Genomic DNA, 41250 nt, shown 5'->3' on the forward strand with positions numbered 1-41250 from the left:
GAGGTCGATGCCGAGTTCGCGGCCCTTGAGTTCGACGGAGGCGCGGCCGGCCATCTCGGTGACGAGGATGCGCATGTCGTTGCCGACGACGACGGGGTCGACGTGGTTGTACAGGGCGGGGTCGGCCTTGATGGCGGAGGCGTGGATGCCGGCCTTGTGCGCGAACGCGGCGTGCCCGGTGTAGGGGGCGTGCTCGTCGGGGGTCATGTTGGCGATCTCGGCGATCGCGTGGGAGATGCGGGTGAGCTGGGCGAGGCCGCCGTCGGGGAGGACCTTCATGCCGAGTTTGGTCTCGAGGTTCGCGATGACGCTGAACAGGTTGGCGTTGCCGGGGCGTTCGCCGTAGCCGTTGGCGGTGCCCTGGACGTGCATGACGCCGGCCTGGACGGCGGCGAGGGTGTTGGCGACGGCGCAGCCGGTGTCGTTCTGGGCGTGCATGCCCAGGCGTACGCGCTCGCGCGGGAGGACCGCTTCGAGGCGGGTGCGCAGATCGGTGACGACGGCGGTGATGTCGGAGGGGATGCTGCCGCCGTTGGTGTCGCAGAGGACGACCGCTTCGGCGCCGGCCTCGAGTGCGGTGCGCACCACGAGGGCGGCGTACTCGGGGTCCTGGCGGAAGCCGTCGAAGAAGTGCTCGCAGTCGATGAAGACCTGGCGGTCCTGCTCGCGGCCGGTGCGCACCGAGTCGGCGATCATCGCCAGGTTCTCTTCGGGGGTGGTCCTGAGGGCCTGCTCGACGTGGCGCATGTCGGATTTGGCGACGAGGCAGAGCACGGGGGCGCGCGAGTCGAGGAGGGCCTGGAAGCCGGGGTCCTCGGCGGCGCTCGAACCGGCGCGGCGGGTCATGCCGAAGGCGACGAGCTTAGCGTGCTTGAAGTTCAGCTCCTCGGCCGCGCGGGCGAAGAACTCCGTGTCCGAGGGGATCGCGCCGGGCCAGCCGCCCTCGATGTAGTCGACCCCGAGTTCGTCGAGGAGTTCGGCGACGGCGAGCTTGTCGGCGACGGAGTAGCGGAGGCCCTCCATCTGCGCGCCGTCACGGAGGGTGGTGTCGAAGACGTGGAAGTCGCCGCCGCTGTTCGCAGGTTCGCTGCCGTGGTGCGGATCTGGTTGCGTCACTTGGTGCTCCAGGTTTCTACTTTTTTGGCACGGCCGCTGCGGGGCCTACCTGAACGTTCGTTTGCCCTGAACGAAAAAGACCCCCTGCGGGCGGCAGGAGGTCTGGCGTTCGGCGGCGGCATCTAACGCCGATGCTCCGCGGAACGCCCGCAGCTAATCATGAGCTGGAAGGTCACGAAAAGTAGTATGCCACCGGCCGTGGACCCGAACCACCATTTCCCGAATCGTGGGATTCAGTGTGTCGTGACGGCTCCTCGTGTCGCACAGGGCCGTGCGCTTGCGCGCCTTGGCCTCTCACCAGTCCGATCGGAGCGCGCGGCGGCGCTGCCACCACAGGATGAGGGCCGCGCCGCCGGCGAGCGCCACGGCGCCCGCGCCCACCCCGATGCCGAGACCGGCGCCAGTGGTCGGGAGCGCCGGCTTCGGCGACTCGGACTCGGCGGGGACCGAGGGGCTCTCGCTCAACTCGGGGGGCGAGGGCGGCGTCGAGGGCGGGGGCGATGACGGCGGGTTGGACGGCGGCGGGGCGTCCGCGAACCTCCACTCCTGGAAGTGCCTGCTCGCGCTCGTCTCGGGCTTCACCGCGAGGACTTCGGCGCCCTCCTCCGCGTCGGAGCCGTCCTCGAGGCCGAGGAAGTAGCCGTCGGCGGTGATGAAGCGGAAGTCGCTGTGGGAGGGCAGGGGGTCGAAGACGAGCTTCCAGCCGATCGCGTCGGCGCAGTCGGTGAGGATCACGGGCGCGGTCTCGTCGCCGCCGGTCGTGTCGGCGCTCAGGCACCGGCCCGAGGCGTCATGGACGAGCTGGTACTGCCCGAGGTCCTGGAACGCCTCGACCGCCACGAGCCGCCACAGGTCGTGGTCGTTCGTCAGGCGGGCGCCGTTCGCGGACGCCGCGAGCGGCAAGCTCTCATGGTCCTTGAGAAAGACTTTGACCGGGCCCGCGGGCACGGTCTGGGCCTGTGCCGCGCCGCCGAAGGCGGTGGCGATCAAGCAGGCGGCGGCCGCAGTCGCGGCCGCTTGGAGCATCGGGGATTTCATCGCCGAATTAGATCAAATGAGACATATTCGCCTCAACCCACTCCGCAGTGCGTCTCCCGCATCACTATGCGTGACATGGAGTCAGCCGGTGGCAGGCGGCCCGACGCTCCCGCGGATCTCGCTCGCCGCGTCCCCCGCCGCACGCAACCGGTCCGCGGCATCGGTGAGCAGGTGCAGCGTCTCGTCCGAACGGTGCGCCGACAGCGCCTGCTGCAGCCCGATCGAACCGGCCAGGCACTCCCCCGCCGCGCTCACCATGTCCTCATAGGCGGCCACGCCCGCCTCGAGGCGCTCCACCATCCGGTCCAGGTTCGCGCCCATGCCGGCGCGCTTCACCTCCGGCGCGATCGCGATCGCCCCTTCGACGTCCTTGACGCCCAAGGCGAGCCGGTACAGCTCCTGCCCGGCCTTCGACGCCCCCGCGAGGATCGCCACCGCCTCGTCGTTCCCTTCGAGGCGCTTCGCCATCTGCTCGGCGGCGATCGACGCCCGCTCCAGCCGCTCATACGGATGCATCGCACGGCTGCCGCGGAACTTCGCCCGGATGCGCCCGCGCCGAATCGCCTCCGCCGTCTCGCCGAACAGCCCCCGCGCCTCCTTCGACAACTGCGCCCGGCCGTGCAGCTCGAGGGACTCGCGCTCAGCGGCAGGGATCGCGCGGGCCAGGCGCCGGTAGTCCAACCAGCGGACCACCGCCATCGCGGTCGAGAACCCCGCGATCGTCACCCAGACACCGTCCGGCGCACCGACACCGGCATAGGGCACGAAGAAGGCGCTGCCGGCGGCAGCGCCTCCCGCTGTAGTGGTCCAGGACTTGGCGGACGACAACCGGGAGCGCAGGCGCTTGTACGCGCGCTTGCGGTCCTTCGCGTCCACCGGGGGTCCCTTCAGGTCAGCTCTTCGCCTTGTCGGCCTCGGGCTCGGCCGTGCCCTCGTCGTTGCCCAGCGACGCGCGGATGTCCGCGAGGCGGGCGTTCGTGACCGACTCCTTCGACTCGATCGCCGGGCTCGCCTTACCGCCCGAGAGCTGCTCGCCCTCGAGCGACGCGCGGATCTGGTCCAGGCGCGAGGCGCCCGCCATGTCGCGCGTGGCGCGGTTGACCTCCAGGAGGCGACCCTCCACCGAGTTCGAGGCGAGCTCGGCGCGGCCCATGGCGTTGGAGTAGCGGCCCTCGATCTTGTCGCGGATCTCGTCGAAGTTCGGCACGTTGCCGGGGGCGGCGGTCTGCGACATCGACTCCAGCGAGGAGGCGATCGTCTCCTGCATCTTGGCCTGCTCGAGCTGGCCGAGCAGCTTCGTGCGCTCCTGCAGCTTCTGCTGCAGGATCATCTGGTTGTTCTCGACGGCCTTCTTGGCCTGGTCCGCAGCGGTGAGCGCCTGGTCGTGCATCACCTTCATGTCCTCGAGGGACTGCTCGGTGGAGACCAGCTGGCCGGCGAGGATCTCGGCGGTCGACTCGAACTGCTGCGCCTTCGCCTCGTCGCCGTCGGCACGGGCCTTGTCCGCCAGCACCAGGGCCTGGCGGGCCTGCGCCTGCAGACGCTCCACCTCGGACATCGAGCGGTTGAGCTTCATCTCCAGCTGGCGCTGGTTCCCGATCACGGACGCCGCCTGCCCCACCAGCGCCTGGTGCTGCTTCTGGGCTTCTTCAATCGCCTGCTGGATCTGGATCTTGGGGTCGGCATGCTCATCGATCTTCGCACCGAAGAGCGCCATCATGTATTTCCAGCCCTTGACGAACGGATTGGCCATTATCGGGGTCCTTCCGGTGCTCCTTGGCGAAGCTTGCGAGCCATCAATGAGTTCAGCAACGCCGACATGCCTCTAGTGTCGGACATCGGCGCCACATGCGTGGGACAGGGTGACGCCTCAATCGCCAAAACTACATCATCGGTGGTTTTCAGGCCGCCGCGCGGACCACCGAATCGGTCACCTCGCCACGCCGGTGCCGGGAGCGGACCTGCGCGATCGAAGCGGGCGCCGCCGAGAGCGCACGGCGCCGACGGGCGACCTCCTCCTGGACGTCGCTCAACGGCTCGGCCTTGTCGCGCGGCCGCGGCAGCACCGCGACCTGGCGGCCCTGCGCCAGCGCCTCGCGCCCCAGGGTCTCCGCCTCGCCGCGCTCGTGGACGGCGACCTCGCGCGAGACCTCCGCCAGCACCTCGGACAGGCGCACCTGGAGTGCCCCGCACACCGAGGCCAGCAGCTCGCTCGACGGTTCCTTGTGGCCCCGTTCGATCTCCGACAGGTAGCCCAGGCTCACATTGGCCTGCTTCGACACGTCCCGCAGCGTCCGCTTCTGCGCGCGGCGGCGGCGCCGCAGGGTCTCTCCCAGCAGTTCCCGCAACAACACCATGAGATTCTCCTCCGCGCCGCGATAGCTCACATGAGCTTAGGTGGGTCCCGCAAGCCTATCTCGTCCGGTTCGGCTCGCTCTTCTTCGTTTTGAATGCTTTCCAGAGGTAATCCATTCCCGTCGCCACCGTGAGGACGAGCGCAGCCCCCATCAGCCACGGGCCCACGGCGTCCAGCGGGGACGGCCACGGCCACAGGTACCAGGCCACGGCCGTGATCTGCAGGACCGTCTTGAGCTTCCCGCCCCGGTCGGCCGCGATCACCGTGCGCCGCAGCACCGCCATCCGCAACGCGGTGATCCCGAGTTCACGCAGAAGGATGACCACGGTCACCCACCACGCCAGGTGGTCGTAGTAGCTCAGCAGGATCAGCGAGGCGCCGATGAGGATCTTGTCGGCGATCGGGTCGGCGAGCTTCCCGAAATCCGTGACCAGGCCGCGCGAACGCGCCAGCCAGCCGTCCACGAAGTCCGTCGCCGAAATGAATACGAACAGCGCGCAGGCGGCCATCCGCCACCCCGAGTGCTCCATCCCCGAGAGGACCACGAACACCGCGAAGACCGGCACCAGGAAGATCCGGGCCACCGTCACCACGTTCGCGATGTTCCACGGCGAGACCGGCGGGTCCTCAGTGGTCACCAGGCCTCCTCGACGATCTCCGCCACGAGGTCGACACCGTGCGAGTCGATCACCTTCGCCGTCACGAAGTCGCCGGGCTCCAGGCCCTCGACCTCGCCCACGAGCGCGATCGTGCCGTCGACCTCCGGGGCCTGGTGGGCGCCGCGGCCGTCCACGCCGTCATCCTCCACGGACTCGACCAGGACCTTCATGACCTCGCCCACGCGCTCGGCGGCGCGCTGGCTCACGAGCTCGTCGACGAGCATGGAGACGCGGGTGTGGCGCTCGGAGACGGCGTCCTCGTCCACGTGGCCGTCGAGGTTCACCGCTTCGGTGCCGTCCTCGTCGGAGTAGGCGAAGACGCCGGTGGAGTCGAGGCGGGCCTCTTCGAGGAAGCCCATGAGCTCCTCGACGTCCTCCTCGGTCTCGCCGGGGAAGCCGACGATGACGTTGGTGCGGGCCCCGGCGAGCGGGTCGACGTCGCGGATCTGCTTGAGCAGCGCCAGGAAGTTCTCGGTGGAGCCGAAGCGGCGCATCCGTCGCAGCACCTTCGCGGAGGAGTGCTGGAACGACAGGTCGAAGTACGGCACGACCTTCTCGGTGCGCTGCATCGCCTCGATGAGGCTCGGCCGCAGCTCGGCGGGCTGCAGGTAGGAGAGGCGGATCCACTCGAGCCCAGCGATCGCGGACATGCCCTCCAGCAGGTGCTCCAGCGCCTGGGAGTCGGCGAGGTCCTTGCCGTAGGAGGTGGTGTTCTCGGAGACGAGGTTGAGCTCCTTGACGCCCTCGGAGGCGAGCCAGGCGGCCTCGGCAAGGATCTCCTCGGGGGTGCGGGAGACGAACGAGCCGCGGAAGGACGGGATCGCGCAGAAGGTGCAGCGGCGGTCGCAGCCGGAGGCGAGCTTGAGGTTCGCGACGGGGCCGTCGGTGAGGCGCTTGCGCACCACCGCGAGGTGCTGCGGGGCGCCGGCCCCGAGGGTCGCGGCGTCGGCCTGGGAGGCGCGGGAATGGCCGGGGACGACGGCGGCGGCGCTCTGGCGCGCGGCGGGGGCCAGCGGCAGGAGCTTGCGGCGGTCGGACGGCTGGTGGGACTCGACCGTGCGCCCGGCGAGGATGTCGTCGAGGCGGGCGGCCATGTCCGGGTAGTGGTCGAAGCCGAGCACGGCGTCGGCCTCGGGCAGGCTCTCGGCCAGCTCCCTGCCGTAGCGCTCGGCCATGCAGCCGGTCGCGACGACCTTGGCGCCGGTGGAGGAGGCGTCGAGGAGGACGTCGATGGACTCGGTCTTGGCCTGCTCGATGAAACCGCAGGTGTTGACCATGACGACGTCGGCGTTCTCGCCGTCGTCGCTGATGCGCCAACCGCCGGCGGCGAGGCGGGCGGCCAGCTCCTCGGAGTCGGTCTCGTTGCGGGCGCAGCCGAGGGTCAAGAGCGCGACGCTCTTGCCGGCTTCGCGTGCGGTCGATTCCTCGGAACGGGTCGAATGAGCTGCAGACACCAGGAAAGCGTACCTACCGGCGGGCCGCGAATGCCCCCGGCGGCGGGCCGGGCCACAGTGACCCTGGTCGGCGGGGTGACCGGCCTTACCCCAGACGCGTCGATCGACCGGTTATGAGTCGGTTACGGAGCGGACAATCCGGTCGTTTCAGTGCCCGTCTGCGCAGGGGCAACAGGGGATCGCCGCACGTGGTGGCCATACCTTAGGCTTGCGCTTATGTCCCCCAAAGACATCGCCCCAGCCCATCGCCGTGCCCGCGGTCCCCAGGCGATCCGCCGATCCGTGCTCGCGCTCTGCGCGGCCGTCGCGGTATCCGCTGTCGCCGCCTGCGGCGCCCCGCCCACCGGCACGCTCCATACGCGCGCCGGCTACACGCTCACCAGCAGCGAAGTCCCGGTCTCGGTGTGCCCCGAGGGGGACGCCTCGCGGTTCGCCGACGACGAGGGCCTGCTCATGGGCGCCCACTTCGCGCTCCGCGTCGAGTGCCTGGTCTCGTTCGAGGCCCTGCCCGAGGGCTTCCAGCTCGACTACCTGTTCGGCGAGAACCCGAACCTGTACTCGCCCCAGCCCGGGTACGAGTTCACGCTCGTCCAGTTCTCGCAGGAGCCGGGCGTCGAGGCGCCGTTCAACGCCGAGGCCGGGGAACTGGCCGCGACGCTGAAGATCGGCGACCACGCCTGGGACTTCGACGGCGAGGTGCCCGCCCCCGGCGAGGTCTTCCTCACGGTCGCCGAGAAGGACGCCCCGGTCACGCTCGAAGTGGTCGACGTCGAGCGCACCCAGACCATGGACCTGCGTGCGCGTACCCGCGACGGCCTCATCCAGGCGCTGTACACCGGCAGCACCGCGGCCGAGTCCGAGGTCGTCGAGGGCTCGGTGGACGGCTCCGCCACCCGCGGCAGCTACGAGTACAGCTTCGACGACTGGCGCTACCAGAGCCAGTTCTTCCTGTCCCGCGAGGTCTTCCAGCCCGGCGCGGGCTGGGTCGCCGAACCGGACCGGGCGCTGCTCACCGTCGAGTTCGGGTGGCTCCACTCGGCCAACGGCCTCGAATGGCCCCTCGACGTGAACGATGCGTTCAAGATCGCGGACGCCGAGGGCACCCTGACGCCGATCACGTCCGAACACGTGGACGAGGACCTGACCGACGCCGTCTGGCGCACGTTCACCCTCACGTACGACGTGCCCGCCGCCTCGCTCGACTACACGCTGAGCTTCCACCCCAAGGGACCGGTCAAGTGGCCCGCGGAGGACATCGACATGCCGATCAGCGGCGACAAGAACCACGAACTCGCCGTCAGCTTCGCCTAGCGACACGCCGAAGGGCCGGCCCGCTCCCGCGGACCGGCCCTTCGCTCGTCTTCAGCCCTGGAGCGAGGCGATGACACCGTCCAGCTCGTCGGGTTTCACCAGCACGTCGCGAGCCTTCGTCCCCTCCGAAGGGCCCACCACGCCTCGCGTCTCCATGAGGTCCATGAGCCGCCCGGCCTTCGCGAAGCCCACGCGCAGCTTGCGCTGCAGCATCGAGGTCGAACCGAACTGCGTGGTCACGACCTGCTCGATCGCCTGGATGAGCAGTTCGAGGTCGTCGCCGATGTCCGGGTCGATCTCGCGCGTCGAACCCGGCGTCGCGGTCACCTCCTCGATGAACTGCGGCTCCATCTGCGACTTCACGTGCTCCACGACCGCCTCGATCTCGGCGTCGCTGACCCACGCGCCCTGGATGCGCTCCGGCTTGGAGGCGCCCATCGGGAGAAACAGCCCGTCACCGCGGCCCACGAGCTTCTCCGCGCCCGGCTGGTCGAGGATGACCCGCGAGTCCGCCAGCGACGACGTCGAGAACGCCAGCCGCGACGGCACGTTCGCCTTGATGAGACCGGTGACCACGTCCACCGAGGGCCGCTGCGTGGCGAGCACCAGGTGGATGCCGGCCGCGCGGGCCAGCTGGGTGATGCGCACCACCGACTCCTCGACGTCCCTGGCCGCCACCATCATGAGGTCGGCCAGCTCGTCCACGATCACCAGCAGGTACGGGTGCGGACGCAGCTCCCGGCCGGACGCCGGGTCGGTCTTCAGCTCGCCCGAGCGCACCTTCCGGTTGAAGTCGTCCACATGCCGCACACCGGCCTTCGCGAGGTCCTCGTAGCGCATGTCCATCTCCTTCACCACCCACTGAAGGGCGTCGGACGCCTTCTTCGGGTTGGTGACGATCGGATGGACGAGGTGCGGCACGCCCTCGTAGTTCGTGAGCTCGACCCGCTTCGGGTCGATGAGCAGCAACCGCACCTGCTCAGGAGTGGCCCGCACCAGCATCGACACCAGCAAGGTGTTGATGAGGCTCGAGTTGTGCGTGGGAATCATCGACCGGCTCGCCAAGAACTGATGGCTCGGGCTGTCGACTTCGATGCACCGGACCGGAACCGAAGGCACCGGTCGGACATCGACAATGTACCGCTCGCGGGTGGTCGGCCGGGTAGAGGCGATCTGCCGGTCGGCTTTCCGGCTCAAGCGGAAGACTCGGTCCGAGGTGGTGAAAGAGACCGAATAGCAGACCGAGGTCTCCGGCTTCCGCCCTTTCACGGGCCGGGTTGCGACAGTCGCCTGGTACCCGAGGCTGTGCACTAGTTCAAGGAAGTCGTACGCCAGACGCCTGCTGGTCACGGCGAAGACGATGTTGCCCTGCTTCGAAACGGTCCCGTCCGTGTCGAGCAGGCCTGCCAGCAGCTCGCGCCGTTGCGGCTCGGATGCGCGCAGGTACTGCCCCGGGATGTGCTTGGACCCGATCGCCTTGAACAGCGCGCTCAGGGGGCGGTAGGGCTCGCTCGGCGGTGAATCGGGCTGAGCTCTGCCATTGCGGCCTACCGCGAACCGGCCCTTTGCAGCGGCCGCCACGGCGGAGATGCCGACTCCGGCATGACGTGCCGCTCGAACCGGACCGACGCCTTGCTCTGCCAGATCGATCGCCGCGTCGATCCGCCGCTCCCTTTCGGGGGCGTTCGAGATCGTGTAGTGGAGCTTTGCGCTCGGGTGCTTGGTGACAGCGTAGCCATCGGCTCGGATCCCTTCGAGGATCTCCTCATCCGCGGTGGTGAACTGGGCGGAGCCGGTCGAGCCGTCGCCGAGCCAGCATCCCAGTGTGTAGGGCTCGATCGGCAGGTCGGCAGCGGGCAGAGCCAGTGCCCCGGCTACTGCTACCGAGTGGTTCGCCCAGGATTGACCTCGCCCCTCCACCCGCACCGTGGCCGCGATCTCGGCGGTCGTCGAGATCTGCTGCCGCTCCTGGCGCCTCGCTGATCGCCCCGGCATCGAGACGCGGTCCGCCAGTGCCTGGTACATGGCGTGGCCGGATCGCACGGGCACACGCGTCCGGACGGTCTTCCCGCCCCGCTCGTAGAACGTGCTCGCGGCGCCTTCCTCCACCGGAATTTCCTTGACGACCTGGAAGAGGACATCCTTGTACCGGACACCGATGTCATCGATGACCTGTGTGGTCGACATCGGGACGTCCGGCAGCCTGAGGACCGAATGGGCGCGCGTCTTGATCCAGAGGATCTCGTCCTCGGACCAGTACGAATCATCCTTGCGACGCCGCGCTTTAGAGCGGTCAGAACGCGTCGTGGTCACCCACTGGTGCTCAGCATCCGCGATGATGACCGTTCCATCGGAAAACTCCACCTCGTAGCAAGGCCGGTCCTCCATGACCTCGGTAGCCGCGATGACCGTGCAGGGAACGCCGCACTCGTCGAACACACGGTCGCCGACTTGCAGCTCGCCCATGGTCGACCAGCCGCCGGGAATCGGAATCGGCTCAAATAGGGCCAGGGCTTTACCTGAGCCGGTTGCGCCGGCCACGAGCAAGTGCGGGGTCTTGGTCAGGTTGGTGAGGACGTAGCCGCCCTCGACGTCCTTGCCCAGGCCCACGATCATCGGGTGCGCGTCGGACTGCGCGAGCGGCGAGCGGAGCACGTCGCCCAGCGCCACGTCGTCGCGGTCGGTGTTGGGGATCTCGACGCCCACCGCGCTCTTGCCCGGGATCGGGTTGATGATGCGGATGTCCGAGCTCTTCACCGCGTAAGCGATGTTCTTCGACAACTGGATGATCCGCTCGACCTTCACCGCCGGACCCAGTTCGACCTCGTAGCGGGTCACCGTGGGGCCGCGCGTGAAGCCGGTGACCGCGGCGTCCACCTGGAACTGCGCGAACACCTCCTGCAGAGCGGCGATCACCGAGTCGTTGGCCTTGGAGCGCTTCTTGGCGGTCGGGCCGACCGGGAGCAGGTCCATCGACGGGAGCCGGTAGTCGCCGTCCATGGCCGCGCCGCCGTCCGAAAGGGTCGGCTGCTCGATCCGCTTGGGCGGCGGCGAGTGCTTCGGCGGTTCGCGCACCGGCTCAGGTTCGGCGATCGGGGTGTTGAGCGGAGTGGAGTCGCGCGCCGACACGTGCTCGGAGTTGAGCTCCGGCACCTCTTCGGGCGCCAGGCGCGGCAGCACCGTGGTCGGCCGGTGGACCCGGCGGGCCTCCTCCTCCTTGAGCCGCTTCGCTTCACGGCTCTCGGCGCGGGTCTTACGGGGAGTGGGCTCCTCGCCCTCCTCCTCGTCGTCCTCATAGGCGTCGACCCGGCCGGTCGCCAGGTCCCACAGGCGCCCGAGCTTGTACGGCACCTGGTTCAGCGGCGTCGCCGTCACCACCAGGACCCCGAAGAGCAGCAGCAGGATCAGCAGCGGGAACGCCACGTACGACGAGACGCCCAGCGCCAGGCCGCCACCCACGATCCAGCCGATCTGGCCGCCCGCGACCATCCGCTCGCTCATGTCGGACGGCAGGCCGGAGATCAGGTGCAGCAGGCCGAGGCTCGAGAGCCAGATCGAGGTCCAGCCCACCAGCGAGCGGCCGTGCGCCTCTTCGGGCGCCACCTGCCGCATCACGCGCAGTCCCCACAGGACCAGCAAAACCGGGAGCGCGCGGGTGGCCAGGCCGAGCAGCCAGTCGAGGATGAACGCGAGCCGCTCCCCGATCGGGCCGGCCACGTCGAACCAGACCGCGCAGGCCAGGACGATCGCGATGGCGATGAGGAAGAGCCCGAGACCGTCTCGACGGTGCGCGGGATCGATGTCGCGGGCCGTGGCGGCCTCCTTGCCTACGGAACGGGCCATCCAGCCCGTGGAGCGCGCGGTGCCGACCCAGAGACCGCGCAGGCCGAGACCCAGCGCCTCGAGCGGCCCCGGGACCGCGTCCATGCCCTTGCGCTTCGCGGTCGCCTTCTTGGCGGCCCGCTTGGCGGTGGTCTTTTTAGCGGAGGTCTTCTTCGCGGTCGACTTCGCCGCCTTGCGGGGGGCGGGCTTAGCGGGAGATCTGGCGGTGGAGGCGGCGGGCTTGCGGCGCGCCGCGGGTGCACTGCTCTTGCGGACCGCGCCCCCCTTGCGGGCGGCGCCGCCCGAACTGCCGCTCGTCCTGGCCATCATGCCCCATACGTTACCGCCCTCATGCCGAGCCGAGTCGGTCCGAAGGCAACCATGAAAACGGTTAATGTGACGGCATGTCGAAAACGATTCTGGTGACCGGCGCGGGCCGCGGGCTCGGGCGAACCCTGGCCTCGCAGCTCACCGCCCGCGGCGACAAGGTGATCGCGCACGCCCGCAGCGAGTCCGCACTGGACGGTGTGCCGCACGACCGGGCGCTCGTGCTCGACCTGGCCGAACCGGCGGCGATCGCGGACGCGGTGGCCGCGCTCGGCCTCGAACGACTCGACGCGGTGATCCACAATGCCGGGATCGCCCACATCGGCCCCATCGCCGAGCAACCGCTCGACCAGTGGGAGCGGACGCTCACGATCAACGTGACCGCCCCGGCCGAGCTCACCCGGGTGCTGCTCCCGGCGCTGCGCGCCGCCCGAGGCCACGTCGTCTTCGTCAACTCGGGCGCGGGGCTCGCCGCGGGCCCGAAGTGGAGCTCGTACGCCGCGAGCAAGCACGCGCTGCGGGCGCTGGCGGATTCGCTGCGCGGCGAGGAGCAGCCGAACGGTGTGCGGGTGACCAGCGTGTACCCCTCGCACTTCGCCACGGACATGCAGCGCAGCGTTCGGGAGCAGTACGGCGCGGACTACGACAGCGCTCGCGCCACGAGCCCGGAGTCGATCGCGCAGACCATCGTCGGTGTCCTCAACACCCCCGAGGACATGGTCGTCAACGAGATCCGAGTCGAACCGCCGAACCCGCTGCCGATCCGCGCGAGAAGCTAGCAAATACCGATTTAAAGTGATAAATCCCCCTTAAGGGACCCCTGGCACAAAAATACCTGATGGGTACGACATTCCGTCCACGCCCAGGTCAGCGCCTTGCCTCCGGGGAGGCGAGCGAACCTCGCGACTGGCAGGGACCCTTTAGGATGTGGAACGGCATGCCCATGCCCGACAAGGTGACCCATCCTCACCGTGATGCACAGTTAGGTGTGATCCTCCTTTGAGCGACCCCGCAGCCCACCCGCCGCATTACGCTTCTCAGCCCCAGCCGAGCCAGCCGCAGCAGCCGGTCTACCAGCAGCTCCTCCCGAGCGGCCCCGACCGCCCGACGCCGGTCGGGCTCGGCCTCGCCGGAGCCGGCCTGTTGCTTCTCGCGGTGGGCACCCTCATCCCCCAGATCTCGCTGAGCGGCAGCGACGCCGACGAGGCCGGCAGTTTCGGGCTCGGCACCGTCGGCGTCGAGCTCCCCGGCCTCACCCCCGCGCTCGTCCTCGTCGTCCTGGCCGGCTGGGCCGCCGTCGGCGTCAAGCCCGGCCTCCAGTGGGCCGCCAAGCTCGGCGGCATCGGCCTGGCCGCGATCACCGTCGCCGCCGCGTTGCACCCCGTCATCGAACTCAACCGCACCTTCAACACCGAGGGGTGGGAAGACCTCGATCTCGACGTTGAGGCCAGCGCCGGAGGCGGGATCTGGCTCTACATCCTGGCCGCGGGGCTCCTGGCCGCCAGCATCTTCCTGATGCGCTGGTCGCCTCCGAAGCAGCCCGCCCAGCAGCCGCAGTACGCGGCGCAGCCGTACCAGCAGCAGCCGCCGCCGCAGACCATGCAGGTGCCGGTCCAGCCCCAGCAGCAGCCGCCGCCGGGCAACGCTTGGCCGGGTCACAACCCGCAGCAGTAACGTCGAGAAAGCGGCGGGGCCACGCCCGAATGGGCGCGGCCCCGCCGCTTTGCGTTCGCTTGCTACAAGACTGCGGTCCCGCAGAATTCCAGACTGCGCCTCAGGCGTCCCCTCATACTCCGAGACTGCGCCTCAGGCGTCCTCACATACTCCAAAACTGCGCCTCAAGCGTCCTCTCATACTTCAAGGACGTGCGGCACGATCATCGGGCGGCGGCGGTAGGTGTCGTTGACCCACTTGCCGACCGTGCGCCGCAGGATCTGCTGGAGCTGGTGCGGGTCGGTGATGCCGTCCACCGCGGCGCGTTCCATGGCGTCGTCGATGAGCGGCAGGACCCCGTCGAAGGCCTTGGGGTCCTCGGAGAACCCGCGCGCCGAGACCGTGGGGCCGCCGACGATCTTGCCGTTCTCGGAGTCGATGACCACCGTGGCCGCGATGAAGCCGCCGTCGCCGAGCATGCGGCGCTCGCTGAGCACGGGCTCGCCGACGTCGCCCACGGAGAGGCCGTCCACATAGATCAGGTTGTTCGGGACGTGCCCGACGAGCCGCGCGCGGCCGTCGATCAGGTCGACGACGTCACCGTTCTCGATGACGATGACCTGGTCGGCCGGGACGCCGGACTCGATGGCGAGGCGCGCGTGCGCCTGGAGGTGCCGGGCCTCGCCGTGGACCGGGATCATGTTGGAGGGCTTGACGACGTTAAGCACGTACAGCAGCTCGCCCGCGGGGGCGTGGCCGGAGACGTGGACCTTCGCGACGTCCTTGTGGATCACGGTGGCGCCGGTGCGCGCGAGGCGGTTGATGACGCCGTACACGGCGGTCTCGTTGCCGGGCACGAGCGAGGACGCGAGGATGATCGTGTCGTCGGGCTCGACGGCGATGTGCCGGTGGTCGCCGGAGGCCATGCGGCCCAGGGCGCTCATCGGCTCGCCCTGCGAGCCGGTGGACATGTAGACGATCTCGTCGGCGGGCAGGCGCACGGCCTCGTCCATGCTGACGAGGAGCCCCTCGGGGACCTCCATGAGGCCGAGGTCGCGGGCGATCGCCATGTTGCGGACCATCGAGCGGCCGACGAAGGCGACCTTGCGGCCGTGGGCGTAGGCGGCGTCGAGGACCTGCTGCACGCGGTGCACGTGGCTGGCGAAGGACGCGACGATGATGCGGCCCTTGACGTCCTCGAAGAGCCGGTCGAGCACGGGCCCGATCTGGCGCTCGGAGGTGACGAAGCCGGGGATCTCGGCGTTCGTGGAGTCCGAGAGGAGCAGGTCGACGCCCTGGTCGCCGAGGCGGGCGAAGCCGGCGAGGTCGGTGATGCGGCCGTCGAGCGGCAGCTGGTCCATCTTGAAGTCGCCGGTGTGGAGCACCAGGCCGGCCTCGGTGCGGATCGCGACGGCGAGCGCGTCCGGGATGGAGTGGTTGACGGCGAGGAACTCGCAGCCGAACGGGCCGAGCTGCAGGGTCTCGTTCTCGGCGACGACGACGCCGGCGGGCTTGATGCGCCGCTCGCGGAGCTTGGCCTCGACCAGGGCGACCGAGAACCTGGAGCCGACGACGGGGATGTCGTTCTTGTGCTCCAGGAGGTAGGGGATCGCGCCGATGTGGTCCTCGTGGCCGTGGGTGACGACGATGGCCTCGATGTCGTCGAGGCGGTCGAGGATCTGCGTGAAGTCCGGCAGGATCAGGTCGACGCCGGGCTGGTCGACGTCGGGGAAGAGCACCCCGCAGTCGACGATGAGCAGGCGCCCTTCGTATTCGAAGAGCGTCATGTTGCGTCCGATGGCGCCGAGTCCGCCGAGGGGGATGACGCGCAGCGCCCCTTCGGGGAGGGCGCCGGGGGCGCCGAGGTTCTTGGGACGGGTCAGGCCCATCAGGCCTCCTTCAGGTCGGCGAGGGCGGTGGCGATATCGGCGGCGAGCACTTCGTCCGCGGGCAGGAGCGGCAGGCGGGGTTCGCCGGCGGGCACGCCTTGGCCGCCCAGTCCGGCCTTGACGGCGATGATCCCGGGTCCGCGTCCCATGAGGGCGGTGACGGCGGGCAGGAGCCGGTCGTTGATCTCGGCGGCCTTGGCGGTGTCGCCGTCGTCGTAGGCGTCGAACATGGCGTTGAGGTGCTTGCCGACGAGGTGGGCGACGACGGAGACGATGCCGACCTGGCCGGTGGCGTAGGCGGCGAGGTTGAGTTCGTCGACGCCGCAGTAGAACGCGAGGCCGGTGTTGGCGCGGACGCGCTGGGCCTTGGCGAGGTCGCCCGTGGCGTCCTTGACGCTGATGATGCGGGTGTGCTCGGCGAGGCGCTCGAAGGTGTCCTCTTCGATGCCGATGACCGAGCGCGGGGGGATGTCGTAGAGCATGACCGGCAGGTCGGCGGCGTCGGCGATCGCGGAGAAGTGGGCGACGACCCCGGCCTGGGTGGGCTTGTTGTAGTACGGGGTGACGAGGAGGAGCCCGTGGGCGCCGGCCTTCTCGGCTTCCTGGGCGAGGCGCACGGAGTGGCGCGTGTCGTAGGTGGAGGCCCCGGCGATGATGTGGGCGCGGTCGCCGACGGCTTCGAGGACGGTCTCGAGGACCTGGGTCTTCTCGGCGTCGGTGGTGGTGGGGGATTCGCCGGTGGTGCCGTTGACGACGAGGCCCTCGCAGCCCTGCTCGTCGACGAGGTGGCGCGCGAGGGCGGCGGTGCCGGGGACGTCGAGTTCGCCCGAGGGCGTGAACGGCGTGATCATGGCCGCGAGTGTTCGCCCGAAGGGGCGCGTTGCGTTGCGCATGTTGCTTCACCAATGCTTGGTCCGGCGGCCGGGGCGCCTGCGCCCGGCCGCTCGCTGCGTTTGTAACTGTCTCAAGTTTTTCCGCCGCGCCACCGCGAAACGGCGCTCAAGGAGCCCTGCGGGCCTTTGACCGGCCCTTCCGTGCTCCTTGCGAGCCGCGGCTCGGTGGTTTGGGGAGATGCCCGCGGCTCTAGCCCTCGGTGACGTAGGGGCTGGAGGCGACCTCGGTGCCGTCGTCGAGCTTCGTGATCTGGAAGTCGGCGAAGACGTTGGCGGCCTTCTCTTTGAGCTGCTTGAGGCATTCGACGGCCAGCGCCCGGATCTCGACGTCGGCGTGCTCGGAGGCGCGCATGGCGATGAAGTGCCGCCAGGCGCGGTAGTTGCCGGTCACGACGATGCGGGTCTCGGTGGCGTTGGGGAGTACTGCACGCGCCGCTTGGCGCGCTTGCTTTCGGCGCAGCGTGGGGTTGGCGACGTCGGCGAACTGCTTCTCGAGGCCTTCGAGGAGGTCGTTGTAGGCGCTCTGGGCGGCTTCGGCCGCGGCGAGGAAGCGCTGGTGCAGTTCGGGGTCGTTCGCGATGGCGTCGGGTTCGACCATGGCGGCGTCGCGCTCGGGGACGTAGCGCTGGGAGAGCTGGGAGTACGAGAAGTGGCGGTGGCGGATCAGCTCGTGCGTCAGGGAGCGGGAGATGCCGCTGAGGTAGAAGCTGACGGTGCCGTGCTCGAGGACCGAGAGGTGGCCGACCTGGAGGATGTGCTCGAGGTAGCCGGCGTTCGTGGCGGTCTTGGGGTTGGGCTTCTTCCAGGACTGGTAGCAGGCGCGTCCGGCGAATTCGGCGAGGGCTTGGCCGCCGTCGGCGTCCGTCTCCCAGGGGACGTCGGCCGGGGACTCGAAGTGCGTCCAGGCGATGAGTCGGACGTCCATCGGTACGATTTCGGGCATCCCCGCTCCCCCTCGTTTCGTGTTCGGTGCCTGTTACTGCTGGTTCTCGACTCCCTGAGGGTACTCGGCTGCGGAGTGTGGTCCGGCACGCGCCCGGCTTCGGGGGGTGTCGGGGCGGTGTGCGGGTGGGGGTGGTGGTTCGGATCGCACTGTCTGGTTTCAGAACGCCGCTTGACAGACGTCAGAAATGATGTCACCATGGTGTCATGGACTTGACGCCGTATATCGAATCGCTCCGCCGGAGCCTCACCGCTGCCGCCGCGCCCGGTGGCGAGGAAGCCGCGCGGACCGCTGAACTGCTGTCCGAGGCGCTCGACGCGGGGGCTCGCCTGGCGCTCATGGAAGCCCTTTCGGAGGCCGCCGCCGAGATCACCGCGGGCCTCGACCAGGCCGGTTCCTCGGCCTCGGTCGACCTGCGCGTGCGCGGCCGCGAAGTGGACCTGCGGGTGAGCGGCGGCGAGACCGCCGAGATCGCGCCGCCTCCGGCCCCGCCGGTGGACGACGACGTCGCCCGCATCACGTTGCGTCTTCCCGAGTCGCTGAAGGAGGACGTCGAGAAGGCGGCCTCCTCGGACGGCGCCTCGGTCAACGCCTGGCTGGTTCGCGCGATCAACAACGCGGTCCACATCTCGCGCACCTCGGGCCAGCCCGCCGGCGCGAAGTACAGCCAGCGCATCACCGGCTACGCCAGGGCTTAGGAGCACCGAGCATGAACGAGTACACCGAATTCACCCACGACGGGCCGATCACGGCGGCGATCACCCTCGCCGACGGCTCGGTCACCGTCACCGCCCACGAGCTCAACACAGTGCTCGTGGAGGTCAAGCCCGCGCAGCGCCGCACCGAAGGGGACGCCGACGCCGCCGACCTGGCGCGCGTCGAGTTCGAGAACGGGCACCTGCGCGTCGTGGCCCCGGAGAAGGCGCAGAACTGGTTCTTCCGCAAGGAGATCGGCGTCCACCTCTCGGTGAAGGTGCCGGTCCGCTCGGAGATCTCGGTGAAGACGACTTCGGCGCCGATCAGCCTGCACGGCAAGCTCGGCGCGGTCTCGATCAACACGGTCGCCGGTTCGGCGACGGTGGAGAACGCGACCAGCGTCCGCGCGAACACCGTCTCGGGTTCGATCAGCGTCATCGACGCGGTCGAGGACTTCCGGGCGAACACCGCTTCGGGCCAGGTGCGGGCCGACCACGTCGGCGGGGACTTCTCCGCGAAGACGGTGGCCGGTTCGATCACGGCCGAGCGGCTCGACTCGAACGCGAACGTGAACACGCTCTCGGGCGGGATCGAGCTGAGCGCGCTCCGCTCCGGTTCGGTCAAGGCGAACACGGTCTCGGGCCGGATCAGCCTCGGCGTGATCCCGGGCACGGACATCTGGGTGGACCTGGACGCCAAGGCGGGCTCGGTCACCTCGGAGCTGGCCACGGGCGACACCTCGCCGGCGCCGTCCAGCACCGGCACGAGCCTCGAAGTGCGGGCCCGCTCGGTCTCGGGCGACATCTACCTGCACCGCGCGAGCGCTTACGCGTAAAAGCTGCAACCCAACACCCACATGAGGCCCGGCCGCTCGCGCGGCCGGGCCTTTCTCATACGTAGAAGAAGCTGAACGGCTCCCACGGCAGGTTGCGGGCGACGAAGAAGACGCCCCAGACGATGAGGAACGCGGTGAGGGCGTTCGGGGTGAGGTGGAAGGTCGGGAGCCGCCAGGTGCGGCGCGGGACGAGGCGCGGCAGGGCCCAGGCGAGGTACATCCAGGCGATGAACGGGGCGGCGAAGACGGCCATGAGGTGGTGCCGCGCGGCCTCGGGCAGGTTGAGGGTGACGAGGTAGTAGAACGCGCGGGTCCCGCCGCAACCGGGGCAGTCGAAGCCGGTGGCGATCTTGAACAGGCAGGTGCTGGGGCCGGTGTTGTCGGTCGGGTCCGTGACGACGATGCCGGCCGCGGCGGCCGAGAAGCAGCCGAGGATCGCGAGCGGCGCGAACGCGGGGTGCCCGAGCACGCCGGCGACCCAGCGCTGGACCGGGTTGCCGCGCTTGGGTTCGGGCGGGCCCTGGCTCGGCTCTGACGCCAGCGTGGCCTCATCGACTGCGCACACATCGCCTCCTCCCCGACAGCCTAACGGGAACGGGCGAACGGGTCGGGTTCGGCGGGTACGGCCGGAGAAATCGGGGGCTCGAGCTCAGGGCCCCGGAGCCTTGTCGAGTTATGGCTCGCAAGCATCGCCGGGTCCGGTGGCAGGCGAGCACGACATACAGGCGCGGAGCGAGCAATCGGGGAGGCCCGGCCGCCGGCCCGCGAGCTTCGCCGGGTCCGGGTGCCGTACGGGTCTGGCAATCCGCGCACCGCAAGTCGGTCGAAACCGCCGAATCGGCGCTTTTCCGGGCCTAGGCTCAGGGCATGCTGGGCATGAAAACTCGCCGCGCGCTCGCCGTCGCCGCCGCGCTCGGACTGCTCGTCGCCACCTCCGGGTGCCTCCGGCTGGACCTCGGCCTCCAGGTCCGCCCCGACGACACCGTGGGCGGCGTGTTCACCGCCGCCTGGAGCGACGAGTTCGTCGCCCAGGCCGCCGACGAGGGCCTGGACCAGGCGCAGCTCGACGCGTTCCTCGACGCCCTCCTCGACGGCGTGCCCGGCACCGAGCGCACCCCGTACGACGAGGACGGCTACAGCGGCTACACCGCGACCTTCACCGACCGCCCGCTCGCCGACTTCGCCGAATTCGGCGGCGACGACTGGGGCTACCTCCGGCTCGACCACACCGGCCGCGAGTACGGCCTCGAAGGCCACTGGGACCTGCGCGCCGCCGGGTTCCTCGACCCCACCGCGTTCGAGGACGCCGAGATCCTCCTCAGCGTCGACTTCCCCGCCCGCGTCACCGAGCACAACGGCACCCTCGAAGGGCGCACCGTCACCTGGACCATGACCCCCGGCGCCGAGTACGACCTCAACGCCACCGCCGTCGAGAACAACGGCGTCGCGTTCCTCATCGCCGGCGTCGTATTCCTGCTGGTCGTCTGCGGGCTGCTGTGGCTGTGGCAGTGGGGGCGTTTGCGCCGGTACTCCGTCGGCAACCCGTCTTCCTGAGCCGTTAGCTCCAGCACAAACCGTAGCCGTCTCACCTACGGCCCGTATTCTGGTGAGCCTGTCGGCATAACGGATCGATAACACCAGCGGGGAGGGCCGGTGACTCAGTACGAGTCGAAAAGCAAGGGGCACAAGCAACACGACCCCGGCATGGAACTGAGCATCGGCCAGGTCCTCGCCGCCGCGGGCGCCACCGTCCTCGGCGCGGTCCTCGCCAAACTCCTCGGCCTCTGGGGCACCCTCGCAGGAACCGCCGTCCTCAGCGTCTGCTCCTCCATCGGCGCCGTCCTCATCCTGCGGGCCATGCGCCGCACCGGCGAGAAGATCAAGGAGCAGATCACCGCGCTCGCGCCCGTTGCCAAGGGCAAGGCCGCCGCGGTGACGCAGCCGCTCGGACCCGGCAGCGCCACGGCCGTCGCGAAGGTCCCCGGCACCGAACCGGACCAGGACGCCACAGCCGTCCTCGACCGGCCCGACGCCACCCGGCCGCTCGACGCGGCCGACGCCGACGCCGGCTCGGACGCCACCGAGGTCCTCGGCACCGCCGACACCGACGTCATCGTGATCCCGGCCGAACCCGCCCCCGAAGGCCACGTCTCGAAGACCCAGTCGAACAAGCGGACCCTCGTGGCCATCCTCGTCTCCAGCGTCCTCGTCTTCGCCCTCACGATCATCGCGCTGTTCCTCCTCGGCGCCCTCACCGGCGACCCCGAGCGGTTCGTCAGCGACGGTTCCGAGACCACCGTCATCGAGACCCACATCGAGAGCGACGCCCCCGAGAGCCCCACGACCTCCGAGGCCCCCACCGAATCCGGGTCCCCGAGCGAGACGCCCACCTCCGAGGCGCCCTCGGCGAGCACCTCCCCGAGCGAGTCCGCGACCACCGAGTCGCCCAGCCCCTCCCCCAGTCCCGAGACCGGATCCGGCGGCTCCGAGGCGACCCCCAGCCCCACGCCGCAGGACGACACCGCCAGCGAGAGCCCCGCCATCGAGTAGCGGGGCAGCGAAAAGGGCCCGCCTTTCGACGGGCCCTTCTTCGTGCAGTCCTGGTTTGCAAATGGCGCTGGTTTGCGAATACCTCAGTCGAGCAGGTCGTCCAGACCCACCGTCAGGCCCGGGCGCTTCACGACCTCGCGCACCGCCAGCAGCACGCCGGGCATGAACGAGGCCCGGTCGAGCGAGTCGTGGCTGATCGCGAACCGCTCGCCGGGGCCGCCGAAGCGCACCTCCTGGCTCGCCACGTACCCCGCCGAGCGGACCGCGTGGATCCGCACGCCCTCGACCTCAGCACCGCGCGCACCCTGCGGGTCCGTCTCCGTCGCGTCCGGCATGTCGGGCAGCTCGGCCTCAGCGCGGGCCGCCGCGATCACCCGCGCGGTGTGCACGGCCGTGCCCGAAGGCGCGTCGACCTTGCGCGGGTGGTGCGACTCGATGATCTCCGCCGAGTCGAAGTGCTTGGCGGCCTTCGCCGCGAACTGCATCATCAGCACCGCGCCGATCCCGAAGTTCGGGGCGATCACGGAACCGACCTCGGGGTCCGCCGCGATGATCTCGCGCGCGGCCTCCAGGCGCTTCGCGTCGAAGCCCGACACACCGACCACGGTGTGGATGCCGTGCTCGACGCACCATTCCAGATTGCCCATCACGACGTCGGGCAGCGTGAAGTCCACGACCACGTCGACACCCGCGAGGGCGTCCAGGGACTCGTCGCGGTCCACGGTCGCCGCCAACTCCATGTCCTCGGCGGCGTCAACCGCCTCGCACACGGCCGTGCCCATGCGTCCGTGCGCGCCGAGCACACCCACCTTGATCATGCGAAATCCCTCTGCTCGAACGGCCCCACGGCCACGGTCGTCATCGGCTGCGTCAGGATCTCGGCGGCGACCGCCTTGATCTGCTCCACCGTCACGGCCTCGATGTCGGCGATGTCCTGCTCCAGGCTCGTGTGCTCGCCGTACAGCAGCTCCTCGCGGCCCAGCGCGTTCATGCGCGAACCGGAGTCCTCCATCGCCAGCACCATGCCGCCCTTGCTCATGCCCTGGCCGCGCCGCAGCTCCGCCTCGGTGACGCCCTCGGCGGCCACCGTCGCGAGCTCCGCGAGCACCAGGTCGCGAACCTGGTGGACCCGGTCCGGGTTGGAGCCGGCGTAGACGCCGAACATGCCCGTGTCCGCGAAGTACGTCGAGAACGAGTACACCGTGTACGCCAGGCCGCGCCGCTCGCGCACCGACTGGAACAGCCGCGACGACATGCCGCCGCCGAGGATGTTGTTCAGCACCTCGAAGGCGTCCTTGCGCGGGTCGTGCCGCGAGAACAGGCGGCAGCCCACCACCAGGTGCGCCTGCTCGGTGTCGTGGTGCTCCACCATGAGCGGCACCGGCGCGGGCAGCAGGTCCTCGTCGTGGCGGCGCTGGCGCGGCACGTCGGCGCCGCCCAGGATCGGCGCGAACGCCTCCGCCACGAGCTTCACGGTCTCGGCGTGGTCGACCCCGCCCGCCGCGCACACCGTCAGGTTCGGGGCCCGGTAGTGCTGCCGGTAGAAGTCGAAGATCTGGTCGCGGGTGAGCGCCCGGACCGTGTCCGGGTCGCCGGCGATGTCCCGGCCCAGGGCCCCGTCGCCGAACAGCGCCAGGGAGAACAGCTCGTGCACCACGTCGGACGGCTCGTCGGCGGACGCGGCGATCTCCTCGAGGATCACGTCGCGCTCGACCTCGACGTCCGCGGCGGTCACGAGCGAGTTGCACATGGCGTCGCCCAGCACGTCGACCGCCATCGGCAGGTCGTCGTCGAGCACGCGCGCGTAGAAGCAGGTCAGCTCCCGCGCGGTGTACGCGTTCGACTCGCCGCCGACGGCCTCCACGGCCTCGGCGATCTCCGTGGCGGTGCGCTTCTCGGTGCCCTTGAACAGCAGGTGCTCCAGGAAGTGCGAGACGCCGGCGAGCTGGGGGGCCTCGTCGCGGGACCCCACGCCGACCCACACGCCCACCGAGGCGGAACGCATGGTCGGAACGGATTCGGTGAGCACACGCAAACCGCCGGGCAGCACGGTCACTCGGACCGTGCCGCCCAGCGGATCGTCAATCAGCGTGTGAGTCTGGGGTCGACTCATTTACTCTTCCGAGCCTCCGCCTTCGTCGCTGCGGCGGGTGCGGCGACGGCGGCGCTCGCCGTCGCTCGAGCCGCCGCGCTCGCCGCCGGAGGCCGGGCGCTCACTGCGCTCGCCCCCGCCGGAACGCTCGCCGGAGCGCTCGCGGTCGCGGCGCGGGCCGCGGTCACCGCGGTCGCCCCGGTCCCCGCGGGACTCCTTGCGCTCGGCCGGACGGCCCTTCTTGTACCCCTCGGGCTCCTGGCCCTCCGGGTACACCTTGTCCAGGTAGATCTTGCCGCGGTTGTCGATGTCGCCGATCTCGACCTCGACCTTGTCGCCGACGCTCAGCACGTCCTCGACCCGCTCGACGCGCTTGCCGTCGCCGACCTTCGAGATGTGCAGGAGGCCGTCGCGGCCCGGCGTCAGCGAGATGAACGCGCCGAAGTCGGTGGTCTTGACGACCGTGCCTAGGAACCGGTCCCCCACGTTCGGGAGGGTCGGGTTCGCGATCGCGTTGATCGTCTCGACCGCGGCCTGAGCGGCCTCGCCGTTCTCCGCCGACACGTAGATCGTGCCGTCGTCCTCGACGGTGATGTCCGCGCCCGTGTCGTCCTGGATCTGGTTGATCGTCTGGCCCTTCGGGCCGATGATCGCGCCGATCTTGTCCACGGGGATCTTCAGGGTCGTGATGCGCGGCGCAGTCGCGGCCAGCTCGCCCGGCTCGCTGATCGCGTCGAGCATGACGTCGAGGATCGCGTGGCGGGCGTCGTTGGCCTGCTGGAGCGCCTGCGCCAGCACGTCCGACGGCAGGCCGTCGAGCTTCGTGTCCAGCTGCAGGGCCGTCACGAACTCGGCGGTGCCGGCGACCTTGAAGTCCATGTCGCCGTAAGCGTCCTCGGCGCCGAGGATGTCGGTCAGCGTGACGTACTTGGTCTCGCCGTCGACCTCCTCGGAGATGAGGCCCATCGCGATGCCCGCGACGGGGGCCTTGATCGGCACGCCGGCGTTCATGAGCGACATCGTGGACGCGCAGACCGAGCCCATCGAGGTCGAACCGTTGGACGCGAGCGCCTCGGAGACCTGGCGGATCGCGTACGGGAACTCCTCGCGGCTCGGCAGCACCGGCACGAGGGCGCGCTCGGCGAGCGCGCCGTGGCCGATCTCGCGGCGCTTGGGCGAGCCCACGCGGCCGGTCTCACCGGTCGAGTACGGCGGGAAGTTGTAGTTGTGCATGTAGCGCTTCTTGCTGACCGGCGACAGCGTGTCGATGGCCTGCTCCATGCGCAGCATGTTCAGCGTGGTGACACCCATGATCTGGGTCTCGCCGCGCTCGAACAGGGCCGAGCCGTGGACGCGGGGAAGGATCCCGGCCTCGGCGGCGAGCGGCCGGATGTACGCCGGGAGGCGGCCGTCGATGCGGACGCCTTCGGTGATGACGCGCTTGCGGACCAGCTTCTTGGTGAGTGAGCGCAGCGAAGCGCCCAGCTCGGCCTCGCGGCCTTCGAAGTCCGCGCCGAGCTTCTCGAGCATGACCGACTTGACGCGGTCGAGCTCGTCCTGGCGGTCGGTCTTGTCGGCGATCTGCAGCGCCTGGTCGAGCTCGGCCGAGACGGCCGCTTCGACGGCGGCGAACGCGTCGTCCTGGTAGTCCAGGAAGCGCGGGTAGTCGGCGACGGGCTTCGCGGCGACCTTGGCCAGTTCGGCCTGGGCGCGCACGAGCTCGGCGATGACCGGCTTGACGGCCTCGAGGCCGCTCGCGACGACCTCTTCGGTCGGCTTGGTGCCGCCGGCCGCGATGAGGCTGATCGTGTTGTCGGTGGCCTCGGCCTCGACCATCATGATCGCGACGTCGCCCGAGTCGAGGACCCGGCCGGTGACGATCATGTCGAAGGTGGCCTTCTCGATCTGCTCCAGGGTCGGGAACGCGACCCAGGTGCCCTCGATGAGGACGATGCGGGTCGAGCCCAGCGGGCCCGAGAAGGGCAGGCCGGCGAGCTGGGTCGACATGGAGGCGCCGTTCATGGCGACCACGTCGTACTCGTCGCGGGCGTCGACCGAGAGGATCGTGCCGATGACCTGGACCTCGTTGCGCAGACCCGACACGAAGGACGGGCGCAGGCCGCGGTCGATCAGGCGGCAGGTGAGGATGGCGTTCTCGCTCGGGCGGCCTTCGCGGCGGAAGAACGAGCCCGGGATGCGCCCGGCGGCGTACATCCGCTCCTCGATGTCCACGGTGAGCGGGAAGAAGTCGAAGTGGTCCTTCGGGTTCTTCGAGGCGGCGGTCGTCGCGAGGACGACGGTGTCGTCCATCTGGACGATCGCGGAGCCCTGGGCCAGCTTGGCCAGGCGGCCGGTGCTGAAGACGATCTTGCGGGTGCCGAAGGCGCCGTTGTCGATCACGGCGGTGGCGTGGTGCTCCCCGAGGTTGAAGGCCTCGGGTGTCCGTTCGTTATCGGACATAGAGTGTCGATCTCCTTTTGCAGTGCAGCGCACTGCGTCGTTCGGAATGCGGCTCGCCTGCGCGCTTTTCCGGTCTTCGATCGAAGCACTCGGAAGCTCGGTCCCGCGTCGTGCGGGACGTTCCGGATGCCACTACCGAGGACCGGGGCGGTCTCTGGCGGGCCGCGCCGCGCCTCCCTGAGGCGCCGCGGTCGAGCGTGTGCTCAGCCCCCACCATACTTGACATCCTCGCCTCCCCGAAGGAAAGGTGATCCCCGGCTTGCGGGTCGCCTACGGCGGCCCATCCACGGGTGGGTTCCTGTTTCGACGCCCGTTGCCCAGTCTCCCGGGTCTGACACAGGCTCCGCAGGCGTTTCACGTGTCCGCCAGCCCGGCGGCCACGAGACGCTTACCTTCACGTCTGATGTTGATCTCTGCGTTGACATCCCTGTCATGGTGCGCGCCACACCCACATCGCCACGCACGATGCTTCAGGCCCGCCAAGCCGCTCGGCCCTGTCAAGGCCCCGCAGGTCGAACACAACCGGGTGGAGGGAAAGTACCGGTCGATTTTCACAAAGGTACGGCCCGCCCTGGACGCCTTGGATTCGAGCCGGGTGAGGAACATGCCGAACCCGGCATCAAGCATCGACTTCGCCATCCGACCTCGAACGAGACCCTTGACATGCAGATCTTCGACATAGAGAGCTTGGTTCTCGCTCACCAGCGCCTTGATCTGCTTGTCGATCCAGTCGGACCGTGTGTGCTTGATCTTCTCGTGGACCTTCGCCACCCGCAAGCGGGCTTTGCCCCGGTTGGCAGAGCCCTTCGCCTTTCGGGACAGGGCTCGCTGCGATTTCTTGAGCTTGCGCTCCAACCGCCGAAAGAACCGCGGGTTGTCGATCACCTTCCCGCCTCGGAGCACCGCGAAGTCCTTCAAGCCGAGGTCGATCCCGGTCTCCGCCTCCGGATCGGAGAGCGGTTCCAGCAGCTCCGCTCCGTCATCGACGGTCACGACGAAGCTGACGAAGAACTTCCCAGTCGGTGTCTTCATCACCGTCACGCTCGACGGTGCCGAAGGCAGTTTCCGAGACCACACCACCTTGAGAGCACCGATCTTCGCCAGATAAAGGCGACCGTTCGGGCGCAGAGTGAACCCGTTGCGAGTGAATCGCGCGCTTTGTGCTCCAGTGCGGCGCTTGAACTGCGGCGGCCCGACTCGGCCACCGTTGCGTCTGCCCGACAACGAGTCGAAGAAGTTGCGATAGGCCGCATGGCAGTCTCGCAGCGACTGCTGAAGCGGCACGTTCGAGACGTCCGCCAGCCACCGACGTTCAGCGGTGCGCTTCGCCTCAGTTATCAGGGTCCTGTCCAAGACCGCCAGGGACGGATGCGGCAGTCGTTGCCGGAATGCCGCCTCGCGGGCCGCGACCGCATCGTTCCAGACCGTGCGCACACATCCGAAGGTCCGCGCGAGCATCACTCGCTGCGGAGCCGTCGGGTAGACCCTGAACCGGTATCGGAGCAGCACACGAGTACTAACGACCGCCCGCACGATGCGAAACGGCCTCGTTGGCATGGCCGCGCTCACAAGCCCGCTTGACGGGGTACGCGAAAGGGAGCGGCCCTGGTGGGCCGCTCCCTTTACAAGTCGCGATTAAGCGTTGTCGCGGATGCCGAGCTTCTCGATGAGGGCACGGTAGCGCGTGATGTCTTCCTTCTTCAGGTACTTGAGAAGGCGGCGGCGCTTGCCGACCAGGAGGAGCAGGCCACGACGCGAGTGGTGGTCGTGCTTGTGCTCCTGCACGTGGGCGGTGAGCTCGCGGATGCGGGTCGTCAGGATCGCGACCTGGACGTCGGTGGAACCCGAGTCGCCCTCACTGGTCGCGTATTCCTTGATGATCGCGGCCTTCTTTTCAGCGTCGAGCGCCATGTTCGAACACCCTTTCATGGTTACGGCCAACCCGCGGTGTCGAGCAGGCTGGTCACTTGGACAACCTGACCAGGCTAACAGGGCGTCAGCCCAGGTCCAAAGCCCGGCGGGTGTCTGCGACGTCGGTCTCGATCTGCTCGATGAGCGGCTCGATCCCGGTGAAGGTGATCTGGCCCCGCAGGCGGGCGGTGAAGTCGAGCCGCACGTGCTCGCCGTAGAGGTCGCCGTCGAAGTCGAGCAGGTGCGCCTCGACCGTGCGCGCGGTGCCCTCGAAGGTGGGGTTCGTGCCGACGCTGATCGCGGCGGCGTGCCGGTGCGCGTCGTGGTGGAACCAGCCCGCGTAGACCCCGTCAGCGGGGATCGCCGCGCCGGGCGTCCAGTCGATGTTCGCGGTCGGGAAGCCCAGCGCGGTCCCGCCGCGCCCGGCCCCGTGGACCACCGTGCCCTCGATGCCGTAGTCGCGGCCGAGCAGCACCGCGGCCTCCGCGACGTCCCCGGCGGCGATGAGGCCGCGCACTCGGGTCGACGAGAACGCTTCCTCCTCCTTCGGCGAAGCTTGCGAGCCGTCAATTGGCTCAGTTGCGGTGAGCGTCTGCGGCAGGACCTCGAACTCGAACTCCTCGCCGAGCTCGGCGAGCTTCTTGACGTCGCCGGCGGCCTTGTGGCCGAAGCGCCAGTTCTCGCCCACGACCACGGCCTTGGCGTGCAGTCCGCCGACGAGGACGTGCCGCACGAAGTAGTCCGGGCTCAGCTGCGAGAGCTCTTTCGTGAACGGCAGCACGCACACTGCGTCGACGCCGAGCGCGCCGAGCAGTTCGATGCGCCGCTCGATGCCGGTGAGCTGCGTCGGCATCGCGTGCGGGGCGACCACTGCGGTCGGATGAGGATCGAAGGTGACGACGACGCAGCGGGCCCCGCGCTCGGCCGCGGCCTTGACGGCGGTGCGGACGAGGGCCGCATGGCCCCGGTGCACCCCGTCGAACACGCCGATGGCGACGACGGAGGCGGGCCAGCCCTCGGGGGTCGCGTCTATTCCACGCCAGGTTTCCACGGTCCAGATCTTGCCACTCCCGCAGCGCGGACGGCGCCGTGATGGGGCGGCAGTGATGCAAGCGTGTTCCCTAGAGCATCAGCGACTGGTCCGCGTTCCCGCCCGACGCGAAGATGAGGAGCAGCAGCACCCCCACGGCCACCACCAGCAGCATGCCGACGAACAGCCAGCCGGCGCTCGCCGGCTCGGCCAGTCGGGGCTGCTCCTCGGCGAGGACCTGCGGTTCCGGGTGGTCGGGCTCCTGACGGGCCTGTTCAGAAAGGCTGTTGCGGAATTCCTCGGGCAGTTCTCCTTCGGCGGCGCTCATACTCATGACGACTCCTGACTGCACTGGTCGTGACGGCATTGCGAGTGGGGACCTCTGATCAATTGTTGAGAAATAGTCGGCTATCCGACCGTCGTTTCCAGGAATCCGCCTGACAACAACCGCATTTCGCCCTCGTGGAAATTACACGGCCGTGACCGCCCTACCATGCGAAACGTCCGGTACCCGCCCGAAAGCCCGCCACCGCCCCGAACCCGTGCCATGTTCAGGTCTCAGCCACCGCAGAACGGAGGACCGGATGAACCGGAGCATCATCGCCATGGCGGCGGCGGGCGCGCTGCTCGCGGCACTGACATTGACCATTTCGGACGAGGCCGACGGGGCCGGCACCGGCTGCGCCCGGACCGGCGGCTACACGATGTGCGGCACCGATCCGAACGGCACCGAGGACACCTCGATCGTCAGCGAGATCGCCCGGCAGGTCGACGCCACAGGGGAGGGTGACACGATCCGCGCCGCCGTCTTCCAGTGGACGCTCGACGCGCCCGTGGCGCCGCTGGCGAACGCCATGGTCGCCGCCGAGAAGCGCGGTGTGGACGTGCAGGCCGTGCTCGGCACCCGCTCCGACAAGCCGTCCGCGAACGACCCGGTCATCGGCAAGCTCAAGGCAGCCGGGGTGAAGGTCCGCCAGTGCCCGGGCGCCTGCCTGCCGAACGCGGACGGGACCCGCAAGGGCCCCATGCACAACCGGTTCTTCCTCATCGAGCAGGGCGGCGCGCCCACGGTGCTCGTGACGAGCTTCAGCTTCTTCCGGTCGCAGACGACCCAGTCGCACAACCTCCTCGGCGTCCACGGCGACCGGGGCCTGTTCGACTTCTACACGTCGTTCTGGAACCGGCTGTACGCCGGGAACTGGAACGGCTGGACCGACAAGGACAAGGGCACCACCGGCAGTCTCGCGCGGGCGTGGGTGTTCGCGCGCGGCAGCGACGCGGTGGCCGAGCAGCTCGGGGAGATCACCGGGTGCGCCCCGGGCGACCGGGTGCTGGTGGCGCACGCGAACTTCCAGTCGAACCGTCCGTCCGTGCGGACCCAGCTCGACCGCATCCAGGGGCTGGGCTGCACCGTGCGGGTGGTGGTGCTCGACGCCGAGACGTCGAGTCCGCGATGGATCGAGGAGCAGCTCGGTTCGAGCAATGTGAAGGTGCACGACGCGCACCGGAACAAGTACATCGTGGCGGAGGCGAGCTTCGGCGGGACGCACCGCGCGGTGGTGCTGACCGGGACGCACAACCTGAACGGCAACGGCATGAAGCACGCGGACGACAACCTGCTGCGGGTCGCGGACCAGGACGTGGCCGACCGCTATGCGCAGCACTTCCAGCGCTTGTGGAACGGCGGCTGGTAGACCGAAAGGGAGGGGCCTCGCGGCCCCTCCCTTCGCTCGTGGTCGCGCTAGCCCTTGACGGAGCCCGCCAGCAGCCCGCGCACGAAGTAGCGCTGGAGCAGCAGGAACACCAGGAGCGGCACGATGATCGCGAGGAAGCCCGCCGCCGGCAGGCGGGTCCAGTTGTTGCCCCAGCTGCCGGCCATGTCGCCGAGGACCGCGGTGAGCGGCCGGGTGGCCTCGCCGCCGCCGAAGGTGCGGCCGACCAGGAAGTCGTTCCACACCCACAGGAACTGGAAGATCGCGATGGACGCGATCGCCGGGGTCACCAGCGGCAGGACCACCTTGCGGAAGATCTGCGAGTGGGTCGCGCCGTCGATCCGGGCGGCCTCCATGACGTCGCCCGGGAGTTCCCGCATGAAGTTGTGCAGCAGGAAGATCGCGAGCGGCAGCCCGAAGATCGCGTGCGCGATCCAGACTTGCACGATCGTGTTCACGCCCTCGAGCTCCCAGGCGGGCGTGATGGTCACGCCGCCGATGTGGAGGCCCTGGCTGAAGAACGACAGGAGCGGGATGAGCGCCATCTGGAGCGGGACGACCTGCAGCGCGAAGATCGCGATGTACAGGAAGTTCCGGCCCTTGAAGTCGATCCAGGACAGCGCGTAGGCCGCCATGGCCGCGAACACCACCGGGATGACCACGCCGGGGATGGTGATGACGATCGTGTTGATGAGGTTGCGGATGAGCCCGCCGCCCTGCGTGTTCGAGTACAGGACGTAGTTGTAGGTCTCCAGCGTGGCCGAGCCCGGGTTGGTGAAGAACATCCACCAGCCGGACGCGTTGATGTCGTCCTCGGGGCGCAGCGACGAGATGAAGAGCCCGGCGGTCGGGATCGTCCACAGTGCTGCGATGACGAGCGCGACGATGCTCGCGGCCCGGCTGGAGAAGACGCGGCGCAGGCGCGCGCCGCGGGTCTCGCCGATCCGGGAGGCCTTTTCCTGCGCTTTGGTGTCGACGCTCATCGGGTCTCCAGTTCCTGGCGGCGCATGTTGCGCACCTGGTAGATGACGACGGGGATGACGAGCGCGAACAGCAGCACGGCCATGGTGGCGCCGCGTCCGTCATTGCCGAGCCGGAAGGCCTGGTCCCACATGTTGTGGGCGAGGACGTCGGTGCCGTGGTGGCCGCCGGTCATCGCGCGCACGATGTCGAAGAGCTTCAGCGTGGCGATGAAGACGGTGACGGCGACGACGACGATGGCCGAGCGGATCGACGGGACGGTGACGTTCCAGAAGATCTCCGACGGGCTGGCCCCGTCGATGCGGGCGGCCTCGACGATCTCGGTCGGCACGCCCTTGAGCGCGGCCGAGAGGACGACCGTCGCGAAGCCGACCTCGATCCACACGAGGACCACCATGAGGAGGAAGTTGTTCCAGGGGGTCTCGTTGAGCCAGTTCACGGGGTCGCCGCCGAACCAGACGAGGATCTGGTTGAGCAGGCCGATCTGGTCGCCCGAGCGGTCGTACTCGTAGACGAGCTTCCAGATGATCGAGGCGCCCACGAACGAGATGCCCATCGGGAGGAACACGAGGGCCTTGTAGGCGCGCTCGCCCTTGCGGCCGTCGATGAGGACGGCGTAGACGAGGCCGACGACCGTGGACACGAGCGGGACGATGACGATCCACAGGACGGTGTTGATGAGGACTTTCAGGGCGTCCGGGTCGGTGACGGCCCAGGTGTAGTTGTCGATCCCCACGAACTCCGAACCGTCGCCGGAGAAGAACGACATGGCGATGGTGCGGATGGCGGGGTAGACGAGGCCGACCACGAGGAACAGGACGGCGGGGGCCAGGAACACGAGCGCGACCGCACGGCTGCGGTCGCGGCGCGAGGCGAGTTCGGCGAGCCCGTAGAGGGCCAGGAGGACCGCTGCGAAGGCGACGAGGCCGACGCCCAGGAGGCCGAAGCGGTCGGTGTAATCGGAGATGTCCACGTTGTGCGACTCCAGTTGTCTCTGCCTGATGACGGCTTGCCAGCTGCGCCCGGGGGGCAATGGGGCCGAGCGGGACCGGTCCGGTCCCGCTCGGCGTGCTCATCTACAGCTGTGCAGGCGGCAGGCTACTGCGGCCAGGAGGCTTCGATGTCGTCGGCCATCTCCTGCGAGGTCTTGGTGCCGTCGGCCCATTCGACGATGCCGGTCCAGAAGGACGAGGCGCCGACTTCACCGGGCATGAGGTCCGAGCCGTCGAAGCGGACGGTGACGGCCGGGTCGGTCAGGATCTCGGTGGCGAACACGTTGACCGGGGTCGTGGCGACCGCCGGGTCGACGCCCTGCTGGGCAGTGCTCCACGGGCCGGTCTGCAGACGCGTGCTGTGGTAGAGCTCCGACGCCAGGAACTGGCGGGTGGCCTCGGTGGCCTCGGAGTCGGAGAACGCGGCCACGAACTCGCCGCCGACGAGCATGGTGTTGGCGGCCGGGTCGGTCTCGGGGAACTGGAACGCGAACACGTCGCCGTCCTCGGCGACCTCGGTGCCGTCAGGCCACATGGCGCCGTAGAAGGAGGCCATGCGGTAGAAGGCGCACTCGCCGTCCAGGATCGGGTGGCCGGCGGTCTGGAACGCGGTGGAGCTGATCGTGTCCGGGCCGTTGAAGACGTACTCCTCGTTCTGGAGCACCGATCCGGCCTTGTCGATCGCGGCGACGATCTGCGGGTCGTTGAAGGGGATCTCGTGGTTGACCCACTGGTCGTACACGTCGGTGCCCTCGCGGAGGACGATGTCCTCGATCCAGTCGGTGCCCGGCCAGCCGGTGGCGCCGCCCGATTCGAAGCCGGCGCACCACGGGGTGACCCCGTCGGCGGCGATCGTGTCGGAGAGGGTGATCAGCTCGTCCCACGTGGTGGGGACGGTGTAGCCGTTGTCGGCGAAGAACTGCGGCGAGTACCAGATGAACGACTTGGCGTTCGCGGAGTTCGGCGCGGCGTAGAGCTGGCCGTCGATGGTGCCGTAGGCCAGCCAGTCCTCCGACCAGCCCTCGGTGGCGAGCGTGGTGAGCTCCGGCGAGGCCGGGACCAGGTCGTCCTTGAAGTTGGACATGAGACCGGGCTGCGGGAAGAGCGCGATGTCGGGGGCGGTGCCGCCGTCGACGCGGACCTTCATGTCGGCCTCGAACTGGCCGGTGCCCTCGTACTCGATGTTGATGCCGGTGCACTCTTCGAAGTAGTACCAGCCGGCCTGCATCTCGTCGGCCTCCTGGTCCAGGATGGACGCGAAGATGCTGACGGTCTCGTCCTCGAAGTCGCCGTAGGAGTCGTACTGCGCGCAGTCCTCGGCGGCCGCGGGGATCTCACCGCGGATGTTGAAGCTTTCCTGTTCGTTCCCCTCGTCGGGGGCGCCGCACGCCGTCACGGCGATCGCGGTGGCACTGGCGGCAGCCGCAAGGCAGGAGATTCTTCGTGTCTTGCTCATCGGGGTTTCCCTCTCTTCGCAGGTGTGGTGCCCCCGGCGAGTCCGACTGCCTCCCTGTCCCCACCTGGTAGGAACCGCTCTCACTGGTTCCACCCCAGGTCGGGACTGCCTCACCCGCCGTTGGGGCGACGCTGGCAATGGTGCTCTGGGTAACACTGATTGTCAAGTGTGCATTGCCGAATCGTTACCGGGACGGATTGGATCGATATCTGTTGCCACCCGGTTCATGGGAGCGATACCAATGACGTATCATTCCGGGGCCCGGCAACCTCCTGCTGTTACAGAAGTACAGCCGAATAGTTCGCGAAAGGTGCGACCGATGACGCAGCTGACCTTCCCCCAGGGCTTCCTGTGGGGGACCGCCACGGCCTCTTACCAGATCGAGGGCGCGGCGACCGAGGACGGCCGGGGCCAGTCCATCTGGGACACGTTCTCCGCCACGCCCGGGAAGACCTGGCGCGGCCAGTCCGGCGCCGTGGCCTGCGACCACTACCACCGCGTCGACGAGGACATCGCCCTGATGGCCTCCCTCGGCGTCGACACCTACCGGTTCTCCATCGCCTGGCCGCGCATCCAGCCCGACGGCACCGGCCCGGCCAACCCCAAGGGCCTGGACTTCTACGACCGGCTCGTCGACAAGCTCGTGGCCGCCGGCATCAAGCCGATGCCCACGCTCTACCACTGGGACCTCCCGCAGGGGTTCGAGGACCGCGGCGGCTGGCCCGAGCGCGAGACCGCCGAGCGGTTCGGCGACTACGCCGCCATCGTCGGCGCCCGCCTCTCCGACCGCGTCCACACCTGGTGGACCCTGAACGAGCCGTGGTGCTCGGCCTTCCTCGGCTACGGCAACGGCCACCACGCGCCGGGCCGCACCGAGCCCGCCGCCGCACTGGCCGCCGTGCACCACCTCAACCTCGCGCACGGCCTCGCCGTGCAGTCGCTGCGCGCCGCCGGGGCCGAGCAGGTCTCGATCGTGCTCAACCCGACCCAGTGCCGCGGCGAGGAGGAGGCCGTGCGGGTCGTGGACGGCATCGCGAACCGGGTCTTCTTCGACCCGATCCTGCGCGGCCAGTACCCGGCCGACGTCGTCGAGCGCACGCAGCGGCACACCGACTGGTCCTTCGTCCAGGACGGCGACCTCGAGACCATCAACCAGCCGATCGACGTGCTCGGCATCAACTACTACAGCCCGACCTGGCTGCGCGCCAACCCGGACGAGCCCGAGAGCGAGGTCGGCCCGGGCACCGTCGGCATCGAGAGCTACACGCCCGAGGGCCTGGACTTCACCGACATGGGCTGGGCCGTCGACGCCACGGGCCTGACGGACCTGCTGGTGCGCATCCACAAGGACTACGGCGTGCCCACGATGATCACCGAGAACGGCGCGGCCTACCCGACCGGACCGGGCGCGGACGGCGAGGTCCACGACGACGAGCGCGTCGCGTACCTGCGCTCGCACATCGCGGCCGTCCACGACGCGATCGAGGCCGGCGCCGACGTGCGCGGCTACACCGCCTGGTCGCTCATGGACAACTTCGAGTGGGCCTTCGGCTACGACAAGCGCTTCGGCATCGTCCACGTCGACTACGCGACCCAGGTGCGCACCCCCAAGGACAGCGCCAAGTTCTACTCCAAGGTCATCGCCGACCACGGCCTGACCAGGTAACGCCAGCGCGGCCCGGAGCGAGCGCACCGCCTGCTCCGGGTCGGCGGCGCGCATCACCGCGCCCATGACCGCGACCCCCGCCGCACCCGCCTCCCTTGCGGCGAGGGCCCGGTCGGGGCCGGTGACGCCGCCGAGCGCGTACACCGGGACCGGGCTCGCCGCGCACGCCTCCCGCAGCGCGGCGGGCCCGATCGCGGGCCCGTAGCCGGGTTTGGAGTCGGTCGGCCAGATCGGCGAGTAGGTGCAGTAGTCGAGGCCGGGGTCGACGGGTTCTCCGGCGTGGACGGAGCGGCCGGTGATCGCGGGCCGGGGCTCGGGCACGGGGAAGTCGCGGGAGAGGTGCGCGGCGGCGACCGGTCCGGCCGGGTCGGCGATGATGAGGAGTCCGCCGGCGGCGTCCATTGTCGGTTGCAGGGCCGCGGCGAGCGCGGTGCGCTCGTTCCAGCGGAGGTGCTTGTCGCGCAGGACGAGTGCGAAGGGTCCGCCGCGGAGGGCGAGGGCGACCTGCTCGGTGAGCGGCCGGGGGCAGCCTGGGGTGTCGGAGATGACGAGCAGTCGGTGTTCCACGGCCCGACCCTATCCGGGTGCGGCCGGTGGGGCGGGAGTCCCTTAACGTCCTACTCGCCAGTGCTTCCTCTTTTAACACTTATGTATCGGTCGATCGTCCGAGCTTGCGTAATTCGCGACACAGGTGCGAAACTTCAGGGGATGAACATCGGCGATCAAATCAACGGGCTGCGCACCGAAGGGGAGCGGATCGCTGTCGCTGGTGGAGAACTCGCGCTGAATGCGAGCGTGCCCACCTGCCCAGGATGGAACGTCAAGGATCTCTTGACCCACATCGGGACCGTCCATCGATGGGCGGCGGCGATCGTGGGCGAAGCGTTGCCTTACGATCCACGGAAACAGGAGTTCCAGCGCATCGTGGGGCCCATGCCCCATGACGACCTGCTGGTCGACTGGGTCCGCGAAGGGCTGCTGCGGCTCGCCGCCGTGCTGGAGGCCGCGCCGAGCGGGCTCCAGTGCTGGCAGATGTTCCCCTCCGAGTCGTCGCGCCGCTTCTGGGTCCGCAGGCAGGCCCACGAGACCACCATCCACCGTGTCGACGCCGAGCAGGCCCGGGGCGACGAGATCTCACCGATCTGTCCCGAGTTCGCGGCGGACGGCATCGACGAGCTGCTGCTGGGGTTCCACGGCAGGCCCTCGAGCAGGGTGCGGGCGCTGCGTCCGTCCGTGCTCCACATCCATGCCACCGATCTGCCGCCGGGGCGCGGCGACTGGTACATCCATCCCACCGACACGGGTCCGCTCGTGACGTTCAGCGAGGTCGAGACCCCGCACTGCGTCATCGAGGGCCCGGTGGAGCTGCTGTACCTGGCGCTGTGGAACCGGCTGCCGTTCGACGATCTGCTGGTCCGCGGGGACCCGGCACTGCTCCACTTGTGGCGCAATTACTCCGCGGTCCGCTGGGTCGATCCTGTGGACGTTTGAAGGTCCTGACTGTGGGCTACTGGAGCGCTACAGTCCGAAACTGCTGGTAGTCGACTGCTCACGGTCCGATTTGTCGGAGCGGTGCACATTTATGACGCACCGGCTTCACTGCGGTGCCGGTGCTTGACCGGCGGGCTCCGCCGGGACAGGCGTGCGGCAGGCGCGATGGGGGGCGCGCTGCTGCGCGGCGGCGGGGGGCGGGGATCGTAAGCTCACGGGCGTGAACGAGGATTCCGCGAAGCAGCCCATGCACAGTCATGCCGTACCGAACGACGCCGTCCCCCGCGCCGCGCTGTGGATCCTGGTCCCGGCGGCGGCCGTGACGCTCCTCGGCATGATCCTCCTGTGGCCCTCCGGGGTCGCGGACGCGGAGGCGGTCGACGCGTACGGCACCGAGGTGGACGGCCATGTGCTCGCGGTGCACGAGACCGAGTGCGACGAGGCGGACGCCGAGCTGAACGAGCAGCTGCAGGCGACCGTGTGCGGCGACGTGGTCGTGCGGCTGCTCACCGGCGTGGACGCGGAGCAAGAGGCGATCGTCGACATCCCCAGCGGCCCAGGCGCTCCGGTGGTCGAGGTCGGGGACGACGTCATCCTCATCTACACGCCCGACTCGGTCTCGGGCCAGCAGTACCACATCATCGACCACGACCGCGCCAGCGCGTTGTGGGCGCTCGGGGTCGCGTTCGCGCTCGCGGTGGTCGCGTTCGGACGGTGGAAGGGCCTGCGGTCCCTGGTGAGCCTGGCGATCACCTTCGCGGTGGTGCTGCTGTTCATGGTGCCGGCGGTGCTCGACGGGTCCTCGCCGATCCTCGTGGCCGTGGTCGGTTCGGCCGCGATCATGCTCGTGTCGCTCTACCTGGGGCACGGTTGGAACCGGACGACCACGGTGGCCGTGGTCGGGACGCTCGCGTCGCTCATCGTCACGGTGCTGCTGGCCGAGGCGGCCGTGAACCTCACGAAGCTCAACGGGGTGCTCGACGAGAACACCACGAACCTGGCGCTGCAGTACCCGATCGACATGTCAGGCCTGCTCTTGGCGGGCATCCTCATCGGCGCGCTCGGCGTCATCGACGACGTGACGGTCTCGCAGGCCGCCACTGTGGACGAAGTGGCGAAGGCCAATCCGAAGTGGGGTTCGGCGCGGCTGTTCAAGTCGGGGATGCGGGTCGGGCGCGACCACCTGACCTCGGTCGTGAACACGCTCGTGCTCGCGTACGCGGGCGCGTCGCTGCCGCTGCTGGTGCTCATCAGCGCCGCGAACCGGCCGCTGGAGCAGGTGCTCACGAGCCAGATCATCGCCACGGAGATCGTGCGGTCGGTCGCCGGCACGCTGGGCCTCATCGCGGCCGTGCCGATCACGACCTGGCTCGCCGCCTACCTCGCGCGGCGCAACCCGCAGCCGAAGGATCCCAAGGCCCCCAAGGAGAAGCCGAAGCCCAGGCCGAAGCCGGAGGCGGCGTCGTGGGACGAGGACGAGTCGCCGTACCCGCCCTCGCACCTTCGTTAGAACTGCTCGGCCGCGGTCATGAGCTTCCGCGCGGCCTGGTGCAGCGCCTGGAGCACGGTCATCACCGCCGGGCGGCCCGTCGAGGCCGTCCGGTGGACCACGTAGACCTCCCGGCCCGGCAGGTCCTCGGCGACCTTCCGCACGGCCACGTCCTTGCGCTCGGCCGCGGCCATCCACGGCGCCACCGTCACCCCCAGGCCCTTCGCCACCAGGGTGAGGATCGTGTCGAGCCCCTCGAACTCCGAGACCGGCGCGCTGATCCCCTCGGCCCGCCAGAGCCGCGCCAGAGCCATGCGCGAGGGCTCGCCGTCCGGGGAGGCGATCCAGGACTCCCCCGCGAGCTCGTGCGCGGAGAGGACCGCTTTGGCCGCCAAGGGGTGCTTGGTCGGCAGTACCGCCACGAGCGGGTCGTTCACCAAGTGGTGGAAGGTCAGCGTGCCGGCGGTGGGCGGGCGGCGCTGGCCCGACCAGTCGTCGATGAGGGCCAGGTCGATCTCGCCGGAGCGGACGCGCGCCAGCGACTCCGAGACGGTGTGCTGCTGGAGCAGGACCATCTGGAGCTCGGGGTAGCGGCGCAGGCGGCGCACGATCGGGCCGGCGAGGGCGACGGCGACGGTGGGGAACGCGGTGACGGTGACCCTGCCGCGCGGTTCGGCGGACTCGGCGGCGAGGTCGGTCTCGGCCGCGTCGATCGCCTCCAGGATGTGCGCGGTGTGGGCCACCAGGCGGCGCCCCGCGTCGGTCAGCTGGGCCGATCGGGCGGTCCGCTCCAGGAGCGACACGCCGGTCTCCTTCTCCAGGGCGGCCAGCTGCTGCGAGACGGCGGAGGCGGTCTGGCCGGTCGCCGAGGCAGTGGCGACTATCGATCCCTGGGCCGCGAATTCATAGAGGAGCCGCAGGCGGCGCACATCGAGCATAAGGAAATCTTACCCTCGGCGACAGCTAGAAATACTTGCGATGATGCTCCATGCGGAGGAGATTGGGACCGTCGAAAGACCATCCACCAAGGAGTCACCTGTGACCGTCTCCGCCACCCTCGCCGCAAACGAAGCCGTCGCCGCCCGCCGCGCCGCCGGGCAGGAGGTGCTCGCGCTCGGCTTCGGCGAAGCGGGCATCCCCGTGCACCCCTTGCTGAGCCAGCGCCTCGCCCAGGCCGCCGGCCGGATCGCGTACGGGCCCGTCGCCGGGACCGACGAGGCCCGCGACGCCGCCGCCGGGTACTGGACCCGCCGCGGCAACCCCACCGCGGGCGGGCAGGTGCTCCTCGGCCCCGGCTCCAAGCCGCTCTTGTTCGCGCTCCAGCACGCCATCGGCGGCGACGTCGTCCTCCCCCAGCCCGCCTGGGTCTCCTACGCCGCCCAGTCGCAGCTGCTCGGCCGCGAGCCGATCCGGGTGCCCGTGCCCGAAGGCGAAGGCGGCGTGCCCGACGCGGCCCTCATGGCGGCGGCCGTGCGCGACGCCCGCGCTGCGGGCCGCGACCCGCGCCTCGTCGTGGTCACCCTCCCGGACAACCCGACCGGCCGCCTCGCCTCCGAGGCCTCCGTGCAGGCCCTGTGCGAGGCCGCCCGCGAACTCGACCTCGTGATCGTGGCCGACGAGATCTACCGCGACCTCGTGTTCAAGCCCGGCGCGTTCCCCTCCCCCAGCGAGTGGGCGCCCGAGCGCACGATCACGACCACCGCGCTCTCCAAGAACTACGCGCTCGGCGGCTGGCGCATCGGCGCGGCGCGCTTCCCCGGTTCGGAACTGGGGAGCCGGATCCAGGAGACCGTGCGCGGCATCGCGTCCGAGCTCTGGTCCTCCGCGCCGCTGCCGATGCAGCACGCCGCGGCCTACGCCTGGTCCGACCCGGCCGAACTCGTCGACCGGGTCGCCATGGCCCGGCGCCTGCACGGCGCGGTCGCGAACGCCGTCGCCGAGGTCTTCGCGGCCGTCGGCTGCGACGTGCGGGTCCCACAGGGCGGGTTCTACGTGTGGCCCGAGTTCGGGCCGCTGCGCGCGGCACTGGCCGAGCGGTGGGGCGTGCGCACCAGCGCCGACCTCGCCCGGGTCCTGCTGGACGAGTTCGGGATCGTGGTCATCGCCGGGGACGCGTTCGGGGACGACCCGGCGGCGCTGACGATCCGCGTCGCCGTCACCGGCCTCTACGGCGAGTCCGACTCGCAGCGCCTCGCGGCGCTCCTGTCGGACGACCCGCTGGAGATGCCGTGGCTGGCCGAGTCGCTCGACTCCTTGCGGGACAAGCTGAAGGCGCTCGTCGCCTAGGGTCTGTCCTGTGCATCAGGGAGCGGCGGTATCCGAGTCCGTTCGTTCGCTCGCAATGCCGATCGACGGCTCGCAAGCTTCGCCGAGACCGCGGAGGGGGGGGGGGCGGGGCGGGGGGGGGGGGGGGGGGCCCCCCCCCCCC

35 protein-coding genes and 1 pseudogene (1 of these 36 cut by a window edge) are annotated in these 41250 nt (G+C 69.6%); 12 read left to right on the plus strand and 24 right to left on the minus strand.

Features of this window, described 5'->3' with window-relative positions; translation table 11 throughout:
• The 7 genes from cimA to rimO all read right to left on the minus strand — a co-directional run.
• On the minus strand, positions 1 to 1023 hold the 5' portion of the coding sequence (gene cimA / locus O2L52_RS06065; RefSeq protein ID WP_373897049.1) for a citramalate synthase. It extends 552 nt beyond the left edge of the window; only the first 1023 of its 1575 coding nucleotides appear in the window; it begins with the start codon at positions 1021 to 1023; the stop codon falls past the left edge of the window.
• Positions 1024 to 1410: 387 nt separating this feature from the next.
• On the minus strand, positions 1411 to 2154 hold the full coding sequence (locus tag O2L52_RS06070) for an RICIN domain-containing protein (RefSeq protein WP_270114439.1): 744 nt from the start codon (positions 2152 to 2154) through the stop codon (positions 1411 to 1413).
• Between the two features lie 81 nt (positions 2155 to 2235).
• The gene (gene pspM / locus O2L52_RS06075; RefSeq protein ID WP_270114440.1) at positions 2236 to 3030 is read right to left on the minus strand and encodes a phage shock envelope stress response protein PspM; all 795 of its coding nucleotides are present in this window, start codon (positions 3028 to 3030) and stop codon (positions 2236 to 2238) included.
• 16 nt (positions 3031 to 3046) lie between these two features.
• Positions 3047 to 3907: a PspA/IM30 family protein gene (locus tag O2L52_RS06080; RefSeq protein WP_270114441.1), complete on the minus strand. Its 861-nt coding sequence runs from the start codon at positions 3905 to 3907 to the stop codon at positions 3047 to 3049.
• Between the two features lie 148 nt (positions 3908 to 4055).
• On the minus strand, positions 4056 to 4511 hold the full coding sequence (locus O2L52_RS06085; protein WP_270114442.1) for a helix-turn-helix domain-containing protein: 456 nt from the start codon (positions 4509 to 4511) through the stop codon (positions 4056 to 4058).
• A gap of 55 nt (positions 4512 to 4566) precedes the next feature.
• Positions 4567 to 5148 (minus strand): CDP-diacylglycerol--glycerol-3-phosphate 3-phosphatidyltransferase, encoded by a 582-nt coding sequence (gene pgsA, locus O2L52_RS06090; RefSeq protein ID WP_270114443.1) that lies wholly within the window; start codon positions 5146 to 5148, stop codon positions 4567 to 4569.
• Entirely contained in the window at positions 5145 to 6623 is a 1479-nt protein-coding gene (gene rimO / locus O2L52_RS06095; protein WP_270114444.1) for a 30S ribosomal protein S12 methylthiotransferase RimO, read from the minus strand. Before rimO ends, pgsA begins: the two co-directional genes overlap by 4 nt.
• A 216-nt stretch (positions 6624 to 6839) precedes the next feature.
• Here rimO and O2L52_RS06100 point away from each other — a divergent pair, with 216 nt between their 5' ends.
• Complete coding sequence (locus tag O2L52_RS06100; RefSeq protein WP_270114445.1) at positions 6840 to 7934, plus strand: hypothetical protein; 1095 nt, start codon at positions 6840 to 6842, stop codon at positions 7932 to 7934.
• A 51-nt stretch (positions 7935 to 7985) separates the two neighbouring features.
• Here the strand turns inward: O2L52_RS06100 and O2L52_RS06105 are convergent, their stop codons facing one another.
• Entirely contained in the window at positions 7986 to 12086 is a 4101-nt protein-coding gene (locus O2L52_RS06105; RefSeq protein ID WP_270114446.1) for a DNA translocase FtsK 4TM domain-containing protein, read from the minus strand.
• A gap of 74 nt (positions 12087 to 12160) precedes the next feature.
• On the opposite strand from O2L52_RS06105, the gene O2L52_RS06110 reads away from it, so the two are divergent.
• Both O2L52_RS06110 and O2L52_RS06115 read left to right on the plus strand, forming a co-directional pair.
• Positions 12161 to 12862, plus strand: a complete 702-nt coding sequence (locus O2L52_RS06110; RefSeq protein WP_270114447.1) for an SDR family oxidoreductase — start codon at positions 12161 to 12163, stop codon at positions 12860 to 12862.
• A gap of 220 nt (positions 12863 to 13082) precedes the next feature.
• Positions 13083 to 13757: a hypothetical protein gene (locus O2L52_RS06115; RefSeq protein ID WP_270114448.1), complete on the plus strand. Its 675-nt coding sequence runs from the start codon at positions 13083 to 13085 to the stop codon at positions 13755 to 13757.
• Positions 13758 to 13933: 176 nt separating this feature from the next.
• Here the strand turns inward: O2L52_RS06115 and O2L52_RS06120 are convergent, their stop codons facing one another.
• From O2L52_RS06120 to thyX, 3 genes are all read right to left on the minus strand, one after another.
• Positions 13934 to 15625 carry a ribonuclease J gene (locus tag O2L52_RS06120; protein WP_270114449.1) on the minus strand — a complete coding sequence of 564 codons (1692 nt, stop codon included), beginning with the start codon at positions 15623 to 15625 and terminating at the stop codon, positions 13934 to 13936.
• Positions 15625 to 16518, minus strand: coding sequence for a 4-hydroxy-tetrahydrodipicolinate synthase (dapA, locus tag O2L52_RS06125; RefSeq protein ID WP_270114450.1), 894 nt, complete (start codon positions 16516 to 16518; stop codon positions 15625 to 15627). The genes O2L52_RS06120 and dapA overlap by 1 nt, the downstream gene beginning before the upstream one ends.
• Before the next feature lie 190 nt (positions 16519 to 16708).
• Positions 16709 to 17461, minus strand: coding sequence for an FAD-dependent thymidylate synthase (gene thyX, locus O2L52_RS06130; protein ID WP_270114451.1), 753 nt, complete (start codon positions 17459 to 17461; stop codon positions 16709 to 16711).
• 206 nt (positions 17462 to 17667) lie between these two features.
• On the opposite strand from thyX, the gene O2L52_RS06135 reads away from it, so the two are divergent.
• On the plus strand, positions 17668 to 18159 hold the full coding sequence (locus O2L52_RS06135) for a hypothetical protein (protein ID WP_270114452.1): 492 nt from the start codon (positions 17668 to 17670) through the stop codon (positions 18157 to 18159).
• 11 nt (positions 18160 to 18170) lie between these two features.
• Entirely contained in the window at positions 18171 to 18992 is an 822-nt protein-coding gene (locus O2L52_RS06140; RefSeq protein ID WP_270114453.1) for a DUF4097 family beta strand repeat-containing protein, read from the plus strand.
• A 55-nt stretch (positions 18993 to 19047) separates the two neighbouring features.
• On the opposite strand, the gene O2L52_RS06145 is transcribed toward O2L52_RS06140, so the two are convergent.
• On the minus strand, positions 19048 to 19557 hold the full coding sequence (locus tag O2L52_RS06145) for a DUF2752 domain-containing protein (protein ID WP_270114454.1): 510 nt from the start codon (positions 19555 to 19557) through the stop codon (positions 19048 to 19050).
• Between the two features lie 302 nt (positions 19558 to 19859).
• Between O2L52_RS06145 and O2L52_RS06150 the strand changes: the two genes are divergently transcribed.
• Positions 19860 to 20546: an LppM family (lipo)protein gene (locus O2L52_RS06150; RefSeq protein WP_270114455.1), complete on the plus strand. Its 687-nt coding sequence runs from the start codon at positions 19860 to 19862 to the stop codon at positions 20544 to 20546.
• A gap of 150 nt (positions 20547 to 20696) precedes the next feature.
• A complete protein-coding gene (locus O2L52_RS06155; RefSeq protein WP_270114456.1) occupies positions 20697 to 21542 on the plus strand; it encodes a hypothetical protein in 846 nt (281 codons plus the stop codon).
• A gap of 83 nt (positions 21543 to 21625) precedes the next feature.
• Here O2L52_RS06155 and dapB read toward each other — a convergent pair whose 3' ends face one another.
• The 7 genes from dapB to O2L52_RS06190 all read right to left on the minus strand — a co-directional run bounded on the left by dapB (position 21626) and on the right by O2L52_RS06190 (position 29369).
• Complete coding sequence (gene dapB, locus O2L52_RS06160; RefSeq protein ID WP_270114457.1) at positions 21626 to 22360, minus strand: 4-hydroxy-tetrahydrodipicolinate reductase; 735 nt, start codon at positions 22358 to 22360, stop codon at positions 21626 to 21628.
• Complete coding sequence (locus O2L52_RS06165) at positions 22357 to 23655, minus strand: M16 family metallopeptidase (protein WP_270114458.1); 1299 nt, start codon at positions 23653 to 23655, stop codon at positions 22357 to 22359. Before O2L52_RS06165 ends, dapB begins: the two co-directional genes overlap by 4 nt.
• The gene (locus tag O2L52_RS06170; protein WP_270114459.1) at positions 23656 to 26094 is read right to left on the minus strand and encodes a polyribonucleotide nucleotidyltransferase; all 2439 of its coding nucleotides are present in this window, start codon (positions 26092 to 26094) and stop codon (positions 23656 to 23658) included.
• A 354-nt stretch (positions 26095 to 26448) separates the two neighbouring features.
• Positions 26449 to 27651, minus strand: coding sequence for an RNA-guided endonuclease InsQ/TnpB family protein (locus O2L52_RS06175; protein ID WP_270114480.1), 1203 nt, complete (start codon positions 27649 to 27651; stop codon positions 26449 to 26451).
• Positions 27652 to 27729: 78 nt separating this feature from the next.
• Complete coding sequence (rpsO, locus tag O2L52_RS06180; RefSeq protein WP_270114460.1) at positions 27730 to 28005, minus strand: 30S ribosomal protein S15; 276 nt, start codon at positions 28003 to 28005, stop codon at positions 27730 to 27732.
• Between the two features lie 85 nt (positions 28006 to 28090).
• Positions 28091 to 29056, minus strand: a complete 966-nt coding sequence (locus tag O2L52_RS06185; protein ID WP_270114461.1) for a bifunctional riboflavin kinase/FAD synthetase — start codon at positions 29054 to 29056, stop codon at positions 28091 to 28093.
• A gap of 70 nt (positions 29057 to 29126) precedes the next feature.
• Positions 29127 to 29369 (minus strand): hypothetical protein, encoded by a 243-nt coding sequence (locus O2L52_RS06190; protein WP_270114462.1) that lies wholly within the window; start codon positions 29367 to 29369, stop codon positions 29127 to 29129.
• 250 nt (positions 29370 to 29619) lie between these two features.
• Here O2L52_RS06190 and O2L52_RS06195 point away from each other — a divergent pair, with 250 nt between their 5' ends.
• Positions 29620 to 30729 (plus strand): phospholipase D-like domain-containing protein, encoded by a 1110-nt coding sequence (locus O2L52_RS06195; protein ID WP_270114463.1) that lies wholly within the window; start codon positions 29620 to 29622, stop codon positions 30727 to 30729.
• Positions 30730 to 30776: 47 nt separating this feature from the next.
• Here O2L52_RS06195 and O2L52_RS06200 read toward each other — a convergent pair whose 3' ends face one another.
• From O2L52_RS06200 to O2L52_RS06210, 3 genes are all read right to left on the minus strand, one after another.
• Positions 30777 to 31730, minus strand: coding sequence for a carbohydrate ABC transporter permease (locus tag O2L52_RS06200; protein ID WP_270114464.1), 954 nt, complete (start codon positions 31728 to 31730; stop codon positions 30777 to 30779).
• Positions 31727 to 32701: a carbohydrate ABC transporter permease gene (locus O2L52_RS06205; protein WP_270114465.1), complete on the minus strand. Its 975-nt coding sequence runs from the start codon at positions 32699 to 32701 to the stop codon at positions 31727 to 31729. Before O2L52_RS06205 ends, O2L52_RS06200 begins: the two co-directional genes overlap by 4 nt.
• Before the next feature lie 125 nt (positions 32702 to 32826).
• The gene (locus O2L52_RS06210; protein ID WP_270114466.1) at positions 32827 to 34176 is read right to left on the minus strand and encodes an ABC transporter substrate-binding protein; all 1350 of its coding nucleotides are present in this window, start codon (positions 34174 to 34176) and stop codon (positions 32827 to 32829) included.
• 319 nt (positions 34177 to 34495) lie between these two features.
• Between O2L52_RS06210 and O2L52_RS06215 the strand changes: the two genes are divergently transcribed.
• Positions 34496 to 35842 (plus strand): GH1 family beta-glucosidase, encoded by a 1347-nt coding sequence (locus tag O2L52_RS06215; RefSeq protein WP_270114467.1) that lies wholly within the window; start codon positions 34496 to 34498, stop codon positions 35840 to 35842.
• A gap of 114 nt (positions 35843 to 35956) precedes the next feature.
• On the opposite strand, the pseudogene O2L52_RS25430 reads toward O2L52_RS06215, so the two are convergent.
• Positions 35957 to 36409: pseudogene (locus O2L52_RS25430) on the minus strand (thiamine phosphate synthase); the annotation flags it as partial.
• 141 nt (positions 36410 to 36550) lie between these two features.
• Here O2L52_RS25430 and O2L52_RS06225 point away from each other — a divergent pair.
• Together O2L52_RS06225 and O2L52_RS06230 are read left to right on the plus strand one after the other, a co-directional pair.
• Positions 36551 to 37333 carry a maleylpyruvate isomerase family mycothiol-dependent enzyme gene (locus O2L52_RS06225; RefSeq protein WP_270114469.1) on the plus strand — a complete coding sequence of 261 codons (783 nt, stop codon included), beginning with the start codon at positions 36551 to 36553 and terminating at the stop codon, positions 37331 to 37333.
• A gap of 220 nt (positions 37334 to 37553) precedes the next feature.
• A complete protein-coding gene (locus tag O2L52_RS06230; RefSeq protein WP_270114470.1) occupies positions 37554 to 38843 on the plus strand; it encodes a YibE/F family protein in 1290 nt (429 codons plus the stop codon).
• Here O2L52_RS06230 and O2L52_RS06235 read toward each other — a convergent pair.
• Positions 38840 to 39760 carry a LysR family transcriptional regulator gene (locus tag O2L52_RS06235; RefSeq protein WP_270114471.1) on the minus strand — a complete coding sequence of 307 codons (921 nt, stop codon included), beginning with the start codon at positions 39758 to 39760 and terminating at the stop codon, positions 38840 to 38842. The genes O2L52_RS06230 and O2L52_RS06235 overlap by 4 nt on opposite strands.
• A 100-nt stretch (positions 39761 to 39860) precedes the next feature.
• On the opposite strand from O2L52_RS06235, the gene O2L52_RS06240 reads away from it, so the two are divergent.
• The gene (locus O2L52_RS06240) at positions 39861 to 41108 is read left to right on the plus strand and encodes a pyridoxal phosphate-dependent aminotransferase (protein WP_270114472.1); all 1248 of its coding nucleotides are present in this window, start codon (positions 39861 to 39863) and stop codon (positions 41106 to 41108) included.
• Positions 41109 to 41250: the final 142 nt, after the last annotated feature.

It is taken from the genome of Glycomyces algeriensis (assembly GCF_027622855.1).
GTDB classification, from domain to species: Bacteria; Actinomycetota; Actinomycetes; order Mycobacteriales; family Micromonosporaceae; genus Glycomyces; species Glycomyces algeriensis.

Coding starts and splice junctions, on each gene's coding strand:
- O2L52_RS06140 (WP_270114453.1), top strand. CDS start 18,171: ATGAACGAGTACACCGAATTCACCCACGACGGGCCGATCACGGCGGCG.
- O2L52_RS06110 (WP_270114447.1), top strand. CDS start 12,161: ATGTCGAAAACGATTCTGGTGACCGGCGCGGGCCGCGGGCTCGGGCGA.
- O2L52_RS06195 (WP_270114463.1), top strand. CDS start 29,620: ATGAACCGGAGCATCATCGCCATGGCGGCGGCGGGCGCGCTGCTCGCG.
- dapA (WP_270114450.1), bottom strand. CDS start 16,518: ATGCGCAACGCAACGCGCCCCTTCGGGCGAACACTCGCGGCCATGATC.
- O2L52_RS06190 (WP_270114462.1), bottom strand. CDS start 29,369: ATGAGTATGAGCGCCGCCGAAGGAGAACTGCCCGAGGAATTCCGCAAC.
- thyX (WP_270114451.1), bottom strand. CDS start 17,461: ATGCCCGAAATCGTACCGATGGACGTCCGACTCATCGCCTGGACGCAC.
- O2L52_RS06135 (WP_270114452.1), top strand. CDS start 17,668: ATGGACTTGACGCCGTATATCGAATCGCTCCGCCGGAGCCTCACCGCT.
- O2L52_RS06105 (WP_270114446.1), bottom strand. CDS start 12,086: ATGATGGCCAGGACGAGCGGCAGTTCGGGCGGCGCCGCCCGCAAGGGG.
- O2L52_RS06150 (WP_270114455.1), top strand. CDS start 19,860: ATGCTGGGCATGAAAACTCGCCGCGCGCTCGCCGTCGCCGCCGCGCTC.
- O2L52_RS06210 (WP_270114466.1), bottom strand. CDS start 34,176: ATGAGCAAGACACGAAGAATCTCCTGCCTTGCGGCTGCCGCCAGTGCC.
- O2L52_RS06100 (WP_270114445.1), top strand. CDS start 6,840: ATGTCCCCCAAAGACATCGCCCCAGCCCATCGCCGTGCCCGCGGTCCC.
- O2L52_RS06175 (WP_270114480.1), bottom strand. CDS start 27,651: ATGCCAACGAGGCCGTTTCGCATCGTGCGGGCGGTCGTTAGTACTCGT.
- O2L52_RS06225 (WP_270114469.1), top strand. CDS start 36,551: ATGAACATCGGCGATCAAATCAACGGGCTGCGCACCGAAGGGGAGCGG.
- O2L52_RS06155 (WP_270114456.1), top strand. CDS start 20,697: ATGGAACTGAGCATCGGCCAGGTCCTCGCCGCCGCGGGCGCCACCGTC.
- O2L52_RS06165 (WP_270114458.1), bottom strand. CDS start 23,655: ATGAGTCGACCCCAGACTCACACGCTGATTGACGATCCGCTGGGCGGC.
- O2L52_RS06070 (WP_270114439.1), bottom strand. CDS start 2,154: ATGAAATCCCCGATGCTCCAAGCGGCCGCGACTGCGGCCGCCGCCTGC.
- O2L52_RS06170 (WP_270114459.1), bottom strand. CDS start 26,094: ATGTCCGATAACGAACGGACACCCGAGGCCTTCAACCTCGGGGAGCAC.
- O2L52_RS06200 (WP_270114464.1), bottom strand. CDS start 31,730: ATGAGCGTCGACACCAAAGCGCAGGAAAAGGCCTCCCGGATCGGCGAG.
- dapB (WP_270114457.1), bottom strand. CDS start 22,360: ATGATCAAGGTGGGTGTGCTCGGCGCGCACGGACGCATGGGCACGGCC.
- O2L52_RS06085 (WP_270114442.1), bottom strand. CDS start 4,511: ATGGTGTTGTTGCGGGAACTGCTGGGAGAGACCCTGCGGCGCCGCCGC.
- O2L52_RS06235 (WP_270114471.1), bottom strand. CDS start 39,760: ATGCTCGATGTGCGCCGCCTGCGGCTCCTCTATGAATTCGCGGCCCAG.
- O2L52_RS06215 (WP_270114467.1), top strand. CDS start 34,496: ATGACGCAGCTGACCTTCCCCCAGGGCTTCCTGTGGGGGACCGCCACG.
- rpsO (WP_270114460.1), bottom strand. CDS start 28,005: ATGGCGCTCGACGCTGAAAAGAAGGCCGCGATCATCAAGGAATACGCG.
- O2L52_RS06080 (WP_270114441.1), bottom strand. CDS start 3,907: ATGGCCAATCCGTTCGTCAAGGGCTGGAAATACATGATGGCGCTCTTC.
- O2L52_RS06120 (WP_270114449.1), bottom strand. CDS start 15,625: ATGGGCCTGACCCGTCCCAAGAACCTCGGCGCCCCCGGCGCCCTCCCC.